This is a genomic window from Petrocella sp. FN5 (assembly GCF_029210395.1).
Classification (GTDB): domain Bacteria; phylum Bacillota; class Clostridia; order Lachnospirales; family Vallitaleaceae; genus Petrocella.
In genome coordinates, this window is sequence record NZ_JARGDP010000005.1 from 1 (window position 1) to 57,671 (window position 57,671).

The 57,671-nt window shown below is 36.7% G+C and carries 66 protein-coding genes and 1 pseudogene (1 of these 67 running past the window's edge); 1 reads left to right on the plus strand and 66 read right to left on the minus strand.

The window, feature by feature from the left end; translation table 11 throughout:
• Window positions 1-8: 8 nt before the first annotated feature.
• The 11 genes from pyrR to P0N36_RS02470 form a co-directional block, all read right to left on the minus strand.
• Window positions 9-527 (minus strand): bifunctional pyr operon transcriptional regulator/uracil phosphoribosyltransferase PyrR, encoded by a 519-nt coding sequence (pyrR, locus tag P0N36_RS02420; protein ID WP_275841230.1) that lies wholly within the window; start codon window positions 525-527, stop codon window positions 9-11.
• A 239-nt stretch (window positions 528-766) separates the two neighbouring features.
• Window positions 767-1,690 (minus strand): RluA family pseudouridine synthase, encoded by a 924-nt coding sequence (locus tag P0N36_RS02425; protein WP_275841231.1) that lies wholly within the window; start codon window positions 1,688-1,690, stop codon window positions 767-769.
• Window positions 1,683-2,180, minus strand: a complete 498-nt coding sequence (gene lspA / locus P0N36_RS02430) for a signal peptidase II (RefSeq protein ID WP_275841232.1) — start codon at window positions 2,178-2,180, stop codon at window positions 1,683-1,685. Before lspA ends, P0N36_RS02425 begins: the two co-directional genes overlap by 8 nt.
• Window positions 2,181-2,189: 9 nt before the next feature.
• Entirely contained in the window at window positions 2,190-3,272 is a 1,083-nt protein-coding gene (gene aroB / locus P0N36_RS02435; protein ID WP_275841234.1) for a 3-dehydroquinate synthase, read from the minus strand.
• 63 nt (window positions 3,273-3,335) lie between these two features.
• Window positions 3,336-3,899: a DivIVA domain-containing protein gene (locus tag P0N36_RS02440; RefSeq protein WP_275841235.1), complete on the minus strand. Its 564-nt coding sequence runs from the start codon at window positions 3,897-3,899 to the stop codon at window positions 3,336-3,338.
• Between the two features lie 10 nt (window positions 3,900-3,909).
• Window positions 3,910-4,689, minus strand: a complete 780-nt coding sequence (locus P0N36_RS02445; protein WP_275841236.1) for a YlmH/Sll1252 family protein — start codon at window positions 4,687-4,689, stop codon at window positions 3,910-3,912.
• A gap of 15 nt (window positions 4,690-4,704) precedes the next feature.
• Window positions 4,705-4,977, minus strand: coding sequence for a YggT family protein (locus tag P0N36_RS02450; RefSeq protein WP_275841237.1), 273 nt, complete (start codon window positions 4,975-4,977; stop codon window positions 4,705-4,707).
• A 23-nt stretch (window positions 4,978-5,000) separates the two neighbouring features.
• Window positions 5,001-5,513 carry a cell division protein SepF gene (locus tag P0N36_RS02455; protein ID WP_275841238.1) on the minus strand — a complete coding sequence of 171 codons (513 nt, stop codon included), beginning with the start codon at window positions 5,511-5,513 and terminating at the stop codon, window positions 5,001-5,003.
• A gap of 17 nt (window positions 5,514-5,530) precedes the next feature.
• Window positions 5,531-6,220, minus strand: coding sequence for a YggS family pyridoxal phosphate-dependent enzyme (locus P0N36_RS02460; RefSeq protein ID WP_275841239.1), 690 nt, complete (start codon window positions 6,218-6,220; stop codon window positions 5,531-5,533).
• Window positions 6,221-6,230: 10 nt separating this feature from the next.
• On the minus strand, window positions 6,231-7,709 hold the full coding sequence (locus P0N36_RS02465) for an HlyD family efflux transporter periplasmic adaptor subunit (RefSeq protein WP_275841240.1): 1,479 nt from the start codon (window positions 7,707-7,709) through the stop codon (window positions 6,231-6,233).
• 65 nt (window positions 7,710-7,774) lie between these two features.
• Complete coding sequence (locus tag P0N36_RS02470) at window positions 7,775-8,653, minus strand: TIGR01212 family radical SAM protein (RefSeq protein WP_275841241.1); 879 nt, start codon at window positions 8,651-8,653, stop codon at window positions 7,775-7,777.
• 175 nt (window positions 8,654-8,828) lie between these two features.
• Between P0N36_RS02470 and P0N36_RS02475 the strand changes: the two genes are divergently transcribed.
• The gene (locus P0N36_RS02475) at window positions 8,829-9,248 is read left to right on the plus strand and encodes a twitching motility protein PilT (RefSeq protein ID WP_275841243.1); all 420 of its coding nucleotides are present in this window, start codon (window positions 8,829-8,831) and stop codon (window positions 9,246-9,248) included.
• Between the two features lie 137 nt (window positions 9,249-9,385).
• Here the strand turns inward: P0N36_RS02475 and mgsA are convergent, their stop codons facing one another.
• The 55 genes and pseudogenes from mgsA to P0N36_RS02750 form a co-directional block, all read right to left on the minus strand.
• Window positions 9,386-9,778, minus strand: a complete 393-nt coding sequence (gene mgsA, locus P0N36_RS02480; RefSeq protein WP_125135552.1) for a methylglyoxal synthase — start codon at window positions 9,776-9,778, stop codon at window positions 9,386-9,388.
• Between the two features lie 38 nt (window positions 9,779-9,816).
• The gene (locus tag P0N36_RS02485; RefSeq protein ID WP_275841245.1) at window positions 9,817-10,947 is read right to left on the minus strand and encodes an FtsW/RodA/SpoVE family cell cycle protein; all 1,131 of its coding nucleotides are present in this window, start codon (window positions 10,945-10,947) and stop codon (window positions 9,817-9,819) included.
• Window position 10,948: 1 nt separating this feature from the next.
• The gene (minE, locus tag P0N36_RS02490) at window positions 10,949-11,224 is read right to left on the minus strand and encodes a cell division topological specificity factor MinE (RefSeq protein WP_275841247.1); all 276 of its coding nucleotides are present in this window, start codon (window positions 11,222-11,224) and stop codon (window positions 10,949-10,951) included.
• 14 nt (window positions 11,225-11,238) lie between these two features.
• Complete coding sequence (gene minD, locus P0N36_RS02495) at window positions 11,239-12,036, minus strand: septum site-determining protein MinD (protein ID WP_275841249.1); 798 nt, start codon at window positions 12,034-12,036, stop codon at window positions 11,239-11,241.
• A gap of 21 nt (window positions 12,037-12,057) precedes the next feature.
• Entirely contained in the window at window positions 12,058-12,756 is a 699-nt protein-coding gene (minC, locus tag P0N36_RS02500; protein WP_275841250.1) for a septum site-determining protein MinC, read from the minus strand.
• A 98-nt stretch (window positions 12,757-12,854) separates the two neighbouring features.
• The gene (locus tag P0N36_RS02505) at window positions 12,855-15,608 is read right to left on the minus strand and encodes a penicillin-binding transpeptidase domain-containing protein (RefSeq protein WP_275841252.1); all 2,754 of its coding nucleotides are present in this window, start codon (window positions 15,606-15,608) and stop codon (window positions 12,855-12,857) included.
• Window positions 15,609-16,139 (minus strand): rod shape-determining protein MreD, encoded by a 531-nt coding sequence (mreD, locus tag P0N36_RS02510; protein WP_275841254.1) that lies wholly within the window; start codon window positions 16,137-16,139, stop codon window positions 15,609-15,611. It abuts the gene before it with no gap.
• Complete coding sequence (mreC, locus tag P0N36_RS02515; protein ID WP_275841255.1) at window positions 16,136-16,975, minus strand: rod shape-determining protein MreC; 840 nt, start codon at window positions 16,973-16,975, stop codon at window positions 16,136-16,138. The genes mreD and mreC overlap by 4 nt, the downstream gene beginning before the upstream one ends.
• Window positions 16,976-17,003: 28 nt before the next feature.
• Window positions 17,004-17,699, minus strand: coding sequence for a RadC family protein (gene radC, locus P0N36_RS02520; protein WP_275841256.1), 696 nt, complete (start codon window positions 17,697-17,699; stop codon window positions 17,004-17,006).
• A 58-nt stretch (window positions 17,700-17,757) separates the two neighbouring features.
• The gene (locus P0N36_RS02525; protein ID WP_275841257.1) at window positions 17,758-18,366 is read right to left on the minus strand and encodes a Maf family protein; all 609 of its coding nucleotides are present in this window, start codon (window positions 18,364-18,366) and stop codon (window positions 17,758-17,760) included.
• A gap of 2 nt (window positions 18,367-18,368) precedes the next feature.
• Window positions 18,369-18,638: a DUF4321 domain-containing protein gene (locus P0N36_RS02530; protein ID WP_275841258.1), complete on the minus strand. Its 270-nt coding sequence runs from the start codon at window positions 18,636-18,638 to the stop codon at window positions 18,369-18,371.
• A 197-nt stretch (window positions 18,639-18,835) separates the two neighbouring features.
• On the minus strand, window positions 18,836-19,633 hold the full coding sequence (locus P0N36_RS02535; RefSeq protein ID WP_275841259.1) for an RnfABCDGE type electron transport complex subunit B: 798 nt from the start codon (window positions 19,631-19,633) through the stop codon (window positions 18,836-18,838).
• 15 nt (window positions 19,634-19,648) lie between these two features.
• Entirely contained in the window at window positions 19,649-20,227 is a 579-nt protein-coding gene (gene rsxA, locus P0N36_RS02540) for an electron transport complex subunit RsxA (protein WP_334305347.1), read from the minus strand.
• A 6-nt stretch (window positions 20,228-20,233) separates the two neighbouring features.
• Window positions 20,234-20,839, minus strand: coding sequence for an electron transport complex subunit RsxE (rsxE, locus tag P0N36_RS02545; RefSeq protein ID WP_275841261.1), 606 nt, complete (start codon window positions 20,837-20,839; stop codon window positions 20,234-20,236).
• Entirely contained in the window at window positions 20,840-21,427 is a 588-nt protein-coding gene (locus tag P0N36_RS02550) for an RnfABCDGE type electron transport complex subunit G (RefSeq protein WP_275841262.1), read from the minus strand.
• Window positions 21,427-22,362 carry an RnfABCDGE type electron transport complex subunit D gene (locus P0N36_RS02555; RefSeq protein WP_275841264.1) on the minus strand — a complete coding sequence of 312 codons (936 nt, stop codon included), beginning with the start codon at window positions 22,360-22,362 and terminating at the stop codon, window positions 21,427-21,429. The genes P0N36_RS02550 and P0N36_RS02555 overlap by 1 nt, the downstream gene beginning before the upstream one ends.
• A gap of 9 nt (window positions 22,363-22,371) precedes the next feature.
• Entirely contained in the window at window positions 22,372-23,694 is a 1,323-nt protein-coding gene (gene rsxC / locus P0N36_RS02560) for an electron transport complex subunit RsxC (protein ID WP_275841265.1), read from the minus strand.
• 356 nt (window positions 23,695-24,050) lie between these two features.
• The gene (locus P0N36_RS02565; RefSeq protein WP_275841267.1) at window positions 24,051-24,593 is read right to left on the minus strand and encodes an ATP-binding protein; all 543 of its coding nucleotides are present in this window, start codon (window positions 24,591-24,593) and stop codon (window positions 24,051-24,053) included.
• Window positions 24,594-24,603: 10 nt separating this feature from the next.
• Entirely contained in the window at window positions 24,604-24,939 is a 336-nt protein-coding gene (locus P0N36_RS02570; RefSeq protein ID WP_275841268.1) for a DRTGG domain-containing protein, read from the minus strand.
• Complete coding sequence (locus P0N36_RS02575) at window positions 24,936-26,255, minus strand: [Fe-Fe] hydrogenase large subunit C-terminal domain-containing protein (protein WP_275841269.1); 1,320 nt, start codon at window positions 26,253-26,255, stop codon at window positions 24,936-24,938. The genes P0N36_RS02570 and P0N36_RS02575 overlap by 4 nt, the downstream gene beginning before the upstream one ends.
• A gap of 65 nt (window positions 26,256-26,320) precedes the next feature.
• A complete protein-coding gene (locus P0N36_RS02580; RefSeq protein WP_275841270.1) occupies window positions 26,321-26,746 on the minus strand; it encodes an ATP-binding protein in 426 nt (141 codons plus the stop codon).
• Complete coding sequence (locus P0N36_RS02585) at window positions 26,730-27,098, minus strand: DRTGG domain-containing protein (RefSeq protein WP_275841271.1); 369 nt, start codon at window positions 27,096-27,098, stop codon at window positions 26,730-26,732. The genes P0N36_RS02580 and P0N36_RS02585 overlap by 17 nt, the downstream gene beginning before the upstream one ends.
• Window positions 27,099-27,293: 195 nt before the next feature.
• Window positions 27,294-27,935, minus strand: a pseudogene (gene hisIE, locus P0N36_RS02590) (bifunctional phosphoribosyl-AMP cyclohydrolase/phosphoribosyl-ATP diphosphatase HisIE); the annotation flags it as partial.
• Window positions 27,936-28,697 carry an imidazole glycerol phosphate synthase subunit HisF gene (hisF, locus tag P0N36_RS02595; protein ID WP_275841273.1) on the minus strand — a complete coding sequence of 254 codons (762 nt, stop codon included), beginning with the start codon at window positions 28,695-28,697 and terminating at the stop codon, window positions 27,936-27,938. It abuts the pseudogene before it with no gap.
• Window positions 28,698-28,701: 4 nt separating this feature from the next.
• Entirely contained in the window at window positions 28,702-29,424 is a 723-nt protein-coding gene (hisA, locus tag P0N36_RS02600) for a 1-(5-phosphoribosyl)-5-[(5-phosphoribosylamino)methylideneamino]imidazole-4-carboxamide isomerase (RefSeq protein ID WP_275841274.1), read from the minus strand.
• Between the two features lie 75 nt (window positions 29,425-29,499).
• The gene (gene hisH, locus P0N36_RS02605; RefSeq protein WP_275841275.1) at window positions 29,500-30,102 is read right to left on the minus strand and encodes an imidazole glycerol phosphate synthase subunit HisH; all 603 of its coding nucleotides are present in this window, start codon (window positions 30,100-30,102) and stop codon (window positions 29,500-29,502) included.
• Between the two features lie 10 nt (window positions 30,103-30,112).
• Window positions 30,113-30,706 (minus strand): imidazoleglycerol-phosphate dehydratase HisB, encoded by a 594-nt coding sequence (hisB, locus tag P0N36_RS02610; RefSeq protein ID WP_275841276.1) that lies wholly within the window; start codon window positions 30,704-30,706, stop codon window positions 30,113-30,115.
• Between the two features lie 9 nt (window positions 30,707-30,715).
• Window positions 30,716-31,777 carry a histidinol-phosphate transaminase gene (hisC, locus tag P0N36_RS02615; RefSeq protein ID WP_275841277.1) on the minus strand — a complete coding sequence of 354 codons (1,062 nt, stop codon included), beginning with the start codon at window positions 31,775-31,777 and terminating at the stop codon, window positions 30,716-30,718.
• Window positions 31,770-33,065: a histidinol dehydrogenase gene (gene hisD, locus P0N36_RS02620; RefSeq protein ID WP_275841278.1), complete on the minus strand. Its 1,296-nt coding sequence runs from the start codon at window positions 33,063-33,065 to the stop codon at window positions 31,770-31,772. Before hisD ends, hisC begins: the two co-directional genes overlap by 8 nt.
• A gap of 12 nt (window positions 33,066-33,077) precedes the next feature.
• Complete coding sequence (gene hisG / locus P0N36_RS02625; protein WP_275841279.1) at window positions 33,078-33,713, minus strand: ATP phosphoribosyltransferase; 636 nt, start codon at window positions 33,711-33,713, stop codon at window positions 33,078-33,080.
• Between the two features lie 48 nt (window positions 33,714-33,761).
• Complete coding sequence (gene hisZ, locus P0N36_RS02630) at window positions 33,762-35,012, minus strand: ATP phosphoribosyltransferase regulatory subunit (protein ID WP_275841280.1); 1,251 nt, start codon at window positions 35,010-35,012, stop codon at window positions 33,762-33,764.
• A 383-nt stretch (window positions 35,013-35,395) separates the two neighbouring features.
• A complete protein-coding gene (locus P0N36_RS02635) occupies window positions 35,396-37,078 on the minus strand; it encodes a DEAD/DEAH box helicase (protein ID WP_275841281.1) in 1,683 nt (560 codons plus the stop codon).
• A gap of 180 nt (window positions 37,079-37,258) precedes the next feature.
• Window positions 37,259-37,795 carry a Holliday junction resolvase RecU gene (locus P0N36_RS02640; RefSeq protein WP_275841282.1) on the minus strand — a complete coding sequence of 179 codons (537 nt, stop codon included), beginning with the start codon at window positions 37,793-37,795 and terminating at the stop codon, window positions 37,259-37,261.
• A 1-nt stretch (window position 37,796) separates the two neighbouring features.
• Window positions 37,797-38,822, minus strand: coding sequence for a tRNA epoxyqueuosine(34) reductase QueG (gene queG / locus P0N36_RS02645; RefSeq protein WP_275841283.1), 1,026 nt, complete (start codon window positions 38,820-38,822; stop codon window positions 37,797-37,799).
• Entirely contained in the window at window positions 38,819-39,772 is a 954-nt protein-coding gene (locus P0N36_RS02650; RefSeq protein ID WP_275841284.1) for an RluA family pseudouridine synthase, read from the minus strand. Before P0N36_RS02650 ends, queG begins: the two co-directional genes overlap by 4 nt.
• On the minus strand, window positions 39,772-40,332 hold the full coding sequence (locus tag P0N36_RS02655; RefSeq protein WP_275841285.1) for a hypothetical protein: 561 nt from the start codon (window positions 40,330-40,332) through the stop codon (window positions 39,772-39,774). The genes P0N36_RS02650 and P0N36_RS02655 overlap by 1 nt, the downstream gene beginning before the upstream one ends.
• A gap of 32 nt (window positions 40,333-40,364) precedes the next feature.
• The gene (gene dut, locus P0N36_RS02660; protein WP_275841286.1) at window positions 40,365-40,814 is read right to left on the minus strand and encodes a dUTP diphosphatase; all 450 of its coding nucleotides are present in this window, start codon (window positions 40,812-40,814) and stop codon (window positions 40,365-40,367) included.
• Window positions 40,790-42,064, minus strand: a complete 1,275-nt coding sequence (locus P0N36_RS02665) for a M16 family metallopeptidase (protein ID WP_275841287.1) — start codon at window positions 42,062-42,064, stop codon at window positions 40,790-40,792. Before P0N36_RS02665 ends, dut begins: the two co-directional genes overlap by 25 nt.
• A gap of 84 nt (window positions 42,065-42,148) precedes the next feature.
• Window positions 42,149-44,248 carry a polyribonucleotide nucleotidyltransferase gene (locus tag P0N36_RS02670; protein ID WP_275841288.1) on the minus strand — a complete coding sequence of 700 codons (2,100 nt, stop codon included), beginning with the start codon at window positions 44,246-44,248 and terminating at the stop codon, window positions 42,149-42,151.
• A 204-nt stretch (window positions 44,249-44,452) separates the two neighbouring features.
• Complete coding sequence (gene rpsO, locus P0N36_RS02675) at window positions 44,453-44,728, minus strand: 30S ribosomal protein S15 (protein ID WP_330683931.1); 276 nt, start codon at window positions 44,726-44,728, stop codon at window positions 44,453-44,455.
• 264 nt (window positions 44,729-44,992) lie between these two features.
• Window positions 44,993-45,925 (minus strand): riboflavin biosynthesis protein RibF, encoded by a 933-nt coding sequence (ribF, locus tag P0N36_RS02680; RefSeq protein ID WP_275841289.1) that lies wholly within the window; start codon window positions 45,923-45,925, stop codon window positions 44,993-44,995.
• Between the two features lie 14 nt (window positions 45,926-45,939).
• A complete protein-coding gene (gene truB / locus P0N36_RS02685) occupies window positions 45,940-46,851 on the minus strand; it encodes a tRNA pseudouridine(55) synthase TruB (RefSeq protein WP_275841290.1) in 912 nt (303 codons plus the stop codon).
• 8 nt (window positions 46,852-46,859) lie between these two features.
• The gene (locus P0N36_RS02690) at window positions 46,860-47,816 is read right to left on the minus strand and encodes a DHH family phosphoesterase (RefSeq protein WP_275841291.1); all 957 of its coding nucleotides are present in this window, start codon (window positions 47,814-47,816) and stop codon (window positions 46,860-46,862) included.
• Window positions 47,813-48,253: a 30S ribosome-binding factor RbfA gene (gene rbfA, locus P0N36_RS02695; protein WP_275841292.1), complete on the minus strand. Its 441-nt coding sequence runs from the start codon at window positions 48,251-48,253 to the stop codon at window positions 47,813-47,815. The genes P0N36_RS02690 and rbfA overlap by 4 nt, the downstream gene beginning before the upstream one ends.
• Before the next feature lie 10 nt (window positions 48,254-48,263).
• Window positions 48,264-50,306 (minus strand): translation initiation factor IF-2, encoded by a 2,043-nt coding sequence (gene infB / locus P0N36_RS02700; RefSeq protein ID WP_275841293.1) that lies wholly within the window; start codon window positions 50,304-50,306, stop codon window positions 48,264-48,266.
• Window positions 50,307-50,327: 21 nt separating this feature from the next.
• Entirely contained in the window at window positions 50,328-50,633 is a 306-nt protein-coding gene (locus P0N36_RS02705; RefSeq protein ID WP_330683932.1) for a L7Ae/L30e/S12e/Gadd45 family ribosomal protein, read from the minus strand.
• Window positions 50,626-50,892: an RNase P modulator RnpM gene (gene rnpM / locus P0N36_RS02710; RefSeq protein ID WP_275841294.1), complete on the minus strand. Its 267-nt coding sequence runs from the start codon at window positions 50,890-50,892 to the stop codon at window positions 50,626-50,628. The genes P0N36_RS02705 and rnpM overlap by 8 nt, the downstream gene beginning before the upstream one ends.
• A 5-nt stretch (window positions 50,893-50,897) precedes the next feature.
• A complete protein-coding gene (gene nusA / locus P0N36_RS02715; RefSeq protein ID WP_275841295.1) occupies window positions 50,898-52,052 on the minus strand; it encodes a transcription termination factor NusA in 1,155 nt (384 codons plus the stop codon).
• 23 nt (window positions 52,053-52,075) lie between these two features.
• Window positions 52,076-52,540, minus strand: coding sequence for a ribosome maturation factor RimP (rimP, locus tag P0N36_RS02720; RefSeq protein WP_275841296.1), 465 nt, complete (start codon window positions 52,538-52,540; stop codon window positions 52,076-52,078).
• A gap of 141 nt (window positions 52,541-52,681) precedes the next feature.
• Entirely contained in the window at window positions 52,682-53,314 is a 633-nt protein-coding gene (locus P0N36_RS02725) for an HD-GYP domain-containing protein (RefSeq protein WP_275841297.1), read from the minus strand.
• Window positions 53,307-53,669, minus strand: a complete 363-nt coding sequence (locus tag P0N36_RS02730; RefSeq protein ID WP_275841298.1) for a LapA family protein — start codon at window positions 53,667-53,669, stop codon at window positions 53,307-53,309. The genes P0N36_RS02725 and P0N36_RS02730 overlap by 8 nt, the downstream gene beginning before the upstream one ends.
• Window positions 53,670-53,767: 98 nt before the next feature.
• Window positions 53,768-54,760 (minus strand): NAD(P)H-dependent glycerol-3-phosphate dehydrogenase, encoded by a 993-nt coding sequence (locus P0N36_RS02735; RefSeq protein ID WP_275841299.1) that lies wholly within the window; start codon window positions 54,758-54,760, stop codon window positions 53,768-53,770.
• Between the two features lie 7 nt (window positions 54,761-54,767).
• Window positions 54,768-55,370, minus strand: coding sequence for a glycerol-3-phosphate 1-O-acyltransferase PlsY (gene plsY / locus P0N36_RS02740; protein WP_275841300.1), 603 nt, complete (start codon window positions 55,368-55,370; stop codon window positions 54,768-54,770).
• Window positions 55,371-55,398: 28 nt separating this feature from the next.
• The gene (gene der, locus P0N36_RS02745) at window positions 55,399-56,724 is read right to left on the minus strand and encodes a ribosome biogenesis GTPase Der (RefSeq protein ID WP_275841301.1); all 1,326 of its coding nucleotides are present in this window, start codon (window positions 56,722-56,724) and stop codon (window positions 55,399-55,401) included.
• 143 nt (window positions 56,725-56,867) lie between these two features.
• Window positions 56,868-57,671, minus strand: partial view of a DUF512 domain-containing protein gene (locus tag P0N36_RS02750; protein ID WP_275841302.1) — the 3' portion only. 558 nt of this gene lie beyond the right edge of the window; only the last 804 of its 1,362 coding nucleotides appear in the window; the start codon falls outside the window, past its right edge — the gene reads right to left on this strand; it ends in the stop codon at window positions 56,868-56,870.

The window sequence follows — 57,671 nt, forward strand, 5'->3', positions numbered from 1 at the left end:
AAATCAAGTTACTCGATAACGACACTGTCTTCCCCATCGATTTCTACTAAATGAACGGAAACAATTTCTTCTTTGGAAGTCGGTACATTTTTGCCCACATAATCTGCTCGAAGTGGTAATTCTCTATGTCCTCTGTCAATAAGGGTTGCAAACTGAATCTTCCTAGCACGTCCCGCATCCATAACCGCATCTAGAGCAGCTCTACATGTTCTTCCTGTATAGACCACGTCATCCACAAGTACGACGATATGATCATTTACATTTATATGTAGCTGATTATTAACGACAGGCTGTATACTTTTCTTCTCCAAATCATCCCTGTAGAAGGTAATGTCAAGTGAATCAAAAGGCACTTTAAATCCCTCTATTTCTTCAATTTTATTTACAATTCTTTTTGCAAGTGGTACCCCTCTTGTTTTAATACCAAGAATTACGACATCGGATACGCCCTTATTGTTCTCAATGATTTCATGAGCGATACGTGTAACCATGCGTCCTATGGCTTGTTGGTCCAATATGTATTTCATAGTCGTATTCCTTCCTTATTAGCAAATAAAAAGACTTCTTATTAAACAACATAATAAGAAGCCGTAACAATTACGATCGACAACCTCTTATTAGTCTCACGGAACTAATTTAAAAAGATTCTAGTTAATTAAATTTGAGTTTTTTTGATGCTTTAACCAAACATGGTTAAAGGACAAAACATTAAATATAATTTAACATAGAGTTCTATAATTGTCTATGTTTTTATGATGAACATGCTTTATTTTTTATATCCAAGACGTAACAATGCATTTTCAAAGTCTATGGGTCGTGATGCAGTAAAGGACATATACTGGCCTGTCGATGGATGTATAAAGCCGAGCGTCTTTGCGTGAAGCATCTGTCCCGGCAACTTCATATGGCTGTTTCTAGGACCATATAGAGGATCTCCAAGTAGTGGATGATTGATACTGGCCATATGCACACGAATCTGATGGGTTCTACCCGTTTCTAGTTTGAGTTCAACATGTGTAAACCCATGTTCTAATCGGTTTAGGACTTTGTAATGGGTAGTCGCCTCTTTACCGTTTTTAAAATTAATCGACATTTTTTTTCGGTGAATAGGATGTCGACCAATAGGTCCTTCTATAGTCCCAGTATCCTCTTTTACATTATTATAGACGATGGCTTCATAGAGACGATCTACTTTGTGTTCTTTAAGCTGTTCTGCAATATGTACATGGGAATGGTCATTCTTACACACAACCAAAAGTCCTGTAGTATCTTTGTCGATTCGATGGACGATTCCTGGACGCAACTCTCCATTGATTCCGGAAAGACTTGTTTTACAATGATGCATGATACCATTAACTAAAGTATCTTCGTAATGACCAGGTGCAGGATGTACAACCATGTCAACTGGCTTATTAATAATAAGTAGATCCTGATCTTCATAAACGATATCCAGAAACATAGGTGTTGGTGTAATTGGGACTTCTTTAACAGCGGGTATGATCAGCTTTATGGTGTCCCCCATATGAACCTTATAATTGGATTTGACTGGTAACTGATTTACAGTAACTTGTTCCTCAATAATCCACTTTTGAATATGAGACCTTGTTATATCGGTCAACTTTGAAGTAAGGAATTTATCAATTCTTTCACCTGTTTCCTCTTTAGTTACAACAAATTCTTGATTATTCATGACGATCACGTAACCATTTCTTAATATCTAAATCATCTTCATTGTAATGAAACAATACAAGGTAAATAAGTGAAAAGCATGCGATGACCACTAAGATATCTGCCACATTGAAAACAGGAAATTCAAACCAGTGAAAATGAAACATATCGACTACAAAGCCATCACGTATTCTATCAATAAAATTACCTAAAGCACCTGAAAATAAAAGAACCATCGTAACCCTCAAAGGTATATATAGTTTTTGTCTTGGAAGAATATAATAGATCATAATCATGACCAACATCGTTATAATTGTAAAAAGGGCAAAAATAGCAATTTGATTTTGTAGCATACCAAAGGCTGCGCCACGGTTTTCAACATAGGTAAGTTTAAAGATGCCATCAAGAACAATGATGTCATTTTGATGTTTTAAGTGTGCGATGGTCCACCATTTTGTCCATTGGTCAAAGCCAACCAAAGCTATTATGCAAATTATACTTGTTATAAACATACGAAACACCTAATTAAGGATTGCCTTAATACCTTCCATAATCAATTTCTCTTCTATATTATTGTCCATATAACAGGTTCCTATCCTTTTAAGGAGAACAAAACTAAGCTGATGATGCTTGGTCTTTTTGTCAAAAAATAACTCTTTATAAATAGCCTCCGGTGATAAATCTGCAATGCCAATTGGAAGATCATATAAACCCATTAGAGAAGATATTCTATCCAAATCCTGCTGAGTTAAATCACCTAGTATGTAACTTATGTAAGAAGCTGCCATCATACCAAGTGCAACGCATTCTCCGTGAAGACGTTCAAAATCCATTAATCTTTCAATCGCATGTCCGATTGTATGACCAAAATTAAGCGTAGCCCTAAGACCTTGCTCTTTTTCATCTTTTGATACAATATCTGATTTTATTAAACAAGATGTTTTGATTAAGGCTGTAATGGCTTCATGATTCAGACTTTTAATGTCATCAACACGACTTTCTAAAAATGACATGTAAGCTTCGTCTTTAATCAAACTATGTTTAATGACCTCACCCATACCTGAAGCAAATTCTTGGACAGGTAAAGTTCTTAAAGTCTTCGTGTTAATAAATACCATTTCAGGTTGATGGAAAGCCCCAACAATATTTTTATAGCCATTAAAATCAATCCCTGTCTTACCACCGATGCTGCTGTCAACCTGAGCCAATAGACTCGTGGGTACTTGGATAAAATCAATACCACGCATATAGGTGGCCGCCGTAAATCCAACCATATCCCCTACCACACCACCACCCAAAGCAATTAATAGAGATTGGCGGTCAAATTGATGGGTTATCAAAAAATCATAGATTAAGTTAATCGATTTATAATTCTTATTAACTTCACCGTGAGCAAAATCAAAAGATAAAACTTCGATATTAAGTCCTTCAAGGGTGTTTTTAACTTCAGATGTGTATAAAGGTGCAACGTGATCGTCGGATATAATCGCAATTTTACTGTAGTTTTTCCTAAGTTTCAATATTTGTTCACGTAAAGGTTCAAAAGAAGCCTCAAAATGTATGGTGTATTTTTTTAGTGGTGTTTCTACTTGTATTGAATTCATATGCCCTCCAAATAAAACTGCCTAAGCTTACTTAGACAGTTGTTTGTGCGTATTTGTGATTATTTATGACTCAAGGGTCTCATCACTTTCAACATTTTCCACTTCATCATCTGTTTCTACATCTTCTTCAAAGGTATAGGACCCATTTAGTGGTACTGCATTAATACTTTTTAATAACTCAAGTTCATTCTTTTCAGTCATCTCAAGTTGAGCATTTAAGAAATGCTTGATTTGTATTTTTGACGCATCATATTGCTTAATGAGTTCTTCTCTTTTTTTATTAATTGAATATACTTCATTTTTACCTTCATTGACAATCGCTTGAGCATTGATTTCAGCTTCTTTAATAATCTGCTCAGCTTTTTTTCGTGCTAAGTTTTTGGTTTCTTCTGCCATTTTTTCAGCTTGAATTAAAGTGTTTTGCAGAACATCTTCTATGGTTTTATAATATTGAATGCCTTCATTTAGCATATTAACTTTGTCATTAAGTTCAATGTTTTCCTTATAAAGTTGCTCATAATTTACCAAAACTTCTCGAAGAAAGGTTTTTACCTCACGATTATTGTAACCTGATACGCTTTTGGTAAATGTTTTTGATTCTATGTCTATTGGTGTTAGTCTAGCCATTATTACCCTCCTATTGATAGTGATCGATTTCTACTACGATTCGATTTTTTTTTGTCATTTTTCCAATACTTGTCAAACGTATTTTACCTACACCTCGAATAGAGATGATGTCTTTGACTTTTAGAATCCTACTAATTTGGGTCACTTCCTTACCATTGACAAAGACACGACCCAATTGAATATGGTTAACACTTTTTTGACGTGATAGTCCTGTTCCCAGCTTGAGAATATTATCCAATCTTAATGATGCCACGGTACCTTGTATATTTTTATAGGATTGTTGATTCATTTGTTCGAACGCTACTTTGGTGATTTTGCTTAGATTAACTTTGTTTCTCCCAATGGTCACCATTTGATTCATAATATAATCACCAATAGAAGCCATGCAAATCAATGACATACCTTGTTCATCAACTAAAAGGTCCCCTATTAATTTGCGTTCTATTCCAAGGCTCATGAGAGCACCCAAATAATCACGATGGGTAAGATTTTTCCCACTTAGTATAAAAGGCAACTGCATTCGTATATACATGACATAATCATCATAATCATAGTCAAAATCATCAAAAACACATGTTGGCTTAAGAAACAAAAGGACTCTTTCCGCTTGATTATAGCCACCGTAAGTTTGATATAATGTACCGGATTTATTCAGATAGTCCTTAGCCAAAGACAACTGATGTTGATTTAAGAAATCTGTATTGGTAATCCAATTCATAGCATTTGCCTTACGAGAAAGGTCTTCAAGTCTATGAATGAACATTTGATCGGATTTATCTTTCACTTCCATAAGAGGTAAGCCACCTTACATATATGGACGTAAATAGTTCTGTAAAGTTGTTAAAATTAAATAGGCAATAAAAGGTGAAAAATCTAAAGCCATATTCGCGCCACCAAAAATCGATTTTTTGATCATCGTCCTTATAGGTCCAAGTACCGGGTCAATGATGCTGTGCAATAAACGCACTAAAAAGCTACCATGATTAATGGGTAACCAAGAAATCAAGGCACTCACAACAATCAAGGTACTTAAAATAACTAGAAAATAATACAATGCACGAATGAATAAAACTGTCATAAATCCTCCAAAATAGTCGGTGATTAATCTTCCTGAGTCTTCCATGGTAAAATTATGCCGTTTGACTTGAGTTCTTCTCTAAAATCTCCGGCAACATCGACGTTTTCCGGGGCAATAATAAAGATATTATTTGTTACTCTTTGAAGATTACCATTCAATGTATAACAAGACCCGCTTACAAAATCCATAATACGCTGAGCAACATTGCGCTCCATATTTTCAAGATTGATAATAACCGGACGTTGGCTTTTTATATGATCGCAAATATCTTGTGCTTCATCATAGGATTCCGGTTGAATGACAACAACCTCCATTTGTACACTTGCTTGAAAATTGACCACTTTAGAAGCACTCGTCGTGTCCTTACCACCAGAAAAACTTCTAAAAGACCTTGTTTGTTCCTCTTGATTGTCTTTGACGGTTTGGCGATAAGCCGATTCTTGTATGTAATCTTCACGAACATCAATATCTTCTTGCTCATCTTCATAGTCGTTTAATTTCATCATATCCATCATTTTGTCAATGAATTTTGCCATAATGTTCACCCCTTATATTAATAATTTCGATCACCGAACAATGCGGTTCCGATACGTATCATGGTGGCCCCTTCTTCTATTGCTACCTTGAAATCATTGGTCATACCCATAGAGAGGACATCCATACTCACATTATCAAGGTTTTGTTCTTTTATGTCAACAGAAAGTTGGTATAAAGCTTTAAATATAGGGCGATTTTCCTCAGGGTTGTCAACAAATGGTGCGATGGTCATAAGGCCTTCAATCTTGAGGTTCTCCAATCGATGTATGGACTTAACCATACCAATAACATTTTGGGATTCAAAACCATATTTACTTTCTTCTTGTGCTACATTGACTTGTATGAGTATGTGGGCAATTATATCTTTCTTCTTTGCCTCTTTTGATATCGTTTCTGCAAGACGATATGAATCCACAGAATGAATGAGGTCTACTTTGTCAATAATATATTTGACTTTGTTGCGCTGTAGGTGCCCAATCATATGCCATTGTATGTCCTCTTTTTTGAACTGTTCATACTTGTCACATAACTCCTGAACTTTATTCTCACCAAAAATACGCATACCAGCCTTGTAGCCTTCTTCTAAGATACTAAGTGGCTTTGTTTTGGATACATTTACTAAGACAATGCTATTTGGATTCTTATCAATTTTAAGGCAGGTTTCTGCGATTTGATGGTTAATGGTATTAAGATTATCTTGAATCATACTGGCCTCCTTAATTGATGGTTTGGTATTCTGTTGTTGTTATGCCTTCCGTTGCTATTCGGTCATAAATCCTTATACCATAGGGTGTGTAGGGCGCAACAATACGATAATCAATGTCTTTATAGGTTGTTTGTATAAATTTAAAATCAGCAAATCCTTTATTGACCACATAAACGCCATCTAAATCCTCTGTTTGGTCAATGATAAACTCCGTTGTACTTATTGTTTCAGGATCTGTATAGGACAACACATCACCAACTTGTATCCTATCAGAGATAGGTACATAGACAAGATCATCCACCTTTAAAAACAATCTTGCTGTTGCAAAATCTATGGTGCTATCTCCAGGTACTTCTTCAGAGCTCACTTTTTTATAGACACCATACTGACCACTAAGATATCCAAAGTACTGAGCAGGTATAACTGCAAAGGTTTTTTTGACAATTGCAGATTCCGGTATTTTTATTCCTTGATGATTTTCATGTATGATTCTAAAATCTACAAAACGTTCATTTAAAAACTCATTTAACATACGGTCTGCTTCTATTTTTATGTAAGTTTTATTATCATCCGTAAATACTTGAATTTTTGCAACAATCTCTATGTTCTTTTCTACAAAATGTATGGTTTTGTAGTTCATCGTTTCCAGTAGTTTTGCGCTCTCAGGATCAATTTCTGCCACAATATGCCATAAATAATTGTCGATAACTTTAAATATAGGTTGTCCAACAGAAATATTACTTTTAGTCACGGTATCTTGGATTTTTGGCCTACGATTTAAATCACTAATAGTAAAGCTTTCCGTCGTAATATCCTCCATACCATCAATAATATAAGAAACTAAGCCACTGCTGGTTGCCTTATGCATCCGGATACTATTGCCAAGTTCACTTTCTAGCATATCAATATTAGAACTGTCAGAAAGCCCCAAACTTCTTTGCTGAATAATAACGGTATTCCTTATATCGCTTATATCATTTTCCAACTGTTTTCTTACAGTATAGGTATGTTCAAATTTTTTGTTATGTTGGTTTATTACATAATTCTTAATTCGATTTTGTAGATAACCATAACTATCTTCAAAAGATGGATCACTACTATCTAGCTTTTGATTCGCTTTGAAAATCTCTTCATCTAAAAGTGCAACATAATCCGTATCAGCTATAATGCCACAAACCGTATTAGTATTTCGAACACGAGCACCCTCTGTTAAGAAGTAGCGAATTTCACCTGCTGAGTCGGCAAGGGACACTTTTTCATTTCGAATGACTAAACCTGTATATGTATTTGAATGGGATAAGGTGCCCAGTTCTGCAATGGTGTAGTTCACTTTTTCCTTCACAGCAAAAGAAATCATGATAAAAACCAAATACGCCAATATGAGTACGAAGACAAAAACACCAAAATTCAAGTGTTTAGTTGCCTCTGTTTTTAGAGATGCTTCTGATTTCAGTTTTAGATAGCGGTTGTTATTTTTCTTAGATGACATTTGACCACCTCATTACAATAAGTTCTCTAGACATTATATCATTTTACCTTGATATAATCCTTCTTTCAACATTTTTTTTCAATACTTTCTTTAATGATCCACCAACTGGTATTCCAATTACAAAACACGGTGTCTTCCTTTGGAGCTCGGCTGACCAATCTTTGAACAGCACAATTCGGATTAAGATAGGTCAAAAAACTCACGACCCTTTCTATATAGTTTTCCATAGTGTTCATCTTGAACAATCCTTGATTGTACATGTCTTCAAATACGGTTTCTTTTGCAATGTATAAAGCATGTAGTTTTACCATCTCAACTTCCAGTTGATTCATCAGCAAAGCCATTTGTATAACTTCATCATCTTCATCCCAAGGCAAGTTCATAATCAAATGCGTACATACCTTGAACCCATATTCATGAATCAATTGAGTTGCGTTAATATATGACATAACATCATGACCTCGATTGATTTGTTTTAATGTGTCATCATTGGTTGTCTGAAGACCAAGTTCAATGACAATTTCAACATCATAGGTGTCACGGATGTTTTTTAATATTTCTAAATGTTCACGTGAAATACAATCCGGTCTTGTAGCGATATCGATTTCTACAATATTTTCTATGCAGGCAGATTGTATATATGCATTAAATACTTCATATGCCATATAAGTGTTTGTATAATTTTGAAAATAAGCGATGAATTGCTTGGCACCATACCTTTTACCAATATACTTCATATTGGACCTTAGTTGTGTTGCTACAGATTGAGTCGATGGTAAAGCTTCAAAGCCAGCACCTTTCTCACTGCAAAAATAACAACCTTGACTACCTAGTGTTCCATCTCTATTAGGACATGTTATGGGGAGATTAATAGGTAGTTTATAAACTTTTTCACCGTATTCTTTTTTTAAGTATTGACTATAGATATTATATAGTGTTTTCATTTTTTCTTCTTTCGTTGTATGATATGTACAAAATATAAAAATATTACAAACTTTTTTTATAAATGTTGAATTAAAAAAAGGAAAGCTCTAACAAACATAGAATATTATACTATAGCTCTCAGACATAAGTCTGATTGAAACGAGGATTCATTTTAATGTCAAGGAGGAGATTGCTATGATACGATTAGTTGCAGGTGATACAGGTGAAGGTAAAACAAAGGCATTAATCGATATGGCCAATAATGCTCTTAAAACTACTAAGGGGCACATTGTCTATATTGATTTGGATTCAAGTCATATGTACGATTTAAGACACGAAATACGATATATTAATATTTCAGATTATCCAATTGCAGATTATAAGGAATTCTTTGGATTCATGTGTGGTATTCTATCAGAAGATAATGATATCACTGAGGTCTATGCTGATGGACTTCTCCGTCAAGCGCACATCGATGAAATCTCAAAATCAGATGAATTAATTAAAAAATTAAAAGCGGTATCCGATAAATTTGACGTTCGATTTGTATTTAGTTTAACCTGTGATACTTGTAAAGTTCCGGAATTCTTGGAAGAATTCTTAATAAAAGCATAATACAAGTGGATTTTGGTAACTGATTTAATAATTGGATAACGTGTCAAAAAGATAAAAGTTGATTCCGACATATTATCCATCAATAGATATGAGCAAGGAAAGAGGTCAATCATGATTGACCTCTTTCCTTGTTTGATTTATAAAGCATTTCTCCACTCTAAGTCACCACGTTCTAAAGATTTAATCAGTAATTCCGCCGTTGCGAGATTGGTTGCAATTGGAATATTATGAATATCACATAAGCGGATAACACTTGAAGGATCAGGTTCATGTTGCATCTGAGATAATGGATCTCTTAGAAAGATCACCATATCAATTTGATTATGAGCAATCTGAGATCCAAGCTGCTGTTGTCCGCCTAGATGTCCAGCTAGGTATTTCTGTATAGAAAGGTTGGTTACTTCTTCTACAAGCCTACCTGTCGTTCCTGTCGCAAATATATCATGTTTTGATAGAATGTTTTTATAGGCTATGCACAGATTTTGCATGAGTTTTTTTTTGTTGTCGTGAGCGATTAAACCTATGTTCATGAATAGACCCCCTTTAATTATGAATTGTTACATTAAAGCTACTTGTTTAGTGTTGATTTCCTCTGCATGCCAATGTTGAGTATAATACCCATGCCAATCATGTTGGCCATTAAAGAACTTAGACCTGCACTAATAAACGGTAAAGGTATGCCTGTGTTAGGTACAATGCCAATTGTGACACCAATATTAATAAAGGACTGATATGTAATAATTGCTACTACACCTGTGATAATTAATTTGCCAAATAAATCACTTGCGTCTTTAGCAATCCACAAACATTTTAATATAAGTATAAACAGCAAGAGTATAACAATCGTACACCCAAAAAAACCAAATTCTTCACCAATTATAGAAAAGATAAAATCCGTTTGAGGCTCCGGTAAATAATCATATTGATTGACCTTACCTAAATAGAGTCCTTTTCCAAATATCCGCCCTGAACCAATGGCTTGAATGGAGTTATTGGTTTGCATAAGTAATGATGGGTCAACACTATCCGGCCGAATTAAGGATATGATTCGATTCACTTGATATCCTTTTAGTAGGGTTTGATCTGGCTGTTGAATGTACCAAAGTCCAATAAGAGCCGATGGTATTAACACAGCACTTGCTCCAACCACATATAGATAACTAATACCGGAAACATAGATAATGAAGGCCAGTATTAAAAACATAATTAAACCCGTAGAAAGATCCGGTTGCCTTATGATAAGAATTGTTGGCACAAGGGTTAACAGTATAGAACCTAAGATTATATACCACTGATTAATCCTGGATTCAAACTTATCAAAATACTTGGCAAGCACCAATACCAGAAAAATCTTTGCAAATTCACTAGGTTGCAATCTGAATGGACCTAAATCGATCCATCTTACTGCGTTGTTAGCAGATGCGCCTGCAACCAATACCAATGACAGTAAAAGTATGCTAAATATATAGATTGGAATAGCTAGTTTTCCTAACCAATGATAATCAAAAAAGGCAAAAAACAACAGCATACAAAAGCCTAGAATATAGCCAATCATTTGTTTGTTTACAACTTCACTGGTTCCGTCAGGGCTATATACACGTGTTGCGCTTCCAATGGCAACAATACCGATAATACCCAGTAAGGCAATGAGCAAAACCAACACGTAGTCAAAACGTTTAAAGTCATATTGCTTAAACATATTACGTTCTCTTGCCTGGAACACGCATGTTACGAATTGGAATATTGGCATAAAGGGCCGGTACAATGCCATTTTCATATTCTGAGGAAGTTGTTCCCAGATTAATCTCAAGACCTTTTTCGTCTATTTCCATGTAACGACTTATAACATCGATGATTTCCTGCTTCATCATTTCAAGCAACTCGGTATTGCAGTTGGCCCTGTCGTGGATAAGAACTAACTTCAAACGATCTTTTGCAACACTACTTGAATGCTTCTTTTTACTAAAAAATCCCATTATAAGGCTCCTCTCTAATTATTTATCCCCATAATATTTCTCAATTTCTTGAAAAAACTTACATTTACATTAAGGTCTAAGTAGGGAACATCTTCTCCCATAATACGCTTACAAATATTCAAGTACGCTTTTCCAGATAGAACATCTTGATTAATAACAATGGGTTCCCCATTATTCGTTGATATGACGATGTTTTCATCATCAGGTATAGCACCAATTAGATCAATAGCCAGAATATCAATAACATCTTCAACAGACATCATATCTCCTCGCTTGATCATATCTGTTCTTAGTCGGTTAACAATTAGACGATGGTCCTTCATTTCATTGGCTTCAAGCAATCCAATAATTCTATCTGCGTCTCTAATCGCTGAAATTTCAGGTGTTGTAACGATTATTGCTCTGTCAGCACCTGCAATTGCGTTCTTGAAACCTTGTTCGATACCTGCCGGACAATCAATAATAACATAGTCAAAATCTTCTTTAAGATTTTCACAAAGTTCTTTCATTTGTTCAGGCGATACAGCATCCTTATCTCTGGTTTGTGCAGCTGGCAATAAAAATAGTTCCGGAAATTTCTTATCCTTAATTAGGGCTTGTTTTAAACGACAGTTGCCTTCTACAACATCAACAAGGTTATATACAATACGGTTTTCAAGTCCTAAAACGACATCTAGATTTCTAAGACCGATATCAGCATCCAACAATATTACTTTTTTACCTAACATAGCTAAACCGATACCTATATTAGCACTTGTGGTGGTCTTACCTACACCACCTTTTCCACTAGTAATTACAATACATTCACTCACGAGCTTGATCCCCTTTGCATTTTAGTTTAAGATTTTAAAATCTTTATGGGTGTTACCTTCAATATGATCTATGACGATACGTTCGTCTTCGATAAATGCTATTTGTGCTACCGTTCTACTTTTTTCGAATTTGTCCGGAGACCGGGCAATCACATCTCCTATTCGAATTTGGGTTGGCTGCATGTTTAGAGCAATAACACATGCTTGTCTTTCACCATCACATCCGGCATGAGCATAACCCTTCAGACTTCCAAGGATAACGATGTTACCCTTTGCTGTAACTTTTGCACCCGGATTAATATCACCTAATATAACGATACCTGTATCCATATTCAGTTCTTGTCCGGATCTTAATGTACCTTGATGAAAGACGGCCACTTCTTCAGGAAACACTTGCTTAGGCATTGTTTCTTTTGTTAATGTAGCCATAGCTTTCAAACTTTCCGAAGACACCACCGGTATATTGTCATCGACGACACAAAAAACCTCCATGTCAGTTAGTTCATGTATCATTTGAATAACTGACTCTTGTTGAGTTTCACTTAGGCTTCGTCCTTCAAATCCAATAGACACTTTAGCGTTCCCAAAAAATTTTTTACCATCTGTTAGTTTTGTTTTTATAGCCGATAGGAGGGCTTCAAAATCAGCATCTTGATTCATTATAAAATTAAGTCCATAACGGTTGCCTTTGATTAATACCAATTCATTCATATAATCCATCTTAAACCCTCTTTAATTCAATAAAAATTTTTCTAATCCTTATTATACATAATAACGCGTCCATTGTATACAGTTGAACAAGATGTTTCTTAGACCGATTAATTCAATTTATTACCGGTTGTATAATTTTCCGCCTCTTTATTAACTTCAAAATACATGGCCAGAACTTTTTTGGAGTTTAATGCGGCATATCTCGAGGAATAGCCAAAATGTATAACGGTTGCAATCGATACAGTCGGGTCATCATAAGGTGCAAATCCAGTAAATATTGCATGAGAGGCCCTTGACTTAATCAGTTCTGCAGTTCCAGTTTTACCGGCAATGGATATGGGAAAGTCAGCAAAATAAGATCTAGCAGTACCACTAGAACCTTCTGTTACTTCCAACATACCTTTTTTGACTACGTCTATATGGTTTTGATTGAAGTCATTTTCAATAATAGTTTTAGGCGTATAATCCACTATCACTTCACCAGATTTATTCATTACCTTATCCACGACGTTAAGTTCCTGCATTTTACCGTTATTTGCAAGGGTATTCATATACCTTGCTAATTGAACAGGTGTAAAATCATGTGTACCTTGACCAATTGTTGCCCTAACAGCATCTCTTTCAGCCAGTGTGGAAGATGCTTCACCAATCTCAATACCGGTTTTTGAATCTAATCCAAATCGGCTAGCATAATCTGCTAACACGCTAATACCGTGTGCATCACTATAACGACCATCTTCATTGAAGCTTAGTTGCCAACCCATCTCATAGAAAAAATAATTACAGGAATGTTCTATTGCCTGTATAACATTAATAGATCCATGACTTCCTCTGTTTTGATTATAAATCCAACAACTAGGTGAAGGAAATATCTTTGTGAAAATACCTCTATCCAGAACACGATCTGTCGGTCTTATAATGCCCTCCTCTAGTGCTGCAATGGCTGTAACCATTTTAAAGGTTGATCCTGGAACGGATTTTGCATAAGTTGCTCTTGGATACAATGGACTTGTAGGATCGGATAAAAGCTTTGCATAATAATTGTTATCAAAATTATTAACTAGGCGACTGTTATCATATGAGGGGTAACTAACTAGAGCTAGAACTTCACCTGTATCCACATCTGTAACGACTACCGCACCGGATGAAGGGTCTAAGGCCAATTGATGTGGTGTTATTTCAATATTTAAGATCTTTTGTTTCATAAAATCAATAGGTGCCAATCTACGGCTTTTTAGATTTATGATGTCTTCTTCTGTAGCTGTTACCAATCCAAAATCAAGGATTAAAAATGTAAGATCATAATAACTAAATGCTTCCTGATCTAAGAGGTACATGTATATGTATTTTGTAAAATCATAACGTGTAGCACTTTCTTCTTCAATGAACTTAATTACATATGCAAAAGCTTCTTCTTCTCCGGCATCTTTTAGTGCTTCAGGAAGAATCAAAAGATTTGCTTTATAAAATTCAGTCATTAATATTCTGAAGCTAATCTGCCCCTTCTTAAAAGCAACAAAGTTCTCATCAGATCTATAACCTTTATCTAGAATACCTTCTGTTCTTAGATTCTCCAGAAAATATGTGTAGATAGTGCCGTACTTATTATAATTTTGTGGTGGCGTGTCGTTTTTTATTTCATTAATAACATATGAAGCCATCTGGTCTTTTGTCGATACCATGGTATTATAGATTCGTGTTTGTCCGTCACTGTTTTCCGGGTTAATTAACCGTGTATCTATAAGGTCATATCGAAAAATAGAATCATATATATCTTTTAAAAGTATGTATCTTTGTTCTCTCGTGTTTGGCAAACGCATGAGCATTCTGTCTACAATAATTTCTGCCAATTGTCGCTCAAGAATATTATAGGTATTTATCTGTAAGTCCCTGTCGATGGTTAGGTATACATCATATCCCATAATAGGATCAATGTTGTCAATAACAAGCATCGTCTTGCCTAGGTTATTGACTTCCACTTTTTGTGCACCATCATAACCTCTTAAGTGGGACTCCATCTCCTTCTCTATTCCAATGACACCAATTGTATCTTCAGCAGTATAGCCTAAAGGTTTTAAGACTTCTAAGCGTTCAGAATCTATTTTCCTAGTATAACCAATGATATGTGCAAAATAGGGTGCATCATTATATACACGATAAGGGGTTTCAACTATAGACACACCAGGGAAAATATCATTTCGTTCTTCCAATACCGCTAAAGTTTTTTGACTGACATTGGTCGCTATAACCTCAGGTTGATATTTTGAATATCTTTTTATATATTGGGCATATCGGACATTTAATATATCCAGTGTCTCTGCAGTTGTATAATTCTTAGCATCAATATTAAAACGTTGATCCCTTAGAAACAGATATATTTCATAAGGCTCCATAGCAATCTGTTCTTCTGTTAACTGGCTAGTATATCTCAAATTGAATACGTTTTTCTTAAAGTTAAGGATTTGTTTTTCAGTACCAATAATCTCAAACCCATCTTCAGTTTGTCTTAAAGGAAATTCATCTACCAAAGCATCGCCATTATTTCGAATGATACCGATGAGTTCATGAATCATTTGGTTCTTGTCAGGTACTTCTATGCTGTCATTCAAAAAGACAGTGTAAGATATAATGTTTTCTGCAAGCGGATAACCATTTCGGTCATATATATTGCCTCGATGTCCCTCTATACTGACTTCCCTAATAACACTAAGTTCAAAGGCTTTTGCCAAGGCTTCACCTTCTACAATTTGAAGTTCAAAAAGTCGCATAACTAAGATGTAAAATAGGACAAATACAATCAGTAGTAATAAAAATAGTCTATGAGTAAGAAAGCTATATATTGCTTTAAATAGTGTTTTCAATTAATCTTCATTCTCCTTTAACCACTCGTTCTTTTCCACGTAGAGATTAATAAAATAATAAATTCGATAAAGTATGAAGCCCACAAATACGGAATAAATGAGTTCCGGTATAATAATCATAGTAAAATATTGGTTCAACTTTAACTGACCTCTAAATAAAAATGTAAAAAAGTAAACGATAAAATTTTGAAAAAAATCAGCAATGCCAATCATAGCAATAGGTACAAGCAGACTTTCTCTGTAAAAAGTTCGATAAAAAAAACCGGTAGCGTAACCAATATACATGTATATTAAAGCATAAAAGCCTATAACATCACCATAAAAAATATCGTGTAATAAACCAATAATAACACCTACAACAGCACCTTCTGCGCGTCCTCTTAACAGACCAAAAGAAACAATAGTGATGACAAAAATATTGGGTACAATACCATTGAAGGCTATTTCCTGGAACACGATAGGCTGTAAAATTAGGTTAATGAGTATGATTAATCCAATAACAAAAAAACGAGCAAATTGTACTTTTCTCATTGGTTCCTCCACAAGCGGTTGATGACCAGAACCTCTTCCATATGTTTAAAGTCTACTACAGGCTTAAGATAAGCAACTTGAGTCAATCGGTTCGGGTTATTTTCAATTTCCACAATGTGTCCTATCAGTATTCCCGGCGGGTAGACTTCACCAAGATGAGAAGTGGTTACTTCATCACCAATAATCAAATTGACATCCTCTCCAATATACTCAACTCTTAAAAGACCATCGTTATACAAGGTTAAGTCACCTTTAACAATGCATAAGTCTTCTGTACGAACAATAAACGCACTAACACTGCTTTTATCATCTATTATAGAACGTACTTTGGAATAATTAGGCCCGACTTCTATAATTTTTCCAAGCAAACCGGCACCTGACATAACCACCATATCCGGCTTGAATCCTGCACTTTCCCCTTTATCAATTGCAAAAACATGATACCAATTACCGGGATCTTTACTAATAACTCTAGAACCTGTTTTAGGATAATCAGCATAACGCTGATCAAGTTCATACAATGTTCTAAGTCTTTCTAACTCTGATTTAGATTGTTCTAGGATTTTATTTTCATAGATCAATTGATGAACTTCTTCACTTAATAGTTGATTAAGTTGTTCAAGCTCATTAATATTCTTTATAAAATTCACACTGCCTACTAACCAGTCTCCAAAATAAGTAACGCCCTTTTGTACCGGTATAACAACATAGGCCACGCTTTTCTCAATAGGTGTGATTTCCGTCCTCGTCTCCCATGTTAAAATCATTAAGAAAAGAAAAAGGACGGATATCCCTGTCATTATTTTCTGTGATGTTAAACGCCTTCTTCTTGACATATTGCCTCCATTAACTGATGGTTAAAGTCTAACCATTAATAAAACCTTTTTCTTTTAAGCTGGTATAATTTCCATCACCAATTACAATGTGGTCAAGTAAGGTAACACCTATTATTTCTCCTGATGCTTGTATACGCTTTGTAATGGCGATGTCTTCATTACTTGGTGTGGAGTTTCCGCTTGGGTGATTGTGTAATAGTATGATACTAACGGCATGGTGTCTTAAAGCATAAATAAATACTTCTCTAGGGTGTACAAGAGAAGCATTGACTGTACCAACAGACAGTGTATGATCTCCAATTATATTATGCTTCGTGTCCAATATGACCACTTTGAAATGCTCACATTCTAAATGCCGCATGGCTTCCATATAAACTGAAGCTACAGATGAAGGCGAATGAACATTAATTCTTTCCTTATAAGTAGCTTTTGCCATTCGGTTAGAAAGTTCAGTGATTGCTTTTAATTGTATCGCTTTAACGCGACCTATACCTTTTATCGTTTGTAGTTCTTTCATAGTCAACTTGTGCAGGCCAATCAAACCGGAAGTATGTTGGTTCAGAACGCGCATCGCTATATCTGTTGACTTTTCTTCTTTGGTACCACATTTAATGATAATAGCAAGAAGTTCTGCATCGGATAAAGCAGAGGCACCTCGCATTTCTAGTTTCTCATACGGTCGTTCTTCACTTGGAATTTCTTTGATGGTCATTATTTTTTGCATATTACCCCCCCGATAACAAGTCTCTCATCTCCTGTTTTCTATCTCTTTTGTAGACGATTTATTCATATAATTGGTCTTTTATAAGATCAAAATAATTTAAATTCAAAGATTTGAAGCCATCCATTAAGGTTTGTACGGACAATCCGACAACCGTACTGTATTCTCCATCAATTCGTTTAACAAGGGTGGCACCAATACCTTGAATACCATAAGCACCTGCTTTATCCATTGGTTCGCCTGTCGCTACATAGTCCTGTATCCATGTTTCCGAAAGAGGGTTCATGATTACATTGGTCATAGCTACTTGTGTAAATACTTCATGACCCGGCTGGTGTATTAAAGTCATGCCTGTCAAAACCTGATGGGTTCTGCCGCTTATCGCAGTCAACATAGCTATAGCCTCTGTGGTTGTTTTAGGCTGAGTAAGGATTTGATTATCTACAACCACAATCGTATCGGACCCAATAATCAAGCCTTGATCGAGTTCTTTTGCAACTGCATAGGCTTTTTCATATGAAAGTCTATGGACAAGAGCATGAGGCTTTTCATTAGGTTTATGTGATTCGTCAATATTAGACTTAATTACCCGTGGATATAGTTTTAAATTGTTGAGAATTTCTTTGCGTCTAGGTGATCCTGACGCTAAAATAATTTCTATAGATTTCATAATTATAACTTTCTGTAAACAAATAGTGATAGGGCTACACCTAGAATACTGGATACAGTAATTCTGATTAATATCTTAAATGTCAGTTCAATAACTTTTAAATCTATTTCTAATGGGTTCCCTACCATACCAAACTTATAGCCGAAGTCTAGCCATTTCAAATAGGGTACGCCTTGTGCCAAATTACCGATGAAACCACCAAGAACAATACCGGTCAATACGAGTAGAAATAAAGTCCAACCGTTTTTTGTGCTTTTTCTTTGATATGTCATATTAATCCCCTTTTCTTAAGTACCTTTTAGAAACATGAGTAGAACATAAATCCGGGCACATAAAGTCTCCCTATATGTCAACGCAGTTCTATTTTATCATAGGCCTATTTATTTGTATAGTTTTTCAAGGTATAGATTAAGAAAAACAGACTGACTCATTTTATATGAGCCAGTCTGTTAATGAATAAATCATAATATTAGTGTTGTGTGATCGCTTTAGTAGGACAAACTTCAATACATGCACCACATTGAACACATTTATCATAGTCGATTTTTGCTAAACCATTCGTAAAGGTAAAGGCATCATATTCACAAGCCTTAGAGCATTTGCGACAACCAATACAACCTACACTACATGCTTTCATTGTATCCTTACCTTTTTCCTGAGAGTTACAATTAACGCGTACTTTTGATGCTAAAGGTATGATTTCTATGATGTCTTTTGGACACGCAGATACACAGAGACCACATGAAGTACATTTTTCTTCATCCACGACGGCAAGACCGTTAACCACATGAATGGCATCGAACATACAGGCCTTGACACAGCTACCCAAACCAAGGCAGCCGTAAGAACACGCTTTTGAGCCACCACCTTGAACTTGGCTTGCATCGATACAATCTGCCACACCCATATAGATATATTTTTCCTTCGCTTTGTCACAATCACCGAAGCACTTAACAAAAGCTGTAGTGGGATCAAGATCACTCACTTCTACACCCATGATTCTAGCAACTTCGTCTGCACAAGTTTGACCGCCAACGGGACAACCACTGGTTTTAGCGTCTCCTTCGACTACAGCTTTAGCAAAAGCATCGCATCCAGCATATCCACAAGCACCACAATTGGCACTTGGCAAAGCTTCTCTAACCTCTGCGACGAGAGGGTTGACATCAACGGCAAATTTTTTGGCGGCATACCCAAGTCCTAATCCAAAGATTAATCCAAGGCCGCCAATACTTAGAGCCGAAAATATTATATTTGTCATTTCCATCCTAATACCTCCATCTTATTTGATCAATCCTGTAAATCCTAGGAAAGCAATCGCCATAAGCCCAGCAGTAATGAGTACGATTGGATATCCTTTAAAAGATTTTGGAATTGGATTGTATTCAATACGTTCTCTAATACCTGCCATTAAGACAATCGCTAGTGTGAAACCAATAGCGGTACCTAACCCACTAACGATGCTCTTAAAGAGTGAATACTCATTTTGCATATTTATAACGGCAATACCAAGTACAGCACAATTGGTTGTAATAAGAGGTAAAAACACCCCAAGGGCTTGATATAAAGAAGGGCTTGTTTTTTGTATAATCATCTCAACCAATTGAACAAGGGATGCTATGACCAGTATAAATGCTATGGTATATAAAAACTCAATATTAAGTGTCTTAAGTATAAATTCATAAACAATATAGGACATAATTGATGCCAGAGTCATAACAAATGTAACGGCAAGACCCATTCCAAGAGCGGTCTCCACTTTTTTAGAAACACCTAAAAATGGACAAACACCTAAGAACCTTGAAAGCACGATGTTGTTGACCAAGATGGCACCGATAAAAAATAATAATAAATCCATCATAACCTCCTAATTTCTATTGGCTGCTTTTGCCAAAACATAATTAAATGCTGCCAGTAATACACCTAGAACTAAGAACGCACCAGGCGCTAGTATCATTATAGATATTGGAACATAGCCAGCTGGCATAACACTCAGACCAAAAAGTGTCCCTGCACCTAAAATCTCTCTAACAGCACCAATGGCGCCAAGAGCAAGTGTGAAACCAAGACCCATACCCAATCCGTCAACAACGGATATAAATGGCTTGTTCTTTGAAGCAAAGCCTTCTGCACGTCCTAAAATAACACAGTTAACAACAATAAGGGGTATGAATATACCGAGTGAAGCATAAAGCGCCGGTACAAAACCTTGAAGCATGAAATCTACTATGGTTACAAATGAGGCAATGACAACTATGAAAGCGGGTATCCTAACTTTTGAAGGTATAATGTTTCTAAGAAGAGAAATAACCAGATTGGCCATAATGAGTACAACCGTTGTAGCAAGCCCCATACCGATACCATTTTCGGCAGAAGTTGTTACAGCCAAAGTAGGACACATGCCAAGGACTTGGATAAAAACAGGATTCTCATCTAAAATACCTGATTTGAATCTTTTTATAGCACTTTTCATCTATTTCACCTCCGCCATGTTGTCATTAAAATATTGAGTGGCAACATTTACCGCATTCGTAACAGATACAGATGTTATGGTAGCACCACTAATGGATGTTATATCACCAGGATTACCGGTTGGTGCACCTTTAATAACCGTTAAGGGTGCAACAGGTTGTCCCTCGAATTCAGATTTGAAGGCTAATTCAGTAATCTTAGCACCAAGACCCGGTGTTTCATTATGCCGAATGACATCGACACCAAGTATTTGATCATCCATGCCGATACCGACCATTAAAGCTATATTGCCTCCATAACCTTCTGTTGCCGTCATCTCAAAAGCATAACCAATTATTGCACCATCTTTTGTCGCTTCATACAGGTTTACAATGCCTTGTTCACTAGAACCTTCTTCTAAATCTATCAATGAAAATTCAGTAGCCTCAAAAACGACGGCTTTTAAAGCGTTATTTTTAAGTCTTTCTTGCTGTATACGGATAGGTTCTTTGGTAACTTCATAAGTTAACCCCAGTAGTGTTCCGGCAATTACAGTAATCATGAATAGAATCATTGCGTTTTTAATGATATTATCTGATTGTTTAGCCATTATTTTGCCACCTCCCCAAATGATTTTGGAACTGTGTATTTATCAATAAGTGGTACAAAAAGATTCATAATCAAGATTGCAAAAGATACACCTTCTGGATACCCTCCGAAAAGTCGAATCAGAGCTGTCAGCAAACCGCATCCCAAGCCCATAATGATCTGTCCTTTGGGCGTCGTTGGTGAGGAGGCATAATCTGTTGCCATAAAAAAGGCACCAATCATCAATCCTCCTGAAAAAATATGATAGCCTAAAAATGTCAAATCAAAACCTTTTCCTCCAAATAGCAGAACCATAATGGCCGTCGTAGCAATATAAATGGTTGGTATACGCCATGAAATTACTTTTCTTGCCATTAAATACAGACCACCAATTATTAATGCGATGGCTGAAGTCTCACCTAAAGAACCCGGTATTGTACCAATAAAGGTATCAAAAAGTGGCGGCATCAACTGCCCTCCCTCTTTCATAATCCCAAGTGGTGTTGCAGCACTAACGCCATCGATACCCCCCCACGTGGTCATTAGACCCGTGAAAGAAATCAAGAGAAAAGCTCTCGCAGCCAAAGCAGGGTTCATAAAATTTTGACCCAGGCCACCAAAAAGTTGTTTGACAATGATAATGGCAAAGAAACTACCCATAACCGAAACCCACCACGGAATAGAACTTGGTAAGTTAAGTGCCAGTAGCAAGCCGGTTACAGCAGCAGATAAATCCATTGCAGTGTTTTTTTGTTTCATTAGTTTTGTATAACCCCATTCCGCAAAAACACTAGATAGGATACAAACAACGATGGTACTAAAGGCACCGACACCAAAATAATAAATAGCAAATAAGGCAGCGGGTGTCAAAGCAATTAAAACATCTAACATCGTTTTTTGTATCGAATCTCTTGATTTAATATGCGGTGATGAAGAAATTATATACATATCTGACATATGAGCCTCCTAAGATTTTCTTCTGTTTGTAAGGATTTGTTTCTTGGTCGTCCTAAAGGATTGGAGTAAATGTCTTTTCGATGGACAAATATAAGAACATGCACCGCACTCCATACAATCCATACCGTTATACGCCTCAAATTCATCTTCAACCTGTGCCAATGCAAATTTGTTTAATTCAAAAGGTAAAAGACCCATTGGACATGCGCTAACACATTTACCACAACGCATACAATTACTCTCATCTTCTGTTGCTATGGCTTTTTTCGTTAAGCATAATATGGAAGAAGAACCTTTTATAATCGGAACATCCATGGTATACATAGCAAAACCCATCATAGGTCCACCTGAAATGATTTTGGCCGGTTCTTCAACAAAACCGCCTGCAGCTTCAATCAGTTCCTTATAACTGGTACCCAGTCTAACTTTAAAGTTTTGTGGTTCTTTGATGGCATCGCCTGTAACTGTAACAATCCTACGTGTTAAAGGTCGTCCACGATCAACCGCTCTATGAATGGCAACAATGGTATCCACATTTTGTACGATGCACCCAACTTCAAAAGGTAGTTTTCCAGAGGGTACTTCTCTTTTTGTTGCTGCATATATGAGTTGTTTTTCAGCACCTTGTGGGTACTTAGTATGTAATGTAATCACGTCAATACGAGGCTCTGCTTTAGCTGCTTCTGTTACTTTTTTAATAGCATCCGGTTTATTTGCCTCAATACCAATGATTCCCTTAGCATCCTTAAACATGCTTAGTAAAACCTTAAGGCCGGCAATCAGACGATCTGTTTCTTCTAACATAATACGATGATCTGACGTCAAATAAGGCTCACATTCAGCACCGTTTAAAATGATATAATCAATTTTTTTATCCGGTGGTGGTGCAAGTTTTATATGGGTTGGGAAGGTCGCGCCTCCCATACCTACAATGCCTGCATTTTTAATAATCTCTAATATCTCTTCGTTTGTCATGTTCTTATAATCATGAACTTGATTCAAACTTGGATCGTCTTCATAGAGATGATCGTTTTCAATAATAATACCCTTGCACTTAAACCCATTAGGGTGTTCCACTTCTTCTATGGACTTGACGGTCCCTGAAACACTACTAAAAATCGGCGAAGAAACAAATGCTTCTGAATCAGCGATTTTTTGTCCTAATAAAACACGATCACCTTTTTTGACAATAGGCTCACATGGTGCCCCAATATGTTGTGCCATTGGAAAAATTAGATCTCCAATCGGCTTTAATATTTTTATGGGTTTTTGATTCGTTGATTCTTTGTGATCCGGTGGATGAATTCCACGTTTGAAAGTAAATGCTGCCATAGGCAACCTCCATTCTGTTTTTATTTGCAACTGTTTGATTTACAAACTAAAACTGCCTTAGACTTATTATTAACTTGAGTCTTTAAACCTATATACAATGCATCATGGCTCAGTACATATAATAATACAAATGGACTGTTACCACAACAATTGATACATAGTTGACAATGTTACGAATCATGTTTAATTTCTCCAAGTCTCATTATACATGACTTTACAGTGTATTATGTATACATACTGTATTTATAAAAAACAAATTTAGGCAACAATCAATCCATTATCGTCTTAACTTTACCATCGGATTGCGCCTTTATTTTGTTTGTTTTTTAATTTGACGCTTTAAGCATTATTTGTTGTTATTGTCGAAGTTCATCAATAGATTCAGTAAGATATTCCTTCAACCATTGTATTACACTTATTGAAGTTAAAGGTACATCTTCCAAAGCTTCTTGCAAAGCTTTCGTACTGACTTCAAAGTTATTTTCATTATAGTTATGTCTATAACAAATATCAATGTTCTCATTGGAAGTGATGAGTCCGATTATTGTATTTACAATATCACCCATAGGAGGACGATCAATGTGGTCATATACCATCATAGATTTTAGCGTTGTACCACAACCAACTTGAGACTCAATCTTCAAATAACCATCACATAGACGACAGTTTTCATCTAATAATGGTATACCTAGACCCACTTTTCGAAGGGTACGTGATGTGGTGAAAGGATTCTTAATCGTACTTAGAATCTCATCTGGAATACCTTTTCCATTATCTTGTATGTCAAAGCGAAATTCATTATTGTATAAGTCCTCTGAGACGGATATAAGAATTTGACTCGCACCACCTCGAACACTATTGGTTGCAATGTCTAATATATGCATGGATAATTCTTTCATAAGATTACACCTATTCCAAACCATTTTTAGACAATAAGGCAGCTGATTCATAAGAGGATAAGTGCGTCGTCATAATAACAATACCTTCTTCATTCGCTTTTGAAATAGCATCTTCATCCACTTTAAAGTCTTCAGTAACAATAATACAAGCAACATTAATCAAGGTACCGACTGCAATGATATTAATATGGCCTTGTATGGTGATCCATGCGCACTGCTCTTTCGCTTTTCCCATTACAACACTGAGCAAGTCGCCAACAAATCCGGATTGAACACTATTATTCTCATAAGTTGATTGGGTCACTACAGTTGCATTAAGTATTTTTTGAACATCGTTTATGGTCATGATTCTCTCCTATTCTGATCAATGGAAGGTGGTAAAATACCACTGAGTGACATCATTTCCTCTGCCATGGACCTTACCTTTTCTCTTAACATAAAAATACAGTCTTCAATAATTGCATCTCCTCTAACGACATCTTCAGCAAAAGCCTTACAGGTTGGAGCGCCACAAGATCCACAATCAATTCGAGGTAATGTTTTGTGTAAATCATCAATCTGTTCCATTTTAGTTAAAGCCACCATCATATTGTCATCCAATTTTCTGACATGTGTCACTTCAAGGGCATAGTCCCATTTGAGCCGTATTTTGGGATTAATAATGTTTAGATCTCTTGTTTTTCCATGTTGCTTGACATACTTTTTTATTTTTCCCATTCGATTCGTACTCACAAAAGAGTTCTCAACGGTTAAAGGTCCACCTAAGCATCCATTCACACAAGCCAAACATTCTATAAAATCAACATCTAGCTTATTGTTTTCAACTCTTTCTAGAATAGTGATGACATTTTCAATACCATCAACAGCAACCAAATTATAGACTTTTGAAGCAAGACCTTCTCCACCACTTGCAGCCCATCCAATTCCGTTAGCTGAACTCATTTGAATAATTTCAATATCTTCCGGTTTCAATTTATTAATCACCGGTATTAACTCTAAGTATATGTCTTTCATAGATATGACACCATCAACATCGCTGGTTTTAATTGTTTGTGGTTGCCTGCTATTGGTAACTTTTGCAGCGCATGGTGTAATAAAGAAAATACCTATATCTTTACTTGCAAGTCCCTGATCCATCAAATATTGTCTGGCGTAACGGGCTATGGCTTCTTTAGGTGAAATAATCGGCATAACATTATCAATTAATGAAGGAAAACGCATTTGTATTAACTTTACAATGGCTGGACATGCCGAAGATATAACAGGACGATTAATTTTACCTTCATCCAACAACTGTTGGCTATATGCAGTAACAACATCTGCCGCTTTTGCAACCTCAAAAACTTCATCAAATCCAATTTTCTTTAGGGCCGTTAGCACAATATTAGGATCTCTGAGTTGTTTAAATTGTGTGTATAGGGTTGGTGCCGGTATTGCAACTTTATATTTAAATTTGTTGATTTTATCCAGGGGATCAGTAAGTGCTCGTTTAGCATGACTTTTACAAACACGAATACACATACCGCAATCAATACAAAGTTCATCTGTAATTTCTGCTTTTGAATGTCTGACACGAATGGCTTCTGTTGGGCAACGCTTGATACAATCCGTACAACCTATACAACGATTTTTATCAAGGGTTACTGAATGGTAATTTCCCATATCATGATGCCTCCTAATAGAACTCTTTATAAGAATGACGCTACGACTGATATTAATACTTCTTTCTATGCTTGTTCAGGATAGAGCTTCACTGTGATTTCTACGGTTGTTCCTTTACCGGGTTCGGATTCAATCTGAAGGATGTCTGCATAGCGCTTCATATTGGCAAGACCCATCCCTGCACCAAAGCCCATTTCTCTAGCTAACCTAGATGCTGTCGAGTAACCGGCTTTCATGGCCAGCTCAATATTTTCTATACCGGGTCCTTCATCTTTTAAAACCACATGTACATGATCCGGCATAATCTCCGCATCAATAACACCACCATGTGCGTGAATCACCATATTGATTTCTGCTTCATACATGGCAACGGATATTTTTCTGATAATCTCCGGTTTAATTGCAAGTTGTTTTAGGACTTTTTTTACCTTACTGGAAGCCACACCCGCAGAAATGAACTCACCACCTTCAACATCAAAATGTAAGTTCATTGTGGGCAATCTCCTCTCCGATGAGTCCGTTCTTAAATAAAAGACCTGAAGCAGTAAATAATGAGTGCTTGGTCGTCATTATCACTAAGTCCCGACGATTGGCCATCTCAATTAAATCCGACCCAGGTTCTTTACCTCTTACTATGACTATTGCTTTTATATCTAACATTTCTGCTGTTCTTATAACTTGCGGATGGACTAAGCCTGTTAAGAGTACAATATTGTTTTGTACATAAGCTAAAACATCACTCATTAAATCACAGCCATAACCAAAATCAATTTCTTGATTCATATCACCCTTGCCTGCAATGACTTGTGCATCTAGAATCTCTTTAATTTGAGTAAGTTGCATTACATTACCTCCATCGTTATCATTTTAACAATCATTATCATTTAATAAAGAATGTTTTGCCCATTCCTTATACTATTGTATAACCAATAGACGTAATAGTCAAGAATATTATATGATTTTCACAAAAAAGAAGCGTATTAGGAAAGTCCTATTATAGATCAACTTCAAAGAACTTTCCTGTAGAAAACAACTTCACTATCGTCTCTTATCTAGTTCTTTATAGATATCTTCCCAATTAGCACCTTTTTCTACCATAAGTACGGTTAAATGGTATAACAAATCTGATATTTCATAAACCATTTCTTCTTTGCCTTCATTTTTTGCACCAATAATAATTTCTGCCGTTTCTTCTCCGACTTTTTTTAAGATTTTATCAATCCCTTTTTCAAAAAGATAATTGGTATATGAACCCTCTTTAGGATTAACCTTTCGATCCATGACCACATCAAAGACACCACTTAAGACATCTTTTTGCTTAAAGGTATCGACTTCCAAATAGTCACCCTCATTCTCATCAAAATATCTATAGAAGCATGAATAAGCACCTGTATGGCATGCGTTACCTTCTTGGTGTACTTTAAGAAGCAACGTATCTTGATCACAATCGAGTGCAATTTCTTTAACCCTTTGATAATGACCGGATGTTTCGCCTTTAATCCATAAGGATTTACGGCTTCTGCTATAGAAAGTGGCTTTACCGGTTTCAATCGTTTTCGTATAAGCTTCTTCATTCATGTAGGCCATCATAAGCACTTGGCTTGTCATATAATCTTGCACTATAACAGGTAGTAGTCCGTCTTCCCCAAGCTTAAAATCATTAAAATTCATAATATTCTCCTATCTTCTTACAGGTATATTTTGATCATGTAAATAGTTTTTTAAATCAACTATTTCCATTTCTTTAAAGTGAAATAAAGATGCGGCAAGCGCTGCATCTGCCAGACCCTCTGTCAAAACGTTTGAAAAATGTTCCATCGTACCGGCACCACCGGATGCTATCACAGGAATGCCCACAGCTTCACTTACAGCTTTGGTCAATTGTACATCAAAACCGGCTTTTGTGCCATCACAATCCATACTGGTTAAGAGAATTTCCCCTGCGCCAAGAGCTTCGGCTTCTTTTGCCCACTCGATGGCATCTATATGTTTATTAATTCTACCACCATTAATATAAACATCCCATGATTTACGTTTTTCGTTTCGTTTTGCATCCATAGCAAGGACCACACATTGACTTCCGTATTTTAAAGCGGCTTCTTTAATGAGCTCCGGACGATTTACGGCCGCAGAATTAACAGCAACTTTGTCAGCGCCTGCCAACAACATTGTTCTAAAATCTTCAACTGTTCGAATGCCGCCTCCCACTGTTAAAGGGATAAAAATCTCCTTTGCGGTTTTCTTTACCACATCCACAATGGTATCACGCCCTTCATGAGAAGCTGTTATGTCCAGAAAAACAATTTCGTCTGCCATACTTTTGTTATAGGCTTTGGCAACTTCTACAGGATCACCAGCATCTATGATGTTTATAAACTGAACGCCCTTAACAACTCTGCCTTTATCAACATCTAAGCAAGGTATGATTCTTTTTGATAACATAGGGTCACCTACTTTCAAATTGTCGAATAGCCTTTTTCAGATCAATGGCTTTTGTGTATAGGGCTTTTCCAATAATGACACCCTCCGCCTGAATTTGAGATACTTTCTCTAGGTCTTCATAATTAGAGACGCCACCTGAAGCAATGATATTCATACCGGTTTCCTGAATCAACTGCCTGGTCTGTTCAATATTCGGACCCAACATCATGCCATCTTTAGCAATATCGGTGTAGATTATGGTGGTTATACCCATGGCTTTGACCTTCAAGCATAAATCAAGGGCTGACATGTCGCTTACTTGTTCCCACCCGTGAATGGCTACCATCCCATCCTTTGCATCAATGCCTACTACGATGGCCTCTTGACCGAATTTATTTACCGCTTCTGAAACAAGCGCGGGATTTTTGATGGCCACTGTGCCTAGAATGACCCTTGCAATACCAACAGACAACCGTTCTTCAATGTCTTGAAGTGATCTTATCCCACCACCGGTTTGCACAGGTACTTTAACGCTTTTTACAATATTAGAGATGGTCTCTCTGTTTTTCCATGTGCCATCTTGTGCTCCATCTAAATCCACAACATGAATGTAATCGGCACCGGCATCTTCCCACTGTTTAGCAACTTGGACTGGGTCCTTATCATACACCGTTTCTTTCTTATAGTCACCTTGTACAAGACGTACTGCCTGACCGTTAATAATATCTATTGCTGGATATAACCTCATAATTGTCCTCTTTCTCGGGTTAAAGTGTCAAAACTATATCGTAAATCATAGTTTTGATGCTATAACCTACCTAGTTTATAGAAAAGCAAAATTCTCTAAAATCTTCAAGCCTACATCACCGCTTTTTTCTGGATGAAATTGTAAGCCATATATATGATCTTGTTGAGCGGCAATCTGAATATCTTTACCATAGTAGGTTGTTGCAGAAACAACATCCTCATCTGTTTCTAGATGGTAGGAGTGAACAAAATACACATAGGCTTCTTCAGGTAGCCCGCTAAATAAAGGTGCTCTTTTCTGTATATTAAGTGCGTTCCATCCCATATGAGGGATTTTTAGATTCTCTACTTCCAGTTTAATAATCTTGCCTTTTATAAGTCCAAGACCAGTATGAGATCCAAATTCAGTGCTGGTATCAAAGAGCAATTGCATACCAAGACATATACCAAGAACCGGTTTGCCTTCAGCTTTCATATCTATAAGTAGTTGGTCTAGCCCTTTTTCTCGTAGGCGTTTTATGGCATCACTAAATGCTCCAACACCAGGTAATATAAGCTTATTCGCCGTCTTTAAGATTTCTTTGTCAGAAGAGGTAAAGTGCTTGACACCAATAAAATCAAGAGCATTGCACACACTTTGTAGATTCCCCATACCATAATCAATAATACCTATAACCATAACAACACCCCTATTCCAACATGCCCTTGGTTGATCTTGTGCCTATAATACGCGAATCAAAAAGAGTGGCTTGATCAAGGGCGTTGCCAAAGGCCTTAAAAATGCCTTCAACAATATGATGGTTGTTTGAACCATCCAGTAATTTAATGTGTAAATTCATACCGGCATGGACGGCAACAGCCATAAAAAACTCTTTAACCATTTCTACATCCATATCCCCAAGGCGAAGTGCTGTTAGGGCCACATCAAAGTTCAAGTAGGGTCTGCCGGACAAATCAAGTGCACACAAGACCAAAGTCTCATCCATTGGCAAGACACAAGACCCATAACGCTTGATGCCAGCTTTATCACCAATGGCTTCCCGAATACATTTACCAAGTACGATTCCGATGTCTTCTATGGAATGATGGCAATCCACTTCTAGATCACCCACGCAGGTTACCTCAAGATCGAAAAACCCATGTTTGGCAATATGGGTTAGCATATGATCGAAAAACCCAATACCCGTCTTCAAAGTTGATTTACCGGATCCGTCAATATTGAGCTTCATCCCAATGTCTGTTTCTTTTGTTTTTCGATTCATAGTACATAAACGATTTGTCATAGCTCCTCCTTAAAGTTCATAAGTCTTTATTAATGCCATGAGACGTCTGTTCTCATCCTCTGTTCCAATTGTAACCCGCATATGATAAGCAAGTCTACCTGTATCGCCAAAACCTCTTATAAGGACTCTATGACCCTGTAGATAGGTCATCAAATCCATATTCTTAATTTTAACAAGAATGAAGTTAGCTTTTGACGGATAGACCCTTTCAAAACAACTCATACTCAAGAAAAACTGATATAATTTCTCTTTTTCCTTTTTGATTCTATCCACTAGAGCATTATAGTAATCTATGTCCTCTAATATGAAGGAAGCAACTGCTTGAGAAAAGGCGGACAGATTGTAAGGTGGTTTTGCAATATTGACCACTTCAATCATCTCCTTACTTGCAATACCATACCCGATTCTAAGACCTGCAATCCCATAGGCCTTAGAAAAAGTCTTTAATACAATTAAGTTACTGTAGGTATGAATATAGGAAACCATGGAGTCGCCATCAAATTCTTCATAGGCTTCATCAATAATAACAGGACAGTCCACATAATCTAATACCATCTTCATACCTTCAATCGAAGCTTTATTTCCTGTAGGGTTATTGGGTGTACAAATAAATATAAGCTTAGGCTTGTGATCTTTATAGTTCTTTAGGATTAAATCATAATCATAATCATAAGCGTCATTTAGTTCATAAGTTATAACTTTACCATGATTAAGTACAGTTGATAGGCCATACATACTAAATGAAGGGTTGGGTACGAGGACACCATCACCCGGTTCCACAAACACTTTTATGATCAGTTCAATAAGTTGATCCGACCCCACTGTACATATGATTTCATTTTCAGAAACACCATGATAAGCGCCAAGTTTTTTTCTTAAATCATGTACATCTGTATCTGGGTAACGGGTTAAATTGTCTTTTTCATCTACCCAAGACTTTATTCTTTCAAGGACATAAGGGCTATGGATGTAAGGATTTTCATTGGCATCCAACTTAATATCATAAGCCATAAGTGGTGCATGATAGGGTTTAAAATCCAATAAGTCCTTACGCATGTAATCCTTAATCATTTTCAAACCTCACTTTTATGGCGTTGGCATGGGCATCTAGTTCTTCAGATTCGGCAAAATAGATTACATCTTCACTGAGTGACTTTAGTGCATCCCGTCCAAAAAAAGTAATACTGGATTTCTTAATAAAATCATCCACTGACAAAGGTGAAAAGAACTTTGCTGTTGCATTTGTTGGCAGTACATGATTAGGTCCCGCCATATAATCCCCAAGAGGCTCAGGTGTATAATTTCCAAGGAATATTGCACCTGCATTTTTTATAAAAGGCATCAGTTCAAAAGGATTCTTTGTACAGATTTCCAGATGCTCCGGTGCAATCTCATTGCTGATGGCAACAGCATCTTGTAACGTATCAACAATGATGGTAACACCATAATTCGTTAATGAGGCTTCTATAATCTCTTTACGCTTTAAATATGCGGTTTGACGCTCTATTTCTTCCTTCACCTTTTGAGCAATCGTTTTACTTGTTGTAATCAATACTGAAGAAGCCAGTTCATCATGTTCTGCTTGAGACAGAAGATCGGCAGCTATGTATTTGGGGCTAGATGTTTCATCTGCAATAACCAGAACCTCAGATGGCCCTGCTATAGAGTCGATACTGACGTGACCATAAACAGCTTTTTTTGCCAAGGCAACAAAAATATTACCGGGCCCAACAATTTTATCGACTTTTTTTATGGTTTCAGTTCCAAAAGCCAAAGCCGCGATGGCTTGAGCACCGCCCATCTTATAAATGGTGTCAATACCGCATATATCAGCAGCCACCAGTATTTGAGGGTTGATATTACCGGTAGAATCCGGTGGCGTGGTAACAACAATCTCTTTTACACCTGCAACCAAGGCTGGAACCACATCCATAATAACGGAGGATGTATAAACAGCCTTACCACCTGGTACATAGACACCAACACGCTCAAGTGGGGTAATTTTTTGCCCCATGATACTACCATCTTCTTCGGTGTCGAACCAGCTATATTGCTTCTGCTTTGCATGAAAAGCATACACCCTGTCCTTGGCTTTTCTTATAACTTGAATCAGCTTCTCATCCACAAGGTCATAAGCCTTACTAATTTCCTCAGGTGTTACTTTCATCGTCGTTTGATCTAATGTCACTTTGTCAAACTCGGCTGTATATTCTAGTACGGCTTTATTACCTTTGGCTTTCACGTTCTTTATGATTTTTGCAACGATTGTCTCATAATCTCCATAAGAAGTTGGCGCTCTATCTTCCAAAAGCTTCTTAATATCAATAACTTCACCTTGTGTAAAATCGTATACTTTCATATTTGTTCTCCTTTACTGGATGATATCTCTTAAACCATCAATAATACGGTTAATACGCTGATTTTCCATCTTCATACTGACACGATTAACCACGACCCTTGCAGAAAGTGGACATATTTTTTCAAGTACCACTAGACCGTTTTCCTTCAAAGTAGCACCGGTCTCCACTATATCTACAATCACTTCTGACAGCCCAACAAGAGGTGCCAGTTCTATGGAACCGTTAAGTTTTATAATCTCAACTTTTTGATTCTTTTTATTATAAAAATAGTCCTTAGCAATATTTGGATACTTAGTAGCAACGCGTATAGAGGAACTGTGCAAAAGCTGATCACGAGTACTTTCCGGACCGGCTACCACCATATCACAGACCCCAAGTTTTAAATCAAAAACCTCATATAGGTTTTTACGTTCTTCTAATATTGTGTCCTTACCAACCACACCAATGTCCGCAGCACCATACTCAACATAGGTTGGAACATCGCTGGCCTTCGCCAAAAAGAACTTAAGTTTTAGTTCTTCATTGACAAAAATCAGTTTTCTTGTATCAGTTTTCATCTCTTCACATGTAATACCAACTTCTTCTAAATATGCTAAAGTTTTTTTAGCCAATCGCCCTTTAGCAAGAGCAAATGTTAAATATCTCATAGTATTCACCTTTCATCCTGTTTTTTTCCAAATCCCTTATTCGATCTCTTAGAAAAGTGATTTAACATCCACCGTGTTTCTTTCATTGGTTTTTAGATTAACCAGTTCCACTTCATCTAGAGACAAAAAATTCATAATACCGCCAATACGATTCTTTTTACCATAGGTTATGTTCTCGTCTAAATCATGATCCAACATTCCAATCTCAATCCGCATGCCTTCTCTACGCATACGATCGGCGACGGATATAGCCATGGTTCTGGATTTTCGGTTATATAACAATAAGGTATCCGTACTTGGCACCTTAATCTCAATATGTTGTCTTTCTATACTGTTCATGACTTCATCCACAATGATGGCAAAGCCTACAGCGGGTGCACTATGGCCAAATTCTTCCAACAAGGTATCATAACGGCCCCCATCTACAATGGATACACCTGTTCCGAAAGTGTAGCCTCTAAAGACAATACCAGTGTAGTAATTAATCTGACTCACCATACCAAGATCAAAAGAAACATATTGTTCAACTTTATAATCACAAAGAATACTATAAATACGTTCCAACCGTTCTAATGCAGCTAAAGCCTTCTTATTCATAGTCGTTGATTTGGCTTGCTCTATCACCTTCACATCGCCAAAGAATTTAGGTAGATCAAGAAGTACCTTCTTATGAACGTGGTCTAGGTCAAGGCTGTCTAGCAACTCTTCTACTGCTATATAATTTTTTTGATCAATCAACATACGTAATTCTTCTTCGTACTTTGAATCTAAACCGGCTTCTTCAAGCAAACCTTTAAAAAATCCAGCCTGACCAATATCAATTTGAAAATCTTTTAGGCCCACTGCCAACAAAGATTGAATAACAATTGCAATTATTTCGGCATCGGCATCTTCATTATCAATACCAATTAATTCTACGCCTGCTTGAGTGAACTCTCTTAACTTCAACTGATAGCTTTCGATATTTCTAAAAGCATTGCCAAGGTAACAGAATCTTTTAGGTGTATTTTCATGATGGTATCCCGTTGCCATCATCCTAGCTACTGAGGGTGTAATATCCGGCCTCATTACCAAAATATTACCATCAGAATCAAAGAACTTATACATATTCTTAATATCTATCGTACCTGAGTCATGACTAAAAACATCAATATATTCAAAAGTCGGTGTCTGTACATCTAAAAAGCCATAATGATGAAATACAGCCATAATCCGTCTTTGGATTTCATTTTTCTTTAGAGCTTCATTACAATGAATATCTCTTACACCTTCCGGTGTGTGTAATTGCTTATCTCTCATATGCGCCTCCAGTGCTTTATTATGGTAAAGTGGTAGATTGCTAATTCGATAAATTAAATATTATTATAAAACAATTCCCAGGTCCTGTCAACCGTAAATCCCATGAATTTATATTACCACAAAAATATAGTTCTTAATAGTTTCATAAAGTAATAATAAAACCATTCTTCTCTTTACCAACACCGACCATGAAGTTCCTGGAAGAAGACTGTATAATGGAGTTAAGTCAGCATGGATGCTGACTGTCGACTTTTGGTGCATAGATGCACCAACTGGAGACCGTAATCATACAGTTGTTGGAAGGGTTTTCATGGGACCCACTATCATAGTAACAAAAAAAAGCCCCTAAGCTTTTACCCTTAGAGGCCTCCTTACTTTTATTCTTATATATTTTTTTCTTTTGAAGTCTTAGCAATTTCAACAGACACTTTTTTATTATTAATCTTATTGCCTTCCATCTTCTTAAGGACAATTTTGGCAATATCTTTGTGAACATCGACAAAAGTAAACTTATCAAGCATATCAATAGCACCTATTTGGCTACCTTTAACATTACATTCACCTGCAATAGCACCAAGAATATGTTTTGGCTTCAAGTTGTCTTTATTACCGACATTAAAGAACATACGAACCATGTCCTTGTCATCTCTTTTACGATTTCTTGGAGCACCGGCACCACGTTCACCACGGCTGCCACGATCCCTATTGCTGCCAAAAGATTGACGCTGACGACCTTTATCATCACCTAGCTTAAAGTTAATGTCATTTTCATGATGATTTTCATCTAATGATAATGTTTTTTTGATCAATGCAGCACAAATTTCTTCAAGAGGATGAACCGTATCAATTTGATTCAAAATAGACATATATTCATGCATGTCCCCGCCTTTTATGATCTCATCAAGTTCATCAATAAAATCAGTAATTTTAGAAGCATTGACTTCTATATTGGTAGGAATAGCAATTTTTTCAATGACCGTTTTAGTATAGCTTGTGATATCTCGAAGTAAGCGACGATCTCCGGTGCTGACAAGGGTAATGGCACGTCCCTCTTTACCTGCGCGTCCGCTTCGACCGATTCTATGTACATAATAATCTGCCTTATCCGGCACATCGTAATTAATAACGATATCCACATTCTGTATGTCAAGACCACGTGCTGCGACATCTGTAGCAACAAGAACATTGATTTGAGAATTGTTAAACTTCTTTAGAACATCCATACGCATTTCTTGTTTAAGGTCTCCATGAATCTTATCGGATGGAAAGTTTCTAAGCATTAAGGCATCACACACATCATTTACAGATGATTTTGTATTACAAAATACGATACAACGGTTTGGCTTATCAACCTCTAGTATTCTTGAAATGGCTTCAATCTTATGACTTCTTTTAACTTCAAGATACTGTTGTGTTATTGTATCTGCTGTGATTAGCTTCGACTTTACTTTGATAAGTTCAGGGTCTTTTTGATAATGTTTTGTAATATCAATAATACTTTGAGGCATGGTTGCTGAAAAAAGGACCGTCTGTACATTGGCTGTGTCCATGTTACTAAGCACCTGTTCAATATCTTCTCTAAAGCCCATTTTCAACATTTCATCGGCTTCATCAAGAATCATGGTATGGATATCATCTAACTTAATGGTGCCACGATTGATATGATCAATGGTTCGTCCAGGGGTTCCAATAATGATTTGTGCCCCTCTTTTTAGTTGGGTAATCTGTCTGTAGATTGGCTCACCACCATATACAGCGACTGTTTTTATGTTTCTCATGTACTTCCCGATTTTGTTAAACTCATTTGCAACCTGTACCGCCAACTCTCTTGTTGGGCATAAGATGATTGCTTGAGGACTCTTAACCACAGGGTCAACTTTTTCAAGTAAGGGAATGGCAAAAGCAGCTGTTTTTCCTGTCCCTGTTTGAGATTGCCCAATCAGGTCTTTTCCTTCAAGGAGTATAGGGATCGCTAACTCTTGAATATCCGTTAACTGTTCGAAATTCATGTCCCTAAGTGCTCTGTAAATTGAATCTGATAAACTTAATTCTGAAATATTATTCATGTTTTCCTCTTTCTAATGGCACATATGGATCCATCAAGAAAGTAACATAAACAACACTTGTTTACCCATAATTCCGACATTTGATGAATCCAAACGATTGATTTTGTGCAAACTTATTACATTTAATCGCACAATTGCTAATTATATAGCATGAGAAACTTAATGGCAAGTTTTTTAGCATTATTCTCCGTTATTACTAAGGTATTTGCCTAAAGCTTCTAGATAATGTACAAGATAACCCGATTTGCTTTTGATTTCAAGGGTAGCATCAAAGGCAGACATAGGTATGGATTTACGACCACCGCTTCTTGCTTCTTGCCAATGCTTCAATATGATTTTAAAAGGCAGGAAGAAATAACGGTTCTGTTTAGAAAAATAAATCAACATAAAGGCAACACCTTCTTGTTTTTCAAATGTCTGCATGTAAGCAATCTGATGTTCATGGATATTTTTGAGTGGGAAATATTCTTTTGAAGTCTCTTTGGCATCGAAACAAATGGGAATGCCTTGAACAACGCCAATATAGTCTACACTGCTTTTTTTCTCAAAATAAGCCAATGTTATGGTGCCACTTTCTTTCCCTAAGGTTATGGGTTTGATCGGCGTTGGGATTTTTTCAATGAGCGCCAGCCCATGTTCTAAATAGCGTTCGTTGGTTATATTAACCATTTCTTCTAATGTACTACCTCTTAAACCTCTAGAACCCCAATAAGCCATATTACTTCACCTCGATGTTTTCTAAACGCTTTATTGCTCTTTGAACCTCGCTATGGATAATACTTCTATCGTCATGTTCATAATTTTTTAGGATATCCATCATCCCCGCGTCACCCGAATTACCTATGGCCGCAATGGCGTTGCGTTGCAAAGTTCGCTTGCCTCGCCATCCGGAAGCTGTCTTTTTGTAGGTCGCATTAAACGTGGCCTGATCTATATTAAGCAAGTTGATTAGGTTCACGTCCTTGTCAACTAAGAGTTCTACAGAAGGATTCTGAACTTTATTATTGGCAGGACATCTAAGTTGACAAATATCGCATCCATAAATCATACGCCCAATCATCTTAGATTCTGCCTCTGATAATTCTTTTTTTTGGGTCATGTAAGATATGCATCTACGACTATTTATGGTTCCATCTCCAATAATTGCCTTAGTTGGACAAGTTACTTTACATATCTGACAAGTACCACATGGCATGGCTTCCATCACGTAATCTCTAGCCTCTAAATCATAATCAATGAGTAAGGAGGCTATGTTAACATAACTCCCCATGGTTTTATGATAGAACATATTGTTACGACGTAAGACACCTAATCCGGCACGTACCGCAATGGCACGGTCGGATAAAGGGGATGTATCACAGAGCTTAACGCCATGTATATTATAGTTTTCTTCTAGAAACAATTGTAGCTTCTCAAGATGTTCGTCTAAAATAGTATGATAATCAATAGAAGCGGTACCACTTGCCATATGTCCGGTGCCACTTGATGATTTGGTCCTAGAATAAGGCTGATGAGGCTCTAAGATACAAATGAATGATTTGCCGTCTGCTTTGATTCTTTTAGGATCTATTAAATCAGCAAGAGAATCCCTGACTTCAAATGGACAATCTAAATGATGCTCTTGCCTATAGTGGTAGTCATCCTCTAGGTAATTAAAAGGCTTAGCACCAGCAAAGCCAACTGCTTTTATCCCTATAGAATCACAAAACTTCATAATATTTTCTGTTATCACTTTAGCCTTCATTCAAACACAGCCTTTGCAATTGTATTATATAGGTCAGGATAGTCGGCAATAAACGGCTTATAGTAACGCATATTATCTAGCTTTATATCCCCTTCTATAAACTGATAGCTGTAAGCATGAAGCAACTGATGGTTTATATCATATTTTTGCTTCAAGCTATGATTTATATGGGTATTTCCATATTTATTATCACCAATAATAGGATGACCGATGGATGCTAAATGGACACGTATTTGGTGTGTTTTACCTGTCTTAATCTCAATTTCTAATTCTGTAAAAGATGCATTCCATCTTATAGGTTTAACAAGGGTATGAATCATAAGCTCACCCTCTGGATCTATACGTACTTTATTGTGATTGTGATCTTTTTGAATGTAATCTTTCAGTTCTATTTCTTTGTCTAGTTTACCGACTACAATACATCTATATAATTTTGTTACTTCATGATTTTTAATTTTTCGGTTTATCATTTGAGCCATCGTTAAGGATTTTGCTGAGAGGATAATACCTGTGGTATTTCGATCTAAGCGATTGCTTACCCCTACTTTGAATCCTGTGTCCATTTGAAGGTCTTTTTCCTCATAATGGGACCGAATTTGATCCACTACTGACAAAGCGGAACCATCATCTTGAGACAATATACCAGCGGCCTTGTTTATGACAATAAGATCATCGTCTTCATAAACCACATCCAATATCCTACCCTCATCAAATCTATTTTTTGGCTTTTTTAAAGCAAAGTGATTGTAGGTTTCCTTCGTAAAGTAAACTTGGATGGAATCTCCTTCTCTACATATCTCCTGGCCACTTATTTTTTTCTTATTTAATGTAATGTTTTTTTTTCGAAACATTTTATAGCAAAAACTTTTCGACATACCGGGCAATACCTTAAGTATGAATTTATCTATCCTCTGGTTTTGATTTTGAGGTGTAATATTAATTTCAACCATTACATACCATTCTGCAATAATGCCCTTTCAATACTTACCATTTGCTTGCTGTTTGCTTTATCTGATGCTAGCTCAAGTGTATCCAATGCATTCATCAACTCACTTGTATTATCATAAGATAAAACGGTTGTTTGAATGCCTTTGTCTTTCAACATGTGTTGGATAGATTGACGAATAAGATTATAATCTTGCTTATACTTTATACTCGGAAGACAAAGAATTAAAGTATAAGAATCACCAATAAGTACCGCATCCAAGAAGTAGGTTGATTTACCTCTTATTATAAGCAGTTCAAACAATGTTTTATAGGCGTCTACACTAAATGCCTTAACTAAGTCATCAGAAATACTCTTGTAAGGGCTATAGGCAAAATATAGTGAAGCCCTTTGAGCTGTTGGTAAAATCAATAAAACGGCTACAATTGTAAAATAGCTTTTTTGACTACCCATAATCATAATACCTGCTAAGTATACTGTCATAAATGTAACAACGCCTATAAGAGTCTCTTTTAGACTCTTATGCTTGCTATGATTAATGTAGCCTTGCCTACCTTGATTCATGATTTTCACCTCTTTTTTGTCCTTATGTCACACTAAACACCTGTATGACCAAAGCCGCCGGCACCTCTTGCGGTTTCTTCCAAAGCATCTGTTAGTACCCAATTGATTTGCTCTATACGGTTTATAACCATTTGAGCAATACGATCACCACGCTTAATGGTAAAGTCTTCTTCACCGAAGTTAATCATAATGATTTTGATTTCTCCTCTATAATCCGCATCAATGGTTCCTGGGGTATTAACAAGACTAATCCCGTGTTTGAAAGCCAGCCCACTTCTTGGTCGGATTTGAGCTTCATAGGCATCTGGGAGTGCAATCTTAAGCCCAGTTGGAACCAGTTTTATTTCACCTTTTTTCAAGATAACATCTTCAATAACAGCAGCAAATAAATCCAATCCCGCTGCCTGTTCGCTCATATACTTTGGTAAGGGTAAATCTTTGCCTTCTTCTGTTTGTTCTACATATACTTTAATTTTTTGCATAATGCGATGATCCTTTCTTGGTTAATATCTTTTAGATGTCCAACAATTGATAAACTGATACTTGGATCCAAAAATATGTCACGTGCCATAGTCATAATTGCTTCTACGGTAACAGCATCAATAGCTTCTACGATTTCCTCTTGGGTTTTTATACGTTGCTGCATCAACATGCCTTTACCATAATTGGACATACGATTGTTCATATTCTCGTATCCGATAATTAGATTACATTTGATCTGTTCTTTGATTTTATCTAAACTATCTTCATCAATACCTTCTTCAATGAATGTATTGAGTTCTTTTAATGTATTAACAATCACGTCATCGGCTTGAGAAGGGTTAAAAGCCGCATAAATATTAAACATACCTGTTGCTTCATAGGACTCATCATAAGAATAAATTGAATAGGTTAAGCCTTTATCTTCCCTTATACCCATAAAAAGCTTTGAATTAATGCCACCGCCTATGATTGTATTAAGCACTGATAAAACAAAAATGGCTTCATCCTTATAGGATATACTAGGGAAGTTAATCACCATATGAACCTGCTCGATATCTTTTTCTTTGAATATAAAGGTTGCCTCTCTTGAAAAATCAAGGTTACGGACCGGTGGCGCTTGAGTTGAAGCATCTTCAAAAGCCGTGTTTAATATTTTTATTACCTGTTCTTCATCAAAGGCGCCTACAACAGCAATTACCATATTTTTTGCTACATAATGGTAATTCATATATTCGAACAGTTTTTCACGTGTAAAACCTCTTATATTTTCACGGGTTCCCAGTATATCCATTGATAATCTAGAAGGCTTAAACACTTCGTTTTCCAATTGATCATGAACAATATCCTCAGGTGCATCCTCAGACATGGCGATTTCTTCTAATATAACACCCTTCTCTTTTTCAATTTCTTCAAGTTTGAATTCAGGGTGCGTCAACATATCAGAAAGTACATCGATGGCTGTTTCTAAGTGCTCATCCAAAGTATGGGCATAATAGCATGTATATTCTTTAGCTGTAAAAGCATTGATATGACCACCGATTCTAGCCATTTCATCCGCTATTTCTTTTGAATTTCTTTTACTTGAACCTTTAAACATCATATGCTCAATAAAATGAGAAATACCATTGTTTTCAGCTGTCTCATCTATAGATCCGTTACGTATCCATATACCTATTGAAACGGATTTTACAAATTCTAAAGGTTCATAAACCAACGTGATGCCGTTATCCAAAGTAGTGGTTTTTATCATTTGTCCTCCATATTGCATTCTAATTAGAAATTAAAAGACCTTACCAACTTTGTGATTGGTAAGGTCCCAGTCTTTTACTAAACGTTAATCTTCGAGTAATGCCTTCATTGACAGATTGATTCTGCCTTGAGCATCCACTTCCGTTACCTTAACTTTTACAATTTGACCTTCACTAAGTACGTCTTCTACTTTAGTAACACGTTCTTTTGCAATTTTTGATATGTGGACCAAACCGTCTTTACCTGGAATTAGTTCTACAAAGGCTCCAAAAGTTGTGATTCTAACCACTTTTCCCTCATAAATTGCACCCACTTGAACACCGTTTGCTATGGTTTCAACAATACGTTTTGCCTCATTGGCTGCTTCCATATCAACACCACAAATAAATACACGACCATCATCTTCAATATCAATAGATACGCCAGTGTCTTCGATGATTTTGTTGATGACCTTACCTCTTGGACCAACAACCTCACCAATTTTTTCTGGATTGATTTGCGTCTGAATGATTTTTGGTGCTGTCGGCGCAAGTTCTGTTCTACCTTCACTGATGGTTTTATTCATAACATCATTTAAGATGACCATTCTTGCTTTTTTTGTTTGATATATAGCACCTTCAATGACTTCTTGTGATATACCAACAAGTTTCATATCAAGTTGTATCGCTGTAATGCCCTTTTCAGTTCCGGCAACTTTAAAATCCATATCGCCAAAAAAGTCTTCAAGTCCTTGAATATCCGTTAATAATATGAAATCATTTTCATTGTCACCTGTAACAAGTCCACATGAGATACCCGCAACCGGCGCTTTTAGTGGAACACCTGCAGCCATTAGTGATAATGAGCTGGCACAAATACTGGCTTGTGAGGTAGAACCATTAGAGCTTAAGATCTCTGAGACGGTTCTGATGGCGTATGGAAATTCGCTTTCTGATGGCAGTACCGGTAGTATGGCTTTTTCTGCTAAAGCACCATGACCAATCTCACGTCGCCCCGGACCTCTTGAAGGTCTGCTCTCACCTACTGAATATGAAGGGAAGTTATAATGATGCATATAACGTTTGTCTTCTGTTAACTCATCAAGGGCATCCACCCTTTGTCTGTCCGATAATGGCGCCAAAGTTGTAATGGTAAGGGCTTGCGTTTCGCCTCTTGAGAACAATGCCGATCCATGGACCCTAGGAAGGATATCTATTTCAGCACTCAGTGCTCTTATTTCATCTATTCCACGACCATCCGGGCGTTTATGCTCTTTTAAGATCAAACGACGTACTGTTTTCTTCTGATACTGATAAAAAGCTTCATCCAACCAAGGTTTCCATGTTGCTTTTGTTTCATCTTCTTCAATGATGGCAAGCATTTCATCTTTAAGGGCATCAATGCGAGCAAAACGTTCGCTTTTATCCTCTACATAGACAGCCTCTTCTATACGCGCATCACCAATAACGTCTTTAAGTGCCGTCATGATTTCTTCTGGAACAGATGCATCTGTATAAGCTTGCTTTGGCTTACCTTCTTTAAGCTGGATATCTTTAATCCAAGCACAAATTTCTGTATTCAACTCATGAGCCTTAGCAATTGCTTCAATTATAATTTCTTCTGATACTTCATTTGCTTCTGCCTCAATCATAGTTACTTTTTCTGATGTTGATACCACGTTAAGGACCATATCAGAAGCTTCTCTTTGAGCAGAAGTTGGGTTGAATACAAATTCACCATCTACAAGTCCAACATAAGTTGAAGCGGTTGGTCCCATAAAAGGAATATGGGATATAGACAAGGCAATAGATGTACCAATTGCAGCTACAACTTCTGGCATGCAATCTTGATCAACGGCCATAACTGTATTGACAATACTACACTCATTTCTATAGTCTTTCGGAAATAAAGGACGAATAGGGCGGTCAATAATTCTGCAAGTTAAAATAGAGTTCTCCGTTGGACGCCCTTCTCTTTTTATAAAGCCGCCGGGTATTTTTCCAATTGAGTATAGTTTCTCTTCATAATCCACACTAAGCGGGAAAAAATCTACACCTTCTCTTGGTTTCTCTGATGCAGTTGCTGTTGATAATACTACGGTTTCACCATAACTAATCATACAAGCACCACTTGCAAGTTGTGCCATTTTACCGATTTCGACGCTAAGTGTTCTACCGGCCAGTTCCATTGAATAAATTTTAGACATAATTGTCTCCTTTCAATTGTACCTAGCCCCTTTAGTCTTTAGTTTCTAACGTTTATAAAATGATATTCATAATAAACGACACAAACTAATGACTAAGGATACTTGCTAGGTTTCTTCATTTTTTTCGCTATTTCTATAGTACCACTTTTTGTGTTGTAATGAAAGAAAAAAATAGAGCGGAATCAACTCCGCTCTATTTTTTAATTATCTTCTTAGACCTAACTCTAGAATCAAGCTACGGTATGATTCAATATCTTTATTTGAAAGATATTTCAACAAACCTCTTCTTTGTCCAACAAGTTTCAAAAGACCTCTTCTTGAGTGGTGATCTTTTTTATGCATTTTCAAATGATCTGTCAAATGATTAATTCTCCATGTTAACAAAGCGATTTGAACCTCTGGTGAACCGGTATCTTGCTCGTTTCTACCAAATTTTGCGATGATTTCTAATTTTTTTTCTTTAGGCATTGCTGTTTGCATTTTGTAACCTCCATAGGATAAATTATTATTGATCGCCAAAAGCCAAGATAAGGACGGAGTCTCCAATATCCGAGCAACGGCTCAAGTACATAGTACATAATAACATAAGTGTTTTTGATTGTAAATCAGATTTTATGCTTTATCTATTAATTGTTAAAGGGTCAAAACTAAGTTTCACTAAATTTACATACAATATATAGATTACGTTGATGCATTCACAACTATATATTGTATGCAAAAGTTCAACTATATAGTTTTGACACCTTAACCATTTATTAAGGTCTCAAAATAGTTGTCCAAGTCCTTAAGGTCTTCTTGAATAAGAGACTTCAAATGATCCAATGATTTTAGATTATAAGCTTCTCTTAGGAAATGGATTATTTCAATAAGAATGGTTTCACCATAAATCATTTCATCAAAATCCAGTATATAGGTTTCAACCACCATTTCACCTGAAATTGAGGCTGGTTTTGGACCAACGTTCGTAATACTTTTATAGCGTATGCCCTTGACTGTTGTATAGGAAGCATAGACACCATTTGGCGGTAATATTTTCGAAGGTGATATAGCCACATTGGCCGTTGGAAAACCAATGGTTCTACCAATAGATCTGCCATGTTCTACTTCTCCAATAACAATAAAATCTCTACCTGTTAATTCTCTAAATGCCTCCATATCACCCTTTTTAACCTCTTGACGAAGCCATGTACTGCTAATAACTCGGTGATGATCACATAGTTTTTCAAAGGCAATAACTTTAAAACCATAGGTTCTACCCAAAGCTTCTAAAAGAGGTATGCTTCCGCTACGGCCTTTACCGAACTTAAAATCCACACCAACAACAACATATTTTGCGTGAAGTTCTTTATATATCACTTCTTCTACAAAAACTTCAGCAGCCATATTGGCTACATCCATTGTAAAAGGATATTCAATATAGTAATCCACACCCATATCTTCAACAACTTTTTTCTTTTCTTCAGGTGTGAAAATAATGTCCTCTTCCGGCTTTCCCATAACAACAAATGTTGGATGAGGTCTAAAGGTAAATAAAGCAGAAGGTATGCCCAATTCTTTACTTTTTTCAAGTGCCTCCTGTATCAACAATTGATGGCCTTTATGGACACCGTCAAAATTACCAAAAACAACGATACATTGTGGCAATTCAAAAACATTGGTTTGTAAAATTGTTTTCATTTATATTACCTCTCTTAATGACGTATACAAAAAAATTTTACTGGCATTAATAGATTTTTTTGGGATAACCACTCATATATGCCCATATAATCGCCTTCATTATTATATACGTTATAACATGTCTTGTCCACGATCTCGTTTGTATCATAATTCATAATGGCTTCTAAAGGCAACTTGTTTCCATTATAAAGCATAAGATTATAATCCGGATTTATTACAAATCGTTGATAATGACTGAATAAAGTATCGACCTGAACGATGGCTTCGGAAATCTTGTTATCATGAACAAGATTTTTAATATCTTCAAGGGTCAAGGCCGTCTCTTTTGTAAAAATGCCCGATGCCGTTCTTTCTAATTCAACCATATGGCCACAAGTGCCTAGAGCTTCACTAATATCACGACATAAGGTGCGAATGTAAGTGCCTTTCTTACAGTGAACTGTCATTTCAATAAAGGGTAAATCTATCTGAATGTCATAAATGTCATATATTGTAATTCGTCTTTTTTTTCGCTCAATGGTCTGACCTGATCTAGCCACATCGTAAAGCTTTCTGCCATCAATTTTGATGGCGGAATACATGGGTGGTAACTGATCATGGTCACCAAGGAAACTTTTTATTGTTTCTAAGATTGTAGTATTGTCTACTGAATAAGGTTTTCTATCAATAACCTCACCCGTATGATCTTGAGTATCTGTTTCTTCACCCAGCTTAAAACGTGTTTTATAAGTTTTGTCTTTATCTGTTAATAAATCGGCTACTTTAGTTGCTTTTCCAAGACAAACAGGTAAAATGCCTACTGCTTGAGGGTCCAAAGTACCCGTATGTCCAATCTTCTTTTGTCCAAGAATACCTCTTAACACAGCCACAACATCATGAGAAGTAAAGTCTTTTTCTTTGTATACGTTGATAATACCATTATACATGTCTAACCTCATGTTTTCTTTTCTAACTGCAAGGAAACAACTTTTGTAACAGCCAAAATAGCGTCTTCAAGGGGTGCCTTTATACTTGCACCGGAAGCTTTTTGATGGCCGCCACCGCCAAAGTTCATAGCGACCTTGCAAACATCTACGGTACCTTTTGAACGGAGGCTTATTTTATAGGTATTCTCATCAATAGCATAGAAAAAAACAGCAACCTCAATACCTTCGACATTGTTCATATAGTGAACGATACTTTCTGTATCGGATTTCTCAATACCAAAAGTTTTATAATCTTCCATATTCAAATAGCATACAAGAATCTTTTTATTCATATAGGTACGCGCTCTTTCAAAGGCTAATCCTTGTGCCTTAAAAGCCTTTAAAGGTTTTTCATCAAACAGCTTGTGAATCAACGCTGAAAAATCAAACCCATAAGATATAAGCTTGGCTGCAGCCAAATGGGTGGAAGGTTTGGTGTTGCTATGCTTAAAACCACCGGTATCAAAGAGAATACCGGTATAAAGGGCTTTAGCAATATCTACATCCATGACAGAAAAGTCTTCAACCATCTGAAACACCATTTCACTGGTTGAACTGGCTTCTGCATCCACATAATTATAATCTCCAAACATAGTATTACTTATATGATGATCTATGTTGACCACTTTCTTTCCACGCGTAAGGAGTTGGCCAAATGTACCTAGTCTTTCAGGATCACTTGCATCCAGTGATATAATCAAATCCGCCGGTTCTTCCATATGATCACTGACATAATGAGATACCGGCAAAAAATTATATTGATCCGGTAAATCTTTTAGTAGCACCCTAGATGGTACATCATATTTTTCCAGAAGCATCGCCAAGCCTAATGTCGCACCAACGCAATCACCATCCGGGTGAATATGTCCTAGTAGGCATATATTCTGGTATTTTTTAGCCAAATCTACCAATGTACCTAATTTCATTCATGAACCTCTTTATCTTCTAATGCTTCTATTTCATTTTCTGTACCTTCTGTTTCAACATTATCTTCCACTTCTTTATCTTGGTCTGTCTGTACGACTTTATCTATGAGTGCAGATATTTCGACACCATACTCAATGGAATGGTCCAATATAAAGGACAATTGTGGTGTATTTCTAAGATTTGTTCTATGGGCAAGCTCGCTTCTTATATGACCTGCAGAACTTTTAAGCCCTTCGATGGTTTCTTTTTGATCCGATGCATCACCCATGACACTGACATAAACCTTACAAAACTTTAAGTCGGCTGTAACATCTACTTTTACTATTGAAGTGAGTGGACTCACTCTAGGATCTTTTATATCTTCTCTTAGGATCGTCGTCAAGTCATGTTTAACTTCTTGATTAATTCTTATTAGTCTATTGCTGTTTTTTTTCATTATTTCACCTTTACTTTCTAGGTATTTCCACCATAGCAAATGCTTCCACAACATCACCGTCTCGAAGGTCGTTATACTTATCTAGCATCACACCACATTCATAGCCAGTGTTGACTTCTTTTACATCATCCTTAAATCTCTTAAGAGATGCCAAAGCGCCTTCATAGATAACGATACCGTCACGTACCAAGCGTACGCTTGAATTACGAACAACTTTACCATCAAGTACAAAACCACCACCTATAGTACCGACTCCGGATACTTTAAATGTTTGTCTAATCTCAATATGACCTAATACTTTTTCTTCATAGATAGGGTCTAGCATACCTGTCATAGCTGCTTGAATATCTTCAATCGCGTTATAGATAACTCGGTATAATCTAAGATCTATCTGCTCTCGATCAGCAGCAGCAGTTGCACTGGCTTCAGGTCGCACATTAAAGCCAATAATTATGGCATTAGATGCAGAAGCTAACATAACATCTGTTTCCGTGACCGCACCTACACCACCGTGTAGCACACGAATAACCACTTCTTCATTCGACAGTTTCATAAGACTTTGCTTGACGGCTTCTACGGATCCTTGAACATCCGCTTTTACAATAACATTCAATTCTTTCATCTCACCAACTTGAATCTGATGGAAGAGATCATCAAGTGTTACTTTTTGAGGCGTTGTCTGAATCATTTTTTCTCTGGATTGATCCACTACTTTGTTCGCTAATTGTCTGGCTTGTTTTTCATCTTTTGCGGTAAAAAAGGCATCACCTGCGGTTGGTACTTCTGACAAACCAAGTATTTCTACTGGCGTTGATGGTCCTGCTGATTTTACACGTCGTCCTTTATCATCTACCATAGCCCTAATACGTCCGTAGGCCGGACCGGCAATAATTGCGTCTCCAACAGATAAGGTTCCGTTTTGAATCAATACTGTGGCAACAGGTCCTCTTCCTTTATCAAGCTGAGCTTCAATAATGGTACCCCTTGCTTTTCTGTTTGGATTTGCTTTATAATCCTCTACTTCAGCCACAAGTACAATCATTTCCAATAATTCTTCAAGGTTTGTGCGCTCTAGTGCAGAGACTTGAACACAAATGGTGTCACCACCCCAAGCTTCAGCAATAAGACCATATTCTACCAGTTCTTGTAATACACGGTCAGGGTTAGCTCCCGGTTTATCAATTTTATTAACTGCAACAATGATTTGAACGCCTGCTGCTTTAGCATGATTAATGGCTTCAACAGTTTGGGGCATAACACCATCATCCGCTGCAACAACCAAAATTGCAATGTCCGTTGCCATTGCTCCACGTAAACGCATAGCTGTAAAAGCTTCATGTCCCGGTGTATCTAAAAATGTTATGGTTTCTCCCCCATCAAGAGATACGACCGATGCACCAATGTGCTGGGTAATACCACCATGTTCTTTTTCAGTCACGTTTGATTCTCTAAGTGCGTCAAGTAGTGAGGTTTTACCATGGTCAACATGACCCATGACAACAACAACCGGAGAACGTTTTATCAAATCTTCTTCTCGGTCTACTAAATCTTTGTCTTCAAAAAATAACTCAACAATATCTTTTTCAGGTTCTCTAACGACGAGCATATCATGTTCCATAGCTATTTCTTCTGCAAGTTCAAAAGGGATTTCTTGATTGGCTGTTGCCATAATACCACGGTTCATTAGTATTTTTATAATATCTGAAACCTGTAGCTCAAGTTTATCAGCTAGCAAACTAACCATAACACTTTCAGGTAATTCGATAAATTCTTTTTCTTCTACGACTTCTTCCACATTTTTATGTCGTTTTTTATTGGTTTTCTTTTGTGTCTCATCCTCAGCTGATTCAATAGTATTTTCTTCTTCTGGTTTTGATTCTTCGTCTTCTTTTTCGTCTTTTTTATAATGATCTAGTATTACTTTGTATTCTTCTTCTGTTAAAGAACTCATGTGATTTTTTATATCCACTTTCAAGTTCCTAAGAACCTCTATTAAAGCCTTATTGGTAACATCTAATTCTTTAGCTAATTCATACACTCTTATTTTCGACATTCACTTACCTCCGATTTATTGTTATGCTTGCTCACCAACCTTAGATAAGATAGCGTTGGCAAATCCCTCATCAACAATACCGACTGTCGCACGGTATTCCTTTCCGATGGCTTTTCCTAAGCTTGTTTTATCACCCAGTGTAATCAATTTGATCTGGCGATAAGCACACATATTGGTGAATTTTTTCTTTGTATTGTCTGAGGCGTCAGAGGCTATTATGCATAGTAAAACACTATTGTTTTTTATACCTGTTTCAACGCTAAACTCTCCTGACAATACTTTCCCAGCTTTCATAGCCAATCCAATCATTGAAAATATATTATTCAACGTCTTCGATCTCCTTACGTAAAGCATCATAAACGCCTGTTGGTATTTTCTCTTTAAAAGCACGCTCTAAGCCTTTAGATTTTTCGGCTTTATTAAAGCAATCCACTTTTTTACAAACATAGGCGCCACGTCCATTTTTTTTTCCGGTAAGATCGATATCATAAACACCTTCATTTGATCGAACAACCCTAATTAAAGACTTCTTCTCTTGCATCATTAGACAACCTAAGCATTTTCTCATAGGTAATTTTTTTGCCATTTCACCTACTCCTTATCAAACAAATCAGTACCTGTTTCAGTATCTTCTTCGTTATCTAGATTGGTTTGTTCTAAAAACTGTTCAAAAGGATTGACCGGCTTCTCATCAAGTGCCATAAAATTTGTTTCTTTTGCTTGCGTCTCACTTTTAATATCAATACGATAGCCTGTTAATTTTGCAGCAAGTCTTGCATTTTGACCTTCTTTACCAATTGCCAATGATAGTTGATAATCCGGTACAACAACTTTCGCACTTTTGTGAGGCTCATCCACCACAACCTTAACAACTTTGGAAGGGCTCAGAGCTGCTGCTATATAATCTTCTGACTTTTCACTCCATGGGATAATGTCAATCTTTTCTCCTTTAAGTTCGTGAACAATGATGCCGACTCTAGAACCATTATGTCCTACACAAGAGCCTACGGGGTCGACATCTGAATTGTTTGAATGTACCGCAATTTTTGTCCTAGAACCTGCTTCTCTTGATACGGATTTTATTTCCACCACGCCATCATGAACTTCAGGTACCTCTTGTTCAAAAAGACGTTTGATCAACTCCGGATGGGTCCTTGAAACATATACTTTAGGGCCTTTTGTTGAATCCTTAACTTCTACGACATAGACTTTCAGCCTTTCATTGGTGGTATATGTTTCACCTGGTATACATTCTTTTTCAGCCATAATGGCATCAATCTTACCCAAATTAATAACCACATTACCCTTGTTTTCTCTCTGAATTATTCCGGTTACGACTTCTTTTTCTTTAGAAATGTATTGATTGAATAGCACATCTCTCTCAGCCTCACGGATTTTTTGCACCACAACTTGTTTTGCTTTCTGTGCTGCAATACGACCAAAATTCTTAGGTGTAATCTCGATTTGAACAATATCACCAATTTCATAATCCGGGCTGTATTCAACGGCTTCCTCTAGACTAATTTCGATTTGATCGTTGTCAACGATTTCTACAATTTTCTTTTCAGAGTAAACAGATACATCCCCGTCTTCTTGGTCTATAATAACTTTAACATTCGTAGATGCACCGAAATTATTTTTGCAGGCTGTGATTAAGGAATTTTCAATTGCCTCTATTAGGACCTCTTTACTGATGCCCTTCTCTTTTTCGATTTGTGCCAATGCTTGAATAAACTCAGCATTCATGATTTAATCCTCCTTGAATTTAATTAAAATACGACAGAAAGCCTGATCAGGGCTATATCGCTCCTGTTAAAAACACGCTCTTCGTCATCCATTTTTAATACGATTTCCGTCTTATTATAAGATACAAGCATCCCTAAAAATTCCTTATGTCCATCAAGTGCTTTATAGAGTTTCATTTCTACATCTTTACCGATACTTCTCTCAAAGTCGTTATCCTTTTTCAAAGGTCGATCCAATCCCGGAGAGCTGACTTCTAAAATATAAGGGTCTTGAATAGGATCCTTTTCATCCAGTACCAACTCCAAGGCTCTACTTACATGTTCACAATCCTTGATGGTAACACCGCCCTCTTTATCGATATACACACGTAAATAAAAATGACCAAGTTCCCTTACATATTCTACATCTACCAGTGTTACACCATTTTCTTTTAATATGGGCTCAAGCAGTGTTTCTACTAATTTTTCAATTCGATCTTTATTTGCCAAACGGCCACTTCCTTTCCAACGATTAACCAACTCAAATATAAAGAGTGGACCAAAAGCCCACTCTTATCTTAATCACAACTTTAATTTTAAATAATTATACCACAAAAACATTGATTTTACAAGGTTTCCAAAAAAATATACCTACACACCACTCAAGGTTTCTTGCCATACAATTATTAATTCCTTAATATGCATAACCAACCAAGGATCAAATTGGGTTCCTGATTTTTGTCTGATTTCTTCTTCAATCGTCTTAAAATCAGTAGCATCTTTATATGGTTTTTTTGTTGACATATGATCGATGGTTTCACATAATCCTATGATTCTTGCACCTAAATGTATCTCATTACCTAAATAACCATTCGGATAACCTTTACCATCAAACCATTCATGATGTTCTAAGACAATTTGAGCCACTTCGTTTAACTCCGGATACTGATTTAAGATTTCACAACCGTATTTCGGATGCTTTTTCAACTGATTCCAATCCTCTGCGGTCAAAGCGTCTCTCTTATTAAATAGAGATGAGGGTATTTTCATCATACCAATATCATGGAGCCTTCCTGCAAGTTCTATGGTATCACATAATTTTGAATCAATGCCCAAATACTGAGCCAACCATTTTGACATAGTGGCAACATGAGTGGCATGATTTTTCATAGACATGTTATTACTTTCAAGAACGTCCATAAGCAAATCAATGATGACTTTGTCGCCTTCTAGATTCTTTTTTGGGGTTTGAGAGCAGCCCCCACAGGTGTCGCATTTATTCATGAATTTCTTCCTCTTGATCTATAATTGGGGTATCAAATTGTGTCGTTTGATCTTTTGAATGCATCATTTCCACTTCCATATTGGCCTTAATTAATTTAAGTTCATTCAACTCTTGATTTAAGGCTTCAATGATTTTATCTTTTTCTTTAATTGTTTTTCTGGCTTTTAATTTACTGATAGCACCCATCGAATATAGAATAATGGCACCTATACTCGCAGATATTAGAATAACAAGGGCAACAGAAATATCAACCGTGGCAAATATAAAGTTAATTGGTACGGCAGAAGCATTTAGAATCGCAAACAAAGCAATAAAAATTGAAAATAGTAAGGTTATGATTAAATTCTTTTGCATAACATCTCCTTAAGATTTTTTGACATATCCCATCAAGGGTAGTTAACGGATACTTACTATTTGATTTTATCATATAGTTTTTCAAACAGCAATCATCATCAAGACTCAAATTTTCGATCTCTTAACATCAGTTCTGTCACGGCTTCTCTTGGATTTTTGTTGTTAAACAATACTTCATTGACCTGATCAATTATAGGAAGTTCTATTTCGAATTTTGTAGCCAAAGCGGTTGCTGCATGAGCTGCGTAGACGCCTTCAACAACCATACTCACTTTTTCTTGTGCTTCTTGTAGTGTTAATCCTTCTCCTATAAGTATACCGGCTTTTCTGTTTCGACTATGTACACTTGTACAAGTCACAATCAAATCTCCTATACCAGTAAGACCATTAAAGGTCTGGACATCGCCACCCATAGCAAGACCAAGTCTGGATATCTCAGCAATACCTCTTGTCATCAATGCCGCTTTTGTATTGTCACCAAACCCAAGTCCATCCGAAATACCTGCTGCTAGTGCAATAACGTTTTTCAGTGCGCCTCCGATTTCAACTCCTAAAACATCCGAACTTCCATAAACTCTAAAAAATTGATTCATAAATGTTTCTTGTACTATTTTTACAATGCGCTTATCTTTAGATGCGGCTACTACGGAAGTTGGTATTTTCCTGGCCACTTCTTCTGCATGACTGGGTCCGGAGAGTACGGCTATAGGGTTGATGGGAATGACATCCTCTATAACCTCGGCTAGAGTAAACAATGTTTCATCTTCCAGCCCCTTACCTACGTTAAGCATAATTTGGCTGGGTTTTATATATTCTCGGACCATAATTGCCGTGCTTCTAACATATCTTGAAGGTACGGCAAATATAACCATGTCTGATCCAATCACAGCTTTTTTTATATCGTTTGTAATGAGAATAGTCTCATCTATTTTAATCCCGGGAAGATTGTGTAAATGTTCATGATGTTGATTCAACATTTTGACTTCTTCATCTACAATCGACCACACAGCTACTTCATGATTGTTTTCCTTCAGTAGCATAGCCAGGGCGATGCCCCAACTACCGGCACCCAGTATACTTACTTTCATCATAAACCTCCTAAGTTGCTTGTTTTTTTACACCCAGCTTATTTTCTTCGCCTCGAATTAGACGGCCAATATTAGCCTTGTGTCTATATATGGCAACGATAGCTAGAATGGATGTTATAATCAGTTCTTGTGTCCCACCGGGATAAAGTATGAAAACGCCAATAGGCATAATGGTTACTAAAAGTATAGAACCTAATGAAACATATCTGGTCAGATAAATGGCTAAAGATGCAACTGCCCAAGCAACCAGACCAATACGCCAATCAAATGCAAGCAACATACCAAGTGTTGAGGCAATACCTTTTCCACCCTTAAACTTCAAAACAAAAGGCCAATTGTGACCAATGATGACACCTGCACCGGCGTAGAGTCCTGCTAGTTGAGATTCAAATAGCGTTCTAGCAATGATGACCGCTAGAACAGCCTTTAATATATCGCCCACAAAAGTCAACATCCCTAACTTCCATCCCAAAACTCTAATGGCATTGGTTGTACCGGAATTCCCACTTCCATGGTCCCTGATATCAATATGTTTAGTTCTTTTGGCAACAATATACGCTGTTTGAAAGCATCCTAAAAAATACCCCATAATAATACTGATTAAATAAGACATAACACCTTTCCTTTCTTTAGCTGAGCCATTAATCTTCTTTTCTTTCCCGAATCAACATTTTAAGAGGTGTACCCTTAAAACCAAATGCATCTCTTAACTTATTCTCTATATACCTTATATATGAAAAATGTGCCAGTTCCTTATCATTGACAAAAAGGACAAAAGTGGGCGGTTTAATTGCAACTTGTGTCATATAATAGATTTTTAGACGTTTCCCTTTATCAGATGGTGGTTGATTCATAGCCATTGCATCATAGAGAACATCATTTATGACACCGGTTTGTACTCTAAGGGTCTGATTTTGAACGACCATCTCAATGGTTTCAAAGAGTTTGTTGATTCTAAGACCTGTTTGTGCTGATATGAACACAATGGGTGCATACGTCATATAAGCTAAGGTGACTTGTATCGTATCTAAGAAACGGTACATGGTCTTGTCGTTTTTTTCTATCGCATCCCATTTATTGACAGCAATTATAGCACCTTTTCCCCGATCGTGGGCGATGCCTACTATTTTGGCATCTTGTTCCGTAATGCCTAAAACGGCATCAATCATAAGTATAACAATATCTGCCTTTTCAATTGCCGCCACAGCACGTATAATACTATACTTTTCAATCTCTTCTTTAATTTTATTTTTACGTCTGAGCCCGGCAGTATCAATAAAAATATATTCCTTTTCATCGTATATGACCCTTGAATCAATTGCATCTCGTGTTGTCCCTGCTAGCTCACTTACGATATGCCGTTCTTCTCCCAAGATTTTATTGATTAAGGATGATTTGCCGACATTTGGTTTTCCAATGATGGCAATTTTGGTTATTTCTTCTTCCTCTTCCGATTCAACCCGTTCGTAGAAGTGTTTGACGATTTCATCTAGAAGATCACCCATGCCAATCTTGTTTACAGCAGATAATGGCATTGGTTCACCAAGTCCCAGATTATAAAACTCTAATACATCGTACTGAAGTTTGTCAAAGTTATCCGTCTTGTTAACACATAACACAATTGGTTTTTTGCTCTTTCTTAGCATATCGGCTACTTTATAATCCGTATCGGTTACGCCTGTCAAAACATCTACGACAAACATAATTACATCTGCCGTTTCGATAGCCATTTCAGCCTGATAACGCATTTGCGACAAAATTACATCCTTTGAATCAGGTTCTATACCGCCTGTGTCAATGATTGTAAAATTATGATTCAACCATTCTACATCTGCATATATTCGGTCTCTTGTGACACCTGGTGTATTTTGTACAATGGCGATTTTTTCGCCTGCCATCATATTAAAGATGGTCGATTTGCCGACATTGGGTCGCCCAACGACTGCAACTATGGGTTTTCTACTCATTTCATTCTCCTTATATGTAACGCACTCTATATGATTACTCCGTTAGCCTGATTTTTCACATTTAAATTATCGCTGGGAACATATCAACGTAATCTATATATTGTATGTGAATTTAGTGAAACTTAGTTTTGACCCTTCAACCATTATATTCTACTTGGTTCAATATGGTTCAGTATCGATTGGATCAAATCACTACCAAAACAATCAATAAATGCCATCGGTATACCAATAGCTTTTTCCATATCTGAAACCGTCGTATCATCTAGCAATACCTCTTCACCATCCCTTAGAATATTGTCCGGCAAATAAAGATGTTGACCAAGATCAACGGTCTTTAGCTGATGAAGGATATCTTTGCCTGTTAATAACCCTGACACCGTAATCTGAGGACCAAAAAAATTATTTTCAATACCAATAACTTGAAGTTTCAGATTCTGAACCTTAGCCTCCAACATGTACATTAGTTTTTTTAATATTGGTTCAAATAGCTTTCCAGTAACTAAGGTTATTTTAGTTTCTTTAATGCTTATATGATTCATTCCTTCTATTTCTCTTGTTAGGTCATCAACAAACATACGGGTCATACCTACACCATTTTCCAGTTGTAAATACCCATCATAAGTAGATTCAGTAGGTACTTCTACTCCTGCCATGATATAGAACTCATCACCAAGATGAATGAAATGATAATTATATTGTTCCATATATTGTTGTTGAAAACCTTCTACAAGCTTGATTATGTCTATACAATCCTCTTTTGAAAAAGGCGCCAGAGGGTAAAGACCGTCTCTATGTTTGGATAAACCAACCGGCACAACAGATACGGATTGAAGATGAGGTATGTATTTACCAAGGGCTTGAATTGAATAGGCTAATTCGTCTTGATCATTTAGTCCTTTACAAAGTACAATTTGACCATTCATGGTTATGCCGGCTTCATAAAGACG

What these genes read in the sequence shown, in the direction of transcription:
- pyrR (WP_275841230.1), bottom strand. Translation starts at nt 527, where the DNA reads ATGAAATACATATTGGACCAACAAGCCATAGGACGCATGGTTACACGT.
- P0N36_RS02425 (WP_275841231.1), bottom strand. Translation starts at nt 1,690, where the DNA reads ATGAATAATCAAGAATTTGTTGTAACTAAAGAGGAAACAGGTGAAAGA.
- lspA (WP_275841232.1), bottom strand. Translation starts at nt 2,180, where the DNA reads ATGTTTATAACAAGTATAATTTGCATAATAGCTTTGGTTGGCTTTGAC.
- aroB (WP_275841234.1), bottom strand. Translation starts at nt 3,272, where the DNA reads ATGAATTCAATACAAGTAGAAACACCACTAAAAAAATACACCATACAT.
- P0N36_RS02440 (WP_275841235.1), bottom strand. Translation starts at nt 3,899, where the DNA reads ATGGCTAGACTAACACCAATAGACATAGAATCAAAAACATTTACCAAA.
- P0N36_RS02445 (WP_275841236.1), bottom strand. Translation starts at nt 4,689, where the DNA reads ATGGAAGTGAAAGATAAATCCGATCAAATGTTCATTCATAGACTTGAA.
- P0N36_RS02450 (WP_275841237.1), bottom strand. Translation starts at nt 4,977, where the DNA reads ATGACAGTTTTATTCATTCGTGCATTGTATTATTTTCTAGTTATTTTA.
- P0N36_RS02455 (WP_275841238.1), bottom strand. Translation starts at nt 5,513, where the DNA reads ATGGCAAAATTCATTGACAAAATGATGGATATGATGAAATTAAACGAC.
- P0N36_RS02460 (WP_275841239.1), bottom strand. Translation starts at nt 6,220, where the DNA reads ATGATTCAAGATAATCTTAATACCATTAACCATCAAATCGCAGAAACC.
- P0N36_RS02465 (WP_275841240.1), bottom strand. Translation starts at nt 7,709, where the DNA reads ATGTCATCTAAGAAAAATAACAACCGCTATCTAAAACTGAAATCAGAA.
- P0N36_RS02470 (WP_275841241.1), bottom strand. Translation starts at nt 8,653, where the DNA reads ATGAAAACACTATATAATATCTATAGTCAATACTTAAAAAAAGAATAC.
- P0N36_RS02475 (WP_275841243.1), top strand. Translation starts at nt 8,829, where the DNA reads ATGATACGATTAGTTGCAGGTGATACAGGTGAAGGTAAAACAAAGGCA.
- mgsA (WP_125135552.1), bottom strand. Translation starts at nt 9,778, where the DNA reads ATGAACATAGGTTTAATCGCTCACGACAACAAAAAAAAACTCATGCAA.
- P0N36_RS02485 (WP_275841245.1), bottom strand. Translation starts at nt 10,947, where the DNA reads ATGTTTAAGCAATATGACTTTAAACGTTTTGACTACGTGTTGGTTTTG.
- minE (WP_275841247.1), bottom strand. Translation starts at nt 11,224, where the DNA reads ATGGGATTTTTTAGTAAAAAGAAGCATTCAAGTAGTGTTGCAAAAGAT.
- minC (WP_275841250.1), bottom strand. Translation starts at nt 12,756, where the DNA reads ATGGATTATATGAATGAATTGGTATTAATCAAAGGCAACCGTTATGGA.
- mreD (WP_275841254.1), bottom strand. Translation starts at nt 16,139, where the DNA reads ATGAGAAAAGTACAATTTGCTCGTTTTTTTGTTATTGGATTAATCATA.
- mreC (WP_275841255.1), bottom strand. Translation starts at nt 16,975, where the DNA reads ATGTCAAGAAGAAGGCGTTTAACATCACAGAAAATAATGACAGGGATA.
- radC (WP_275841256.1), bottom strand. Translation starts at nt 17,699, where the DNA reads ATGCAAAAAATAATGACCATCAAAGAAATTCCAAGTGAAGAACGACCG.
- P0N36_RS02525 (WP_275841257.1), bottom strand. Translation starts at nt 18,366, where the DNA reads ATGAAATCTATAGAAATTATTTTAGCGTCAGGATCACCTAGACGCAAA.
- P0N36_RS02530 (WP_275841258.1), bottom strand. Translation starts at nt 18,638, where the DNA reads ATGACATATCAAAGAAAAAGCACAAAAAACGGTTGGACTTTATTTCTA.
- P0N36_RS02535 (WP_275841259.1), bottom strand. Translation starts at nt 19,633, where the DNA reads ATGGAAATGACAAATATAATATTTTCGGCTCTAAGTATTGGCGGCCTT.
- rsxA (WP_334305347.1), bottom strand. Translation starts at nt 20,227, where the DNA reads ATGATGGATTTATTATTATTTTTTATCGGTGCCATCTTGGTCAACAAC.
- rsxE (WP_275841261.1), bottom strand. Translation starts at nt 20,839, where the DNA reads ATGAAAAGTGCTATAAAAAGATTCAAATCAGGTATTTTAGATGAGAAT.
- P0N36_RS02550 (WP_275841262.1), bottom strand. Translation starts at nt 21,427, where the DNA reads ATGGCTAAACAATCAGATAATATCATTAAAAACGCAATGATTCTATTC.
- P0N36_RS02555 (WP_275841264.1), bottom strand. Translation starts at nt 22,362, where the DNA reads ATGTCAGATATGTATATAATTTCTTCATCACCGCATATTAAATCAAGA.
- rsxC (WP_275841265.1), bottom strand. Translation starts at nt 23,694, where the DNA reads ATGGCAGCATTTACTTTCAAACGTGGAATTCATCCACCGGATCACAAA.
- P0N36_RS02565 (WP_275841267.1), bottom strand. Translation starts at nt 24,593, where the DNA reads ATGAAAGAATTATCCATGCATATATTAGACATTGCAACCAATAGTGTT.
- P0N36_RS02570 (WP_275841268.1), bottom strand. Translation starts at nt 24,939, where the DNA reads ATGACCATAAACGATGTTCAAAAAATACTTAATGCAACTGTAGTGACC.
- P0N36_RS02575 (WP_275841269.1), bottom strand. Translation starts at nt 26,255, where the DNA reads ATGGGAAATTACCATTCAGTAACCCTTGATAAAAATCGTTGTATAGGT.
- P0N36_RS02580 (WP_275841270.1), bottom strand. Translation starts at nt 26,746, where the DNA reads ATGAACTTACATTTTGATGTTGAAGGTGGTGAGTTCATTTCTGCGGGT.
- P0N36_RS02585 (WP_275841271.1), bottom strand. Translation starts at nt 27,098, where the DNA reads ATGCAACTTACTCAAATTAAAGAGATTCTAGATGCACAAGTCATTGCA.
- hisF (WP_275841273.1), bottom strand. Translation starts at nt 28,697, where the DNA reads ATGTTATCAAAAAGAATCATACCTTGCTTAGATGTTGATAAAGGCAGA.
- hisA (WP_275841274.1), bottom strand. Translation starts at nt 29,424, where the DNA reads ATGAGGTTATATCCAGCAATAGATATTATTAACGGTCAGGCAGTACGT.
- hisH (WP_275841275.1), bottom strand. Translation starts at nt 30,102, where the DNA reads ATGGTTATAGGTATTATTGATTATGGTATGGGGAATCTACAAAGTGTG.
- hisB (WP_275841276.1), bottom strand. Translation starts at nt 30,706, where the DNA reads ATGACAAATCGTTTATGTACTATGAATCGAAAAACAAAAGAAACAGAC.
- hisC (WP_275841277.1), bottom strand. Translation starts at nt 31,777, where the DNA reads ATGATTAAGGATTACATGCGTAAGGACTTATTGGATTTTAAACCCTAT.
- hisD (WP_275841278.1), bottom strand. Translation starts at nt 33,065, where the DNA reads ATGAAAGTATACGATTTTACACAAGGTGAAGTTATTGATATTAAGAAG.
- hisG (WP_275841279.1), bottom strand. Translation starts at nt 33,713, where the DNA reads ATGAGATATTTAACATTTGCTCTTGCTAAAGGGCGATTGGCTAAAAAA.
- hisZ (WP_275841280.1), bottom strand. Translation starts at nt 35,012, where the DNA reads ATGAGAGATAAGCAATTACACACACCGGAAGGTGTAAGAGATATTCAT.
- P0N36_RS02635 (WP_275841281.1), bottom strand. Translation starts at nt 37,078, where the DNA reads ATGAATAATATTTCAGAATTAAGTTTATCAGATTCAATTTACAGAGCA.
- P0N36_RS02640 (WP_275841282.1), bottom strand. Translation starts at nt 37,795, where the DNA reads ATGGCTTATTGGGGTTCTAGAGGTTTAAGAGGTAGTACATTAGAAGAA.
- queG (WP_275841283.1), bottom strand. Translation starts at nt 38,822, where the DNA reads ATGAAGGCTAAAGTGATAACAGAAAATATTATGAAGTTTTGTGATTCT.
- P0N36_RS02650 (WP_275841284.1), bottom strand. Translation starts at nt 39,772, where the DNA reads ATGGTTGAAATTAATATTACACCTCAAAATCAAAACCAGAGGATAGAT.
- P0N36_RS02655 (WP_275841285.1), bottom strand. Translation starts at nt 40,332, where the DNA reads ATGAATCAAGGTAGGCAAGGCTACATTAATCATAGCAAGCATAAGAGT.
- dut (WP_275841286.1), bottom strand. Translation starts at nt 40,814, where the DNA reads ATGCAAAAAATTAAAGTATATGTAGAACAAACAGAAGAAGGCAAAGAT.
- P0N36_RS02665 (WP_275841287.1), bottom strand. Translation starts at nt 42,064, where the DNA reads ATGATAAAAACCACTACTTTGGATAACGGCATCACGTTGGTTTATGAA.
- P0N36_RS02670 (WP_275841288.1), bottom strand. Translation starts at nt 44,248, where the DNA reads ATGTCTAAAATTTATTCAATGGAACTGGCCGGTAGAACACTTAGCGTC.
- rpsO (WP_330683931.1), bottom strand. Translation starts at nt 44,728, where the DNA reads ATGCAAACAGCAATGCCTAAAGAAAAAAAATTAGAAATCATCGCAAAA.
- ribF (WP_275841289.1), bottom strand. Translation starts at nt 45,925, where the DNA reads ATGAAAACAATTTTACAAACCAATGTTTTTGAATTGCCACAATGTATC.
- truB (WP_275841290.1), bottom strand. Translation starts at nt 46,851, where the DNA reads ATGTATAATGGTATTATCAACGTATACAAAGAAAAAGACTTTACTTCT.
- P0N36_RS02690 (WP_275841291.1), bottom strand. Translation starts at nt 47,816, where the DNA reads ATGAAATTAGGTACATTGGTAGATTTGGCTAAAAAATACCAGAATATA.
- rbfA (WP_275841292.1), bottom strand. Translation starts at nt 48,253, where the DNA reads ATGAAAAAAAACAGCAATAGACTAATAAGAATTAATCAAGAAGTTAAA.
- infB (WP_275841293.1), bottom strand. Translation starts at nt 50,306, where the DNA reads ATGTCGAAAATAAGAGTGTATGAATTAGCTAAAGAATTAGATGTTACC.
- rnpM (WP_275841294.1), bottom strand. Translation starts at nt 50,892, where the DNA reads ATGGCAAAAAAATTACCTATGAGAAAATGCTTAGGTTGTCTAATGATG.
- nusA (WP_275841295.1), bottom strand. Translation starts at nt 52,052, where the DNA reads ATGAATGCTGAGTTTATTCAAGCATTGGCACAAATCGAAAAAGAGAAG.
- P0N36_RS02725 (WP_275841297.1), bottom strand. Translation starts at nt 53,314, where the DNA reads ATGAATAAATGCGACACCTGTGGGGGCTGCTCTCAAACCCCAAAAAAG.
- P0N36_RS02730 (WP_275841298.1), bottom strand. Translation starts at nt 53,669, where the DNA reads ATGCAAAAGAATTTAATCATAACCTTACTATTTTCAATTTTTATTGCT.
- P0N36_RS02735 (WP_275841299.1), bottom strand. Translation starts at nt 54,760, where the DNA reads ATGATGAAAGTAAGTATACTGGGTGCCGGTAGTTGGGGCATCGCCCTG.
- plsY (WP_275841300.1), bottom strand. Translation starts at nt 55,370, where the DNA reads ATGTCTTATTTAATCAGTATTATTATGGGGTATTTTTTAGGATGCTTT.
- der (WP_275841301.1), bottom strand. Translation starts at nt 56,724, where the DNA reads ATGAGTAGAAAACCCATAGTTGCAGTCGTTGGGCGACCCAATGTCGGC.